The organism is Moraxella cuniculi, from assembly GCF_900637105.1.
GTDB lineage: Bacteria > Pseudomonadota > Gammaproteobacteria > Pseudomonadales > Moraxellaceae > Moraxella > Moraxella cuniculi.
Genome location: NZ_LR134343.1, coordinates 1,672,474 through 1,730,144 on the forward strand (window position 1 = coordinate 1,672,474; position 57,671 = coordinate 1,730,144).

50 protein-coding genes (1 of these 50 running past the window's edge) are annotated in these 57,671 nt (G+C 44.6%); 31 read left to right on the plus strand and 19 right to left on the minus strand.

Features of this window, described 5'->3' with window-relative positions; translation table 11 throughout:
* The first annotated feature begins 112 nt into the window (after window positions 1-112).
* Entirely contained in the window at window positions 113-463 is a 351-nt protein-coding gene (locus tag EL162_RS07620) for a hypothetical protein (protein WP_126331228.1), read from the plus strand.
* Window positions 464-571: 108 nt separating this feature from the next.
* Here the strand turns inward: EL162_RS07620 and ndk are convergent, their stop codons facing one another.
* Window positions 572-1,003, minus strand: a complete 432-nt coding sequence (gene ndk / locus EL162_RS07625; RefSeq protein ID WP_126331230.1) for a nucleoside-diphosphate kinase — start codon at window positions 1,001-1,003, stop codon at window positions 572-574.
* A 172-nt stretch (window positions 1,004-1,175) separates the two neighbouring features.
* On the opposite strand from ndk, the gene EL162_RS07630 reads away from it, so the two are divergent.
* The 10 genes from EL162_RS07630 (at window position 1,176) to EL162_RS07675 (ending at window position 11,672) form a co-directional block, all read left to right on the plus strand.
* The gene (locus EL162_RS07630) at window positions 1,176-1,568 is read left to right on the plus strand and encodes a hypothetical protein (protein WP_076555109.1); all 393 of its coding nucleotides are present in this window, start codon (window positions 1,176-1,178) and stop codon (window positions 1,566-1,568) included.
* 15 nt (window positions 1,569-1,583) lie between these two features.
* The gene (gene ychF, locus EL162_RS07635) at window positions 1,584-2,675 is read left to right on the plus strand and encodes a redox-regulated ATPase YchF (protein WP_076555108.1); all 1,092 of its coding nucleotides are present in this window, start codon (window positions 1,584-1,586) and stop codon (window positions 2,673-2,675) included.
* 227 nt (window positions 2,676-2,902) lie between these two features.
* Entirely contained in the window at window positions 2,903-3,619 is a 717-nt protein-coding gene (locus EL162_RS07640) for a TetR family transcriptional regulator (RefSeq protein ID WP_076555107.1), read from the plus strand.
* A gap of 192 nt (window positions 3,620-3,811) precedes the next feature.
* Window positions 3,812-4,648 (plus strand): exodeoxyribonuclease III, encoded by an 837-nt coding sequence (locus tag EL162_RS07645; protein WP_375537714.1) that lies wholly within the window; start codon window positions 3,812-3,814, stop codon window positions 4,646-4,648.
* Window positions 4,649-4,955: 307 nt separating this feature from the next.
* Window positions 4,956-6,713: an L-lactate permease gene (locus EL162_RS07650; protein ID WP_126331232.1), complete on the plus strand. Its 1,758-nt coding sequence runs from the start codon at window positions 4,956-4,958 to the stop codon at window positions 6,711-6,713.
* A gap of 260 nt (window positions 6,714-6,973) precedes the next feature.
* On the plus strand, window positions 6,974-8,182 hold the full coding sequence (locus EL162_RS07655) for an alpha-hydroxy acid oxidase (protein ID WP_126331234.1): 1,209 nt from the start codon (window positions 6,974-6,976) through the stop codon (window positions 8,180-8,182).
* A 207-nt stretch (window positions 8,183-8,389) separates the two neighbouring features.
* Window positions 8,390-8,881, plus strand: a complete 492-nt coding sequence (locus tag EL162_RS07660) for an FKBP-type peptidyl-prolyl cis-trans isomerase (RefSeq protein ID WP_076555104.1) — start codon at window positions 8,390-8,392, stop codon at window positions 8,879-8,881.
* 163 nt (window positions 8,882-9,044) lie between these two features.
* Window positions 9,045-10,256 carry a homoserine O-succinyltransferase MetX gene (gene metX, locus EL162_RS07665; RefSeq protein ID WP_170161434.1) on the plus strand — a complete coding sequence of 404 codons (1,212 nt, stop codon included), beginning with the start codon at window positions 9,045-9,047 and terminating at the stop codon, window positions 10,254-10,256.
* A complete protein-coding gene (gene metW, locus EL162_RS07670) occupies window positions 10,253-10,870 on the plus strand; it encodes a methionine biosynthesis protein MetW (protein WP_126331238.1) in 618 nt (205 codons plus the stop codon). Before metX ends, metW begins: the two co-directional genes overlap by 4 nt.
* Before the next feature lie 235 nt (window positions 10,871-11,105).
* A complete protein-coding gene (locus tag EL162_RS07675; RefSeq protein WP_126331241.1) occupies window positions 11,106-11,672 on the plus strand; it encodes a tetratricopeptide repeat protein in 567 nt (188 codons plus the stop codon).
* A gap of 268 nt (window positions 11,673-11,940) precedes the next feature.
* Here the strand turns inward: EL162_RS07675 and EL162_RS07680 are convergent, their stop codons facing one another.
* From EL162_RS07680 to EL162_RS07690, 3 genes are all read right to left on the minus strand, one after another.
* Window positions 11,941-14,664, minus strand: a complete 2,724-nt coding sequence (locus tag EL162_RS07680) for a LysM peptidoglycan-binding domain-containing protein (protein WP_126331243.1) — start codon at window positions 14,662-14,664, stop codon at window positions 11,941-11,943.
* A gap of 207 nt (window positions 14,665-14,871) precedes the next feature.
* Entirely contained in the window at window positions 14,872-15,429 is a 558-nt protein-coding gene (locus EL162_RS07685; RefSeq protein WP_076555099.1) for a DUF4440 domain-containing protein, read from the minus strand.
* Window positions 15,430-15,586: 157 nt separating this feature from the next.
* A complete protein-coding gene (locus tag EL162_RS07690; RefSeq protein WP_126331714.1) occupies window positions 15,587-16,762 on the minus strand; it encodes a CNNM domain-containing protein in 1,176 nt (391 codons plus the stop codon).
* Window positions 16,763-17,070: 308 nt separating this feature from the next.
* Between EL162_RS07690 and yajC the strand changes: the two genes are divergently transcribed.
* From yajC to secF, 3 genes are all read left to right on the plus strand, one after another.
* Entirely contained in the window at window positions 17,071-17,403 is a 333-nt protein-coding gene (gene yajC / locus EL162_RS07695) for a preprotein translocase subunit YajC (protein WP_076555098.1), read from the plus strand.
* Between the two features lie 141 nt (window positions 17,404-17,544).
* The gene (gene secD, locus EL162_RS07700) at window positions 17,545-19,422 is read left to right on the plus strand and encodes a protein translocase subunit SecD (RefSeq protein WP_126331245.1); all 1,878 of its coding nucleotides are present in this window, start codon (window positions 17,545-17,547) and stop codon (window positions 19,420-19,422) included.
* A 9-nt stretch (window positions 19,423-19,431) separates the two neighbouring features.
* Window positions 19,432-20,571, plus strand: a complete 1,140-nt coding sequence (gene secF / locus EL162_RS07705; RefSeq protein ID WP_126331248.1) for a protein translocase subunit SecF — start codon at window positions 19,432-19,434, stop codon at window positions 20,569-20,571.
* 395 nt (window positions 20,572-20,966) lie between these two features.
* On the opposite strand, the gene EL162_RS07710 is transcribed toward secF, so the two are convergent.
* Complete coding sequence (locus EL162_RS07710) at window positions 20,967-22,040, minus strand: D-alanyl-D-alanine carboxypeptidase family protein (RefSeq protein ID WP_126331250.1); 1,074 nt, start codon at window positions 22,038-22,040, stop codon at window positions 20,967-20,969.
* A gap of 394 nt (window positions 22,041-22,434) precedes the next feature.
* On the opposite strand from EL162_RS07710, the gene EL162_RS07715 reads away from it, so the two are divergent.
* The 3 genes from EL162_RS07715 (at window position 22,435) to EL162_RS07725 (ending at window position 25,927) form a co-directional block, all read left to right on the plus strand.
* A complete protein-coding gene (locus tag EL162_RS07715) occupies window positions 22,435-23,070 on the plus strand; it encodes a fumarylacetoacetate hydrolase family protein (RefSeq protein ID WP_126331252.1) in 636 nt (211 codons plus the stop codon).
* 87 nt (window positions 23,071-23,157) lie between these two features.
* Window positions 23,158-24,432: a phosphoribosylamine--glycine ligase gene (purD, locus tag EL162_RS07720; RefSeq protein WP_126331255.1), complete on the plus strand. Its 1,275-nt coding sequence runs from the start codon at window positions 23,158-23,160 to the stop codon at window positions 24,430-24,432.
* Between the two features lie 127 nt (window positions 24,433-24,559).
* Window positions 24,560-25,927, plus strand: a complete 1,368-nt coding sequence (locus EL162_RS07725) for an ABC1 kinase family protein (RefSeq protein ID WP_126331256.1) — start codon at window positions 24,560-24,562, stop codon at window positions 25,925-25,927.
* 125 nt (window positions 25,928-26,052) lie between these two features.
* On the opposite strand, the gene EL162_RS07730 is transcribed toward EL162_RS07725, so the two are convergent.
* Both EL162_RS07730 and EL162_RS07735 read right to left on the minus strand, forming a co-directional pair.
* Window positions 26,053-27,282, minus strand: coding sequence for a TIGR03862 family flavoprotein (locus tag EL162_RS07730; RefSeq protein WP_126331258.1), 1,230 nt, complete (start codon window positions 27,280-27,282; stop codon window positions 26,053-26,055).
* Window positions 27,279-27,953 (minus strand): class I SAM-dependent methyltransferase, encoded by a 675-nt coding sequence (locus EL162_RS07735; RefSeq protein ID WP_126331260.1) that lies wholly within the window; start codon window positions 27,951-27,953, stop codon window positions 27,279-27,281. The genes EL162_RS07730 and EL162_RS07735 overlap by 4 nt, the downstream gene beginning before the upstream one ends.
* Before the next feature lie 162 nt (window positions 27,954-28,115).
* On the opposite strand from EL162_RS07735, the gene dnaQ reads away from it, so the two are divergent.
* From dnaQ to EL162_RS07760, 5 genes are read left to right on the plus strand one after another with little or no spacing between them, the layout of a single operon-like run.
* The gene (dnaQ, locus tag EL162_RS07740; RefSeq protein WP_126331262.1) at window positions 28,116-29,441 is read left to right on the plus strand and encodes a DNA polymerase III subunit epsilon; all 1,326 of its coding nucleotides are present in this window, start codon (window positions 28,116-28,118) and stop codon (window positions 29,439-29,441) included.
* Between the two features lie 21 nt (window positions 29,442-29,462).
* On the plus strand, window positions 29,463-30,323 hold the full coding sequence (gene nudC, locus EL162_RS07745) for an NAD(+) diphosphatase (RefSeq protein WP_126331264.1): 861 nt from the start codon (window positions 29,463-29,465) through the stop codon (window positions 30,321-30,323).
* Entirely contained in the window at window positions 30,320-31,180 is an 861-nt protein-coding gene (locus EL162_RS07750) for an RnfABCDGE type electron transport complex subunit B (protein ID WP_126331266.1), read from the plus strand. Before nudC ends, EL162_RS07750 begins: the two co-directional genes overlap by 4 nt.
* Window positions 31,173-32,438, plus strand: coding sequence for a DUF2868 domain-containing protein (locus EL162_RS07755; RefSeq protein ID WP_126331267.1), 1,266 nt, complete (start codon window positions 31,173-31,175; stop codon window positions 32,436-32,438). The genes EL162_RS07750 and EL162_RS07755 overlap by 8 nt, the downstream gene beginning before the upstream one ends.
* Before the next feature lie 31 nt (window positions 32,439-32,469).
* Window positions 32,470-32,769 carry a YciI family protein gene (locus tag EL162_RS07760; protein ID WP_076555002.1) on the plus strand — a complete coding sequence of 100 codons (300 nt, stop codon included), beginning with the start codon at window positions 32,470-32,472 and terminating at the stop codon, window positions 32,767-32,769.
* Window positions 32,770-32,832: 63 nt separating this feature from the next.
* On the opposite strand, the gene EL162_RS07765 is transcribed toward EL162_RS07760, so the two are convergent.
* Both EL162_RS07765 and EL162_RS07770 read right to left on the minus strand, forming a co-directional pair.
* Window positions 32,833-33,615, minus strand: a complete 783-nt coding sequence (locus EL162_RS07765; protein WP_126331268.1) for a HesA/MoeB/ThiF family protein — start codon at window positions 33,613-33,615, stop codon at window positions 32,833-32,835.
* A gap of 283 nt (window positions 33,616-33,898) precedes the next feature.
* Complete coding sequence (locus tag EL162_RS07770; RefSeq protein ID WP_126331269.1) at window positions 33,899-35,482, minus strand: AmpG family muropeptide MFS transporter; 1,584 nt, start codon at window positions 35,480-35,482, stop codon at window positions 33,899-33,901.
* A gap of 242 nt (window positions 35,483-35,724) precedes the next feature.
* On the opposite strand from EL162_RS07770, the gene EL162_RS07775 reads away from it, so the two are divergent.
* Window positions 35,725-36,669 carry a LysR substrate-binding domain-containing protein gene (locus tag EL162_RS07775; RefSeq protein ID WP_076555004.1) on the plus strand — a complete coding sequence of 315 codons (945 nt, stop codon included), beginning with the start codon at window positions 35,725-35,727 and terminating at the stop codon, window positions 36,667-36,669.
* A 264-nt stretch (window positions 36,670-36,933) separates the two neighbouring features.
* On the opposite strand, the gene EL162_RS07780 is transcribed toward EL162_RS07775, so the two are convergent.
* Window positions 36,934-38,382 (minus strand): SLC13 family permease, encoded by a 1,449-nt coding sequence (locus EL162_RS07780; RefSeq protein ID WP_126331270.1) that lies wholly within the window; start codon window positions 38,380-38,382, stop codon window positions 36,934-36,936.
* Between the two features lie 338 nt (window positions 38,383-38,720).
* Between EL162_RS07780 and xseB the strand changes: the two genes are divergently transcribed.
* Window positions 38,721-38,972, plus strand: a complete 252-nt coding sequence (gene xseB / locus EL162_RS07785; protein ID WP_126331272.1) for an exodeoxyribonuclease VII small subunit — start codon at window positions 38,721-38,723, stop codon at window positions 38,970-38,972.
* Window positions 38,973-38,986: 14 nt separating this feature from the next.
* On the opposite strand, the gene pncB is transcribed toward xseB, so the two are convergent.
* Window positions 38,987-40,210, minus strand: coding sequence for a nicotinate phosphoribosyltransferase (gene pncB / locus EL162_RS07790; protein ID WP_126331274.1), 1,224 nt, complete (start codon window positions 40,208-40,210; stop codon window positions 38,987-38,989).
* Between the two features lie 204 nt (window positions 40,211-40,414).
* Here pncB and lipB point away from each other — a divergent pair, with 204 nt between their 5' ends.
* Together lipB and EL162_RS07800 are read left to right on the plus strand one after the other, a co-directional pair.
* Entirely contained in the window at window positions 40,415-41,158 is a 744-nt protein-coding gene (gene lipB, locus EL162_RS07795; RefSeq protein WP_126331276.1) for a lipoyl(octanoyl) transferase LipB, read from the plus strand.
* A gap of 33 nt (window positions 41,159-41,191) precedes the next feature.
* Window positions 41,192-41,722: an inorganic diphosphatase gene (locus tag EL162_RS07800; protein ID WP_126331278.1), complete on the plus strand. Its 531-nt coding sequence runs from the start codon at window positions 41,192-41,194 to the stop codon at window positions 41,720-41,722.
* A gap of 204 nt (window positions 41,723-41,926) precedes the next feature.
* Here EL162_RS07800 and EL162_RS07805 read toward each other — a convergent pair whose 3' ends face one another.
* The 5 genes from EL162_RS07805 to mtgA form a co-directional block, all read right to left on the minus strand.
* Window positions 41,927-42,391 carry a hypothetical protein gene (locus tag EL162_RS07805; RefSeq protein WP_126331280.1) on the minus strand — a complete coding sequence of 155 codons (465 nt, stop codon included), beginning with the start codon at window positions 42,389-42,391 and terminating at the stop codon, window positions 41,927-41,929.
* Window positions 42,392-42,534: 143 nt separating this feature from the next.
* Entirely contained in the window at window positions 42,535-43,623 is a 1,089-nt protein-coding gene (gene aroC, locus EL162_RS07810; RefSeq protein WP_126331282.1) for a chorismate synthase, read from the minus strand.
* A 141-nt stretch (window positions 43,624-43,764) separates the two neighbouring features.
* Window positions 43,765-44,253: a YchJ family protein gene (locus EL162_RS07815; RefSeq protein WP_126331284.1), complete on the minus strand. Its 489-nt coding sequence runs from the start codon at window positions 44,251-44,253 to the stop codon at window positions 43,765-43,767.
* Complete coding sequence (ppk1, locus tag EL162_RS07820; protein ID WP_126331715.1) at window positions 44,250-46,373, minus strand: polyphosphate kinase 1; 2,124 nt, start codon at window positions 46,371-46,373, stop codon at window positions 44,250-44,252. Before ppk1 ends, EL162_RS07815 begins: the two co-directional genes overlap by 4 nt.
* Window positions 46,374-46,664: 291 nt before the next feature.
* Window positions 46,665-47,336: a monofunctional biosynthetic peptidoglycan transglycosylase gene (gene mtgA / locus EL162_RS07825; RefSeq protein ID WP_126331285.1), complete on the minus strand. Its 672-nt coding sequence runs from the start codon at window positions 47,334-47,336 to the stop codon at window positions 46,665-46,667.
* 127 nt (window positions 47,337-47,463) lie between these two features.
* On the opposite strand from mtgA, the gene EL162_RS07830 reads away from it, so the two are divergent.
* Window positions 47,464-47,781 carry a hypothetical protein gene (locus EL162_RS07830; RefSeq protein WP_126331287.1) on the plus strand — a complete coding sequence of 106 codons (318 nt, stop codon included), beginning with the start codon at window positions 47,464-47,466 and terminating at the stop codon, window positions 47,779-47,781.
* A 72-nt stretch (window positions 47,782-47,853) separates the two neighbouring features.
* Here EL162_RS07830 and EL162_RS07835 read toward each other — a convergent pair whose 3' ends face one another.
* Complete coding sequence (locus tag EL162_RS07835) at window positions 47,854-48,843, minus strand: polyprenyl synthetase family protein (protein ID WP_126331289.1); 990 nt, start codon at window positions 48,841-48,843, stop codon at window positions 47,854-47,856.
* 345 nt (window positions 48,844-49,188) lie between these two features.
* On the opposite strand from EL162_RS07835, the gene EL162_RS07840 reads away from it, so the two are divergent.
* From EL162_RS07840 to rnhB, 4 genes are all read left to right on the plus strand, one after another.
* A complete protein-coding gene (locus EL162_RS07840) occupies window positions 49,189-50,271 on the plus strand; it encodes a 3-deoxy-7-phosphoheptulonate synthase (RefSeq protein ID WP_076555016.1) in 1,083 nt (360 codons plus the stop codon).
* Between the two features lie 130 nt (window positions 50,272-50,401).
* Window positions 50,402-51,058, plus strand: a complete 657-nt coding sequence (locus tag EL162_RS07845; protein ID WP_126331291.1) for a Smr/MutS family protein — start codon at window positions 50,402-50,404, stop codon at window positions 51,056-51,058.
* Window position 51,059: 1 nt separating this feature from the next.
* Entirely contained in the window at window positions 51,060-52,286 is a 1,227-nt protein-coding gene (gene lpxB, locus EL162_RS07850; protein WP_126331293.1) for a lipid-A-disaccharide synthase, read from the plus strand.
* A complete protein-coding gene (gene rnhB, locus EL162_RS07855; protein WP_126331294.1) occupies window positions 52,283-53,014 on the plus strand; it encodes a ribonuclease HII in 732 nt (243 codons plus the stop codon). Before lpxB ends, rnhB begins: the two co-directional genes overlap by 4 nt.
* A gap of 464 nt (window positions 53,015-53,478) precedes the next feature.
* Here the strand turns inward: rnhB and EL162_RS07860 are convergent, their stop codons facing one another.
* Both EL162_RS07860 and aceE read right to left on the minus strand, forming a co-directional pair.
* Window positions 53,479-55,134, minus strand: coding sequence for a dihydrolipoyllysine-residue acetyltransferase (locus EL162_RS07860; RefSeq protein ID WP_126331296.1), 1,656 nt, complete (start codon window positions 55,132-55,134; stop codon window positions 53,479-53,481).
* A gap of 12 nt (window positions 55,135-55,146) precedes the next feature.
* Window positions 55,147-57,671, minus strand: partial view of a pyruvate dehydrogenase (acetyl-transferring), homodimeric type gene (aceE, locus tag EL162_RS07865; RefSeq protein ID WP_076555021.1) — the 3' portion only. The gene runs 301 nt beyond the window's last position; 2,525 of the gene's 2,826 nt are visible here — the last part of the coding sequence; its start codon lies off the right edge, out of view — the gene reads right to left on this strand; the stop codon is at window positions 55,147-55,149.

Consider the following 57,671-nt stretch of genomic DNA (forward strand, 5'->3'; position numbering starts at 1 on the left):
TTGTATAAATGCGTAATAATTTCACAAAAAGCCGACAAGCAAACGGTAGCAATCATGTCAATAATCCATTATGATAACTAACAAATCCCACTTTATTACCAAAGGAGTCATCATGAAACTTGCCCTTATGCTAGTGGCGGCAGCCGTATTGACCGCTTGTGCCAGCACCAGCGACACCAGCCCTGTCATCACACGCCAAGACGGCACCAAAGAAACCACAGGACTTGGCTCAACCAAAGCCAAAGCACAACAAGCCGCCATCACTGCCGCAAACAAACAATGTGGCAACAAAAGCGTCATCGTCCTATCAGACAGCAGCACCTACAATGGCGTACTTGATGAAAAAACAGGCCGCATGATTGAACAAGGGGTTGGGGTTGTCAGTGCTGTTTTTGGCAAAGCCACACCGAACCTAAGCCGTAATGATGACTATGAATACACCATCAAATTCCAATGCCGCTAAACTGATTATTTGACAGCGGACAAACCGTCAATCTAGAAAAATTACGCAACAAAAAACAGCCCTCATCAACGAGAGCTGTTTTTTGTTTGGCTGCATTGCCAAAGAATATTAGCGAGTGCGTGGATAAATCTCATCTGCACCAAAGAAATAGGCAATTTCACGCTCAGCAGAGGCAACAGAATCTGAACCATGTGCTGCATTCTCGTCAATGCTCACGGCAAAATCAGCACGAATGGTACCAGCTTCAGCTTCTTTTGGGTTGGTTGCACCCAAGATTTCACGGTGTGCCAATACAGCATTTTCGCCTTCTAGCACTGACACAACCACAGGTCCTGAAGTCATAAAAGCAACCAAATCAACAAAGAAGCCACGCTCTTTATGCTCAGCATAAAAACCTTCGGCATCTGCTTGGCTTAGGTGCTTGTATTTGATGGCAACTGGTTTTAGCCCTGCTTTTTCAAAGCGTGCGATAATCTCACCGATGTGATTTTTGCCAACGGCATCTGGCTTGATGATTGATAAAGTGCGTTCGATAGCCATGTTAAATTTTCCTTATGCTATTGATGAATGAAATTAAAATAACCTTAAGTTTTTTACAATTATAGCAATTTTTTTGTGTAGTTGCCATAAAATTTCATCATGTGATTGGATTTTATTTTTATGGCAAGTTTGGTATAATGGCGGTCTATGAATTATTTTTAAAGATGTAACCATGTTAAAGAAACTTTGTATCAGTGCTTTGGCAATGATTGCAGTGCCTGCACTTGCTGATAGCTATTGGCAATATGACGGTCAAACTGTGGTTAGGCTTGAAGCAAATGGCAACGACAGGACATTTTATATTCATAAAGCCAGTGCCAACTTAAGACGACAAGGTGTACCAAGTGGCGTGATGCTGTTTGATGGGCAGCGTAACGGTTATCGCTATAGCGGTACCGCTTATGCCTATCCAGCTGCCTGTAGTTATGGTGTGCCATATTATGTCAGTGGCCCTGTGTCAAAAAACCAAACCAAAGTTGTGATGACAGGTCGGCGTCCACTTGATTGTAATGGCTCAAAGACCATACCAGTTACCATGACTTTTACTTATTTATATTCAGATTAATTATCAGGAATCATTATGGGCTTTAATTGCGGTATCGTAGGCTTGCCAAATGTTGGCAAATCAACACTGTTTAATGCACTTACCAAAGCAGGTATTGCAGCAGAGAATTTCCCATTTTGTACCAAAGACCCCAATACTGGCATTGTCCCTGTGCCAGACCCTCGCCTAAAAGCATTGGCAAAAATCGTCAATCCCGAACGCACCATTGCAACCAGCATGGAGTTTGTTGATATTGCAGGTTTGGTGGCAGGAGCGAGCAAGGGCGAGGGTATGGGCAACCAATTTCTTGCCAATATCCGCGAGACAGATGCCATCGCTCATGTGGTACGCTGTTTTGATGATGACAATGTGATTCATGTTGATGGTCGAGTCAATCCCCTATCAGACATCGAAACCATCAACACCGAGCTTGCCTTAGCCGATCTTGACGCGGTAACTCGTGCCATCAGCAATCTGAACAAAAAAGCCAAAGGTGGCGACAAAGACGCACAGGCAGCGTTGGCAGTATTCCAAAAACTTGAGCCACTGCTTGCCGATGGCAAACCTGCACGCATGGCAAAACTTGATGACGATGAGAAAAAACTCATCAAAAGCTATGGACTTATCACCCTAAAACCTGTCATGTACATTGCCAATGTTGCCGAAGATGGCTTTGAAAACAATCCCTATCTTGATGCTGTGCGTGAATTTGCCGCCAGTGAAGAAGCGATTGTAGTACCACTTTGCAACCAAATTGAAGCAGAAATCGCCCTGCTGGACGAAGCAGACAAAGCCGAGTTCCTCGAAAGTTTGGGCATGAGCGAAGCGGGCTTGGATCGTGTGATTCGAGCAGGTTATGAGCTGCTAAACCTTCAGACCTACTTTACCGCTGGCGTTAAAGAGGTGCGTGCATGGACGGTCAAAGTCGGTGCTACCGCTCCTGAAGCTGCTGGCGTGATTCATACCGATTTTGAGCGTGGCTTTATCCGTGCCGAGGTGATTGGCTATGATGATTTTATCGCCCACGATGGCGAAAAAGGTGCTGCCGCCGCTGGTAAATCTCGCCTAGAAGGCAAAACCTACATTGTCCAAGATGGCGATGTGATGCATTTTCGATTCAATGTCTAAGCAAATCAAAGCGTGTTCTCTTGACACGCTTTTTTTTGTGCATTTTTGCAGTTATAAAGCAATCACCCTACCCTTTTATTGCCTATCAAGACAAAAACAACCATGTCAATTCATTAAATCTTAATAATTAAATCAATAACTTATTGACAACACTTGCAACCAACTGATTTTTTATTCATAATATACACTTATACACTCAAATAAAACAACAATCAAATGGATGCACTATGACCATCGAAAAAGCAACCAATCGTGAACAAAAAAAACGGCAAACTCGCCAAGCATTTTTTAACGCTGTGCTTGACTTATGTATGAGCGGTCAGGGATATAGCTCAATCAGTTTGCGACAAGTTACCCGTGAGGTTGGCGTTGTACCGACAGCATTTTATCGACATTTTGATGATATGGAAAGTCTGGGCAAGGCACTGGTTGAAGATGAATTGGGTGTTGCTCTTGCCATGTTGCGTGAGCATATGCAGCTTGGGCGTAAGCGTAGCTTTGATAGACAAATTGCCAAAAGTGTGCAGTTGTTTTTTAAGGCGGTCAATGCCCAGCCTCGCTACTGGCAGTTCATCGCCAGTGAGCGATTTGGCGGCTCCGAAGCGGTACGCCGTGCCATCAGTGAGCAAATTGCCACTTTTGCCAAAATCATGAGTGAAGATTTGGCACTGCAACCTGCTTTTGAACATATCAACAGCTATGATCGCTATCTGCTTGCCGAAACAGGGGTGAATTTGTCCTTTTCTTGGATTATTGATTGGCTGGATTTGACACACACCCCAAATTTTATGGACGAAGACGAACGCCCATCAGCCGATGAGCTTGACGAAAAAAAACAAGCCATGCTACGCCACTGCACACGCCAAATGCAGATGGTGCTATACGGAGCTTATAATTGGAAATCCAGCGAAGAGACGCTGCTTGACGAACAAATCCAAAACTAATCGCCTTATCCCAAGCTAAGGTTGGCCAGCTGCCGACCTAGAGCATTTTTGCCCCTTGTATCTGCATTTATGAGCCTAAGCATGACAACAGCACCAAAATCAATCCTAAACTCCAGCCCAAATCAGGCAGCCCAGCACAGCGACACGCAAACTGTCCAAGCCAAGCCTGTCGCCCCTATTAAGCCTAACGACATCATACCCAACAAAGACAGCTATGAAGAGCCAAACCATATCCTGCGGGTGGTCTCTATCAATGTCAATGGATTGCGTTCGGCACACAAAAAAGGTTTTTTTGAATGGCTCAAAAGCAGCGGTGCTGATGTGGTGTGCATACAAGAATCACGCATCACGCACGCCCAGTGGACGGAGGATTTTCGCCCTACAGGTTGGCATACGCATTTATTCGCTGCCGAACGAGCAGGTTATGCTGGAACTGCGATTTATAGCCGCTTGCCATTTGTTGCTATCCAAGATGGCTTAGGCTTTGAGCTTGCTGACAGTCAGGGTCGCTTTATCATGGCGACATTTGATTTATCCGCCCATGGCATTGATACGCCTGTGCATATTGCGTCTTTGTACTTACCCTCTGGCTCATCAGGTGATGAAGCCCAAGCACGCAAAGATTTGTTTTTGCAAGAATATCGCCAAATTCTCAAGCAGTGGCGTGAGCAGAATAAATCAATGATTATCTGCGGTGATTATAATATTGTGCATAAACGCATTGACATAAAAAACTGGTCAGGCAACCAAAAATCATCAGGCTGCCTGCCCCATGAGCGTGCATGGCTTGATCATATCTATGATGAGCTGGGCTATGTTGATACATTTCGCAGCGTAAGGCATGATGCTGATATTTATTCTTGGTGGTCAAATCGTGGTCAAGCCCGTGCCAAGAATGTTGGCTGGCGTATCGATTATCAAGTCTGCTCGCCTGACTGGCACAAACGCACAGTGGGTGCTTGGGTATATAAAGACAGCTGGTTTAGCGACCATGCACCTGTGATTATTGACTACCGCTTATCGCCATAATCACTCAAGTGTCAGCTGTATTCTTGTTTTATCCTGCAAAAACAACTGGCATATCTGTCAGCTGATGGCTAATTTATCATTTTTAATAACAAATAATTCACATTATCAATTAAAAATGATAGCAATTTATTCAACAGTTAAGTAAAATATCCTACAATTATCATTTTGGCTGAAATATCAATGATAATACAAACGGCCAACCAACAAAGGGATTTGTACCGCCAACAAAATTGCGGCTGAATATGCAGCACTCATAACAGGCTGTACAAGTACATTTATTTTTATCATTTTTAATCAAGGAGTAAGCATGTATACTTTTTTAGCCATGCTGCCAATTCTTATTGTGTTTACGCTGCTGGTGGTTATGCGACTGCCAGCCAAATACGCCATGAGTCTGGCTTATGCAGCAACTGCAGCACTGTCCTATTTTATGTGGCAGACCAGCGGCAACCAAATCGCAGCTGCCACCATACACGGTGTTTTGACCGCAGTTAATGTTTTATTTATTGTATTTTCAGCAATTTTAATTTTAAACACCTTAAAGCAAAGTGGTGCCATCACCGCCATTCGCCGTGGTTTTATGGATATCTCGCCTGACCGCCGCGTCCAGATGATTATTGTTGCATGGTTGTTCGGCTGCCTAATCGAAGGCTCAACAGGCTGGGGTACGCCATCAGCCGTTGCCGCTCCGCTACTGCTGGCACTGGGCTTTCCTGCAATGGCTTGCGTGATGGCGGTACTGATTATCCAATCAACGCCTGTTTCATACGGTGCGGTTGGTACGCCGCTGCTTATCGGTGTAAATTCTGGCCTTGAGAACAAAGAAGATGTCGCCGCCGCCCTTGCCAATGCTGGCATGGACTTGCCTGCTTATATTTTTAATATCTCGGGCAATGTTGGCTTTATTCATAGCGTGGTGGGATTTTTAATTCCATTAATTTTGTGTGGATTTTTGACCTTATTTTTTGGCCAAAAACGCTCATTCACCGAGGGCTTAAAAGCAGCACCTTTTGCCATTTTTGCAGGACTTGCCTTCACCATTCCTTATTATCTCACCGCCAAATTCATCGGCCCTGAATTACCATCAATCGTTGGTGCTGTGGTTGGCATGGCATTGGTAATTCCTGCTGCCAAGCGTGGATTTTTGGTACCAAAAGAAACCTTTGATTTTGCACCAAGAGAAACATGGGCAAAAGAATGGGTCAGCGAAATCGCCGTTAGCGAAACCCAAAACCAGCATACGCCGAACATTTCTGTTGCTCGTGCATTTTTGCCCTACCTTATCATCATCGGCATTTTAATCGCCACTCGCACCATTGCCCCGCTAAAAGCATGGCTAACCAGCGATGGCAATTCCATTATCTTTGCTAATATTCTAGGCACAAGTATCACCAACAAAACCCAACTGCTATACTCACCTGCCACCGTGTTGCTGTTGGTTTCTATGATTTGTATTGTGTTGTTTGGTATGAAAGCCGACATGGTGAAAAAAAGCTGGTCGGACTCTGGCAAAACCATGATTGCTGCCGCACCTGCCCTACTGTTTTCTGTGCCGATGGTACAAGTATTTATCAATTCAGGCACTGCACCTGATGTCGCTGTACAAATCCTAGCCATGCCAAAAGTGCTTGCAACTTCGGCAGCGGCGGCGTTTGAGGGTATGTGGCCACTGTTTGCACCTTGGATTGGCTCACTGGGAGCGTTTATTGCAGGCTCAAACACCGTTTCTAACATGATGTTTGCTCATTTTCAATGGGGAACTGCTACCCAGATTGGGCTTGATGTCATGCAAGCTGCACAAGTTGTCTCGCTGCAAGCGGTTGGCGGTGCTGCAGGCAATATGATCTCGGTGCATAATGTGGTTGCTGCCTGTGCGGTGGTTGGCTTGGTCAATCGCGAGGGCTATGTCATTCGCAAGACGCTCATTGCCATGGTTTATTATGTGCTACAAGCAGGCTTGGTTGGTATGGCGATTATTTTTAGCCCCATTTGGTGGCTTGCTGCAATCATCTGGCCTGTGTTGTTTTTGGTATTGCTTAGCCGTGTTCGCATAAAAAATAGCTAAGCGATCAGCCCAACATGATGAAGTCTTAACAAAGGCTTCATCATGAACAAAATTAGCACTTGCCGTTTTATGGCAAAAGCAAGTAAAATAGCCGTGCTTAATTTTGATTTAATTTAAAAACATACGCTTGATGTGTTGTCTTTATCCAATAAATTAAATTGAGTATTTTTTTAAATTAAATTAACCATTACAAATTCTCCGCTCTGTTGAGCTGGTGATTGTTTGATACTTTTAATAAATTCAATATTTAGAGGCTTGTTATGACCGACCTAAGCAAAATTACCGAAATCGAAGATTTACGCCGCATTGCCGAACGCAAAGTACCGCGTATGTTTTATGACTATGTGGACTCTGGCTCGTGGACGCAGACCACCTATCGCAATAACGAAACGGATTTTGATCGCATCAAACTGCGTCAGCGGGTGCTTGTGGATATGGAGGGTCGCTCACTGGCAACCCAGATGATAGGTCAAGATGTCAGCATGCCTGTTGCTATTGCACCGACTGGCTTTACGGGCATGATGTGGGCAGATGGCGAAATTCACGCTGCCCGTGCTGCCGAAAAATTTGGCATTCCATTTTCACTATCAACCATGAGTATCTGCTCAATTGAAGATGTTGCCGAAAATACCAGCAGACCGTTTTGGTTTCAGCTGTATGTCATGCGTGATAAAGAATTTATGCAAAATCTAATCAACAGAGCCAAAGCAGCACATTGCTCGGCACTTATCTTGACTGCTGACTTGCAAGTGCTGGGACAACGCCACAAAGACATCAAAAACGGTCTGTCCGCACCACCAAAACCAACCCTAAAAAATATCCTAAACCTCATGACCAAGCCGCAATGGTGCTACAATATGTTTGGCACCAAACGCCACACTTTCCGCAATATCGCAGGTCATGCCAAAGGTGTATCTGACCTGTCAAGCCTATCAGCATGGACCGCTGAACAGTTTGACCCAAGTTTAAGCTGGGACGATGTTGCTCGCATTAAGGATTTATGGGGCGGCAAACTTATCATCAAAGGCATCATGGAGCCAGAAGATGCCATCATGGCAGCCCGTTCTGGTGCCGATGCCATGGTTATCTCAAATCACGGTGGCCGACAACTTGATGGTGCTCCTTCGTCTATTGCCGCCCTAGCCGACTGTGTGCAAGCAGCACATTCAGAGAATGCCAATTGTGAAGTTTGGCTTGACAGTGGTATTCGCTCTGGTCAAGATGTCCTAAAAGCCATTGCACTGGGGGCAAAAGGCACCATGATTGGTCGTGCCTTCTTGTACGGCTTGGGTGCTTATGGCGAAGATGGGGTGCGTCGTGCTTTAGAAATTCTTTATAAAGAATGCGATGTAACAATGGCATTTTGTGGCCATACCAACATCAATACCGTCAATACCGACATTTTTGTCAAAGGCACTTACGAAAACCTCAAACTTAGCAATCCGCACATCAACCCAATCCGCTGGTGATGACAAGCAAAGCACAAAAGCCAAGATAGCCTCTTGGCTTTTTGTTTGCTGATTGACTCATTGATTTTATCACGCAGGGTGCGATTGCCAAATCAGCCCAAAGCAAACCAATCATTAACCATCATGCTGATAATATTTCTAGTTTCTCGTGCTTGATGACTGATATTGTGATAAACTAGGGCAAATTTTTAAGCAGCAAATCACATCATGAATACAACCATTTTACCCAACGAAGAAATCCGCATCAGCCAAGGCAGCACGGTGTTGCTACATTTTGAGGTAAGCCTAACCAATGGCACTATTATTGATTCCACCTTTGACAGAGCAGAGCCTGTACAATTAACCATCGGTGATGAAAGTTTGCTCGCTGGCTTTGAAAAGGTGCTGATGAACCTAAAAGCAGGTGATACTCGCACCGCACATTTGTCAGCAGATGAAGCCTTTGGTCAATGGAATGCAGAAAATGTCCAAACTTTTGCCTATGCACAATTTGCCCTTAGCGAACCCAATCCGACCGTTGGCATGATGATGGAGTTTGCCGACAAGGGCAAAAATTCACTGGTGGGTGTCATCAGTTCAGTTGATGATAATGAAGTGCGTGTGGATTTTAATCACCCTTTGGCAGGGCAAGATGTGCTGTTTAAAGTACAAATTTTTAAGGTAACGCCCAAAGACCAGTCAGCCCTACAGATACGATAAGCATTGCAAACATTCGGCTGTCTTTATTTTATGTCATTGATTTGTTACAATAAATAGCCAAAATCAATCACTTAAGCATGGCGAGCGATTGCGACAATAAAATTTAGCAAATCGCCATTTGTGCTATATATTGTGTTAAATTTGTCAAAGTTAAGAGAAAATTGTGCAAGACAACAAAACAGCTCCATATCTTGACCCCAGCTCGGTTGGCATCGTAAAGCCGCAGGTTTTGCGATTTGATGAGCCACTGACGCTAGAATGCGAACGCATACTGCCCAGTTTTGAGCTGGTTATCGAGACTTATGGCACGCTCAATGCCGACAAATCAAACGCCATCTTAATTTGCCACGCCCTATCTGGCAGCCATCATGCCGCAGGTTATCATTCGCCTGATGACGCCAAAGCAGGCTGGTGGGATAGCTTAATTGGCAATGGCAAAGCAATTGACACTTCAAAGTTTTTTGTTGTTTGCCTAAACAATATTGGCTCATGCCATGGCTCAACAGGGCCAACCAGCCAAAATCCCGCCACTGGAACCATTTATGGTGCTGATTTTCCACTCATTACCATCAAAGATTGGGTAAAAACTCAAGTCATGCTTGCTGACCGCTTGGGCATTGCCAAGTGGCACGCTGTGGTTGGCGGATCAATGGGTGGCATGCAGGCATTGCAATGGTCGGTTGATTATCCTGATAGGCTGGCTCGGGCGGTTATTATTGCCAGCACGCCCAAACTGTCTGCACAAAATATCGCTTTTAATGAAGTGGCTCGCCAATCCATCTTGTCCGACCCTGATTTTCATCAAGGGTGGTATCTGCAACATGGCACTTATCCTCGCCGTGGGCTTATCTTGGCACGCATGGTTGGCCATATCACCTACATTACCGAAGAGGCGATGAAAGCCAAGTTTGGCCGTGATTTGAAATCTGGCAAATTCATGTACGGCTATGATGTTGAGTTTCAGGTAGAAAGTTATTTACGCTACCAAGGCGAACGCTTTAGCAAAAATTTTGATGCCAATACTTATCTGCTCATGACCAAGGCACTGGATTATTTTGACCCAACTCGCGATTATGCCGATGATTGCTTATCCGATGAAGAAGCATTAAAACAAACATTGGCACGCACTCAATGCCAATTTTTGGTTATTTCATTCAGTACCGACTGGCGATTTAGCCCAGAGCGTTCGATTGAACTGGTGGATGCACTCATCGCCAACCAAAAATCAGTCAGCTTTGTCAATGTTGATGCACCGCATGGTCATGATTCATTTTTGTTTGATATTCCTCGCTATGTCAATGCCGTCAAAGGCTTTTTGTCCGCCCCATTTATTGACCAAACACACGCCACAAAAACAACCCAAGGTGAGATATGAATAACATTGACCATCAACTTGCCGAAAAATGGATTCGCCCCAAGTCTCGCGTGCTTGATTTGGGCTGTGGCGATGGCACTTTGCTTGCACATTTACAAAAAACGCTTGATGTGCGTGGCTATGGGCTAGAAATTGATGAGCATAAAATCAACGAAGCCATTGGCAAAGGCTTAAATATCATTGAACAAGATCTTAATGATGGCTTGGCACGCTTTGCCAATGATAGCTTTGATACGGTGGTAATGGCTCGTGCCTTGCAGGCGGTCAAGGCACCAGACCAGTTGCTTATTGATATGCTGCGTGTCGCCAAAGAAGGCATCGTTACTTTTCCGAATTTTGCCTATTGGCAAAACCGTGTATATCTGGGTATTAAGGGCATTATGCCGATGAGCGAGACACTGCCACACGAGTGGTATAACACGCCCAATATCCATCTTTGCACCTTCAAAGACTTTGAGCGACTGTGCGATGAGAACAATATCCGCATCCTAGATACAGTTGCCATCAGCGATAAAGCAAACCAGCGACTGCCCGCCACCATCGCCAACAAACTGGTAAAATCGCTGCCAAATTTGCTTGCTGATGTGGCAGTATATCGCATTGCCAAAGGATAAATGTTACCAAATGTTACAATGCTAAACTTATCATTGAACAAAAGTTGAGATTAACTCAAAAAAATATTATAATATTGTTTTGAACTCAGTTTATGATAAATTCAGCTTAGTATGATGAATTAATAAGCAAGTTGAGTTTAATAACGGTTTTATTGCCACCAAAACAAATATTGTATTATTAATTTTTTATTAATAATTTATCATCTGTCGCTTGCCATTGCCATAGGATATGACCATGAAATTGCTAAAAATCGCCCTGCTCACTGGTGTACTTAGTAGTGCAGTAGCTACACACGCCCAAACAGCAACCAATGTTCGTTTTGAAAGCATGGATATTTCCAGTCTGACCAACCATGCTGCCAGCGGCAATCATCATGCCCAATTTTTCCTTGCCAAACGCTTGCAAAAAGGTGAAGGCATTGCCAAAGATGCCAGCAAAGCTGCCTATTGGTACACTCGTGCCGCCGAGAAAAATATTGCTCCAGCCCAGCTAAATCTAGGCATTATGTATCTGCGTGGTGAGGGCGTAAAAGCAGATATGGCAACGGGTCGTGCATGGCTTGAGCGAGCTGCCAATTTGGGCGATAATCGTGCCAGCTATGCACTGGCAATGATTGACGAACAACAACAGCGACTGGTTGATGCCTATAAATGGTATGATCTATCAACCCGAGATGGCATGCTTGATGACACCGTCAAAGATCGTGCCAAAGCCAAAGTTAGCCAACTGGCACTTAACCTCTCCTCTAGCGAGATCGAATCTGCCAAACGCAGTGCCAATGCATGGTTTCAAAACCAATAATCACCCAAAATAAAAAGCGGTTTCTGACCGCTTTTTTTGTTTATCAAACTAGGGAAGTATTAAAAACATTGGCAGCCGTGATGACCATTGGCCATCGCTTGATATCAGCTTGGTAATTGGCTAAAAGTGGCAAATCTCTATCGCAAATTATCTTGCCAAGCTGGTTATCTCATAGCATCTTTTGGGCTTAGTCCGTACTTGGCAGTCCAGCAATAATCAAGCCAAAAGAGACTTATCAATTTAATCAGCCTGACTGCCAATAGTCACTTTATTTATTCGGCACCAGCAATACTTGACCGATACGCAAACTGTCGGTTGGTTGCAGATTGTTCATTTTTGCCAGTTCGGCAACACTGGTGCCATAACGGCGTGCCAGTGAAATCAACCCATCGCCCGCCTTGACGGTATAGTTGCTCGTCAGTTTTGGCACTTTGATACTTTGACCAATGATAAGATTGGCATTGGTGCTTAAGTTGTTGGCAGCTGCCAAACTTGCAATTGAGACACCGAAGCGATTGGCAAGACTTGTCAAGCTATCGCCCGCCTTGACCGTGTAGTTCTCTGTTGCATTGCTAGGGCTTTGACTGCTTGGATTATTTGCGTTGGTACTGTTTACTGTACTCGTTGCCTGCACCCCTGCTGGCAATCTTAGCACTTGCCCTATCAGCACGCCATCGGTGATGGCTAGGTTATTTTCATTGGCTAGGGCTTGTAGGCTGATATTGTATTTACGAGCAATGGCGGTTAGGCTTTCACCAGATTGTACACGGTGGGTGGCAGTTGCTGTGTTGCGTGTATTTTGAGTGCTGTTGGTTTGGTTGTTGGTTGTGGTGGTTTGTGGTTTGACCTTGCCAGCAACCAGCCAAAGTTTTTGACCAATGCGAATATGAGCATCGGTTGCAAGGTTATTATAACTTGCCAATTGACCAACGCTTAAGCCATTAGCTGCTGCAACAGAAGTTAGGCTGTCGCCTGCTCTGACGGTGTAACTGTCGGGGCGTGTGGGCTGTTGAGAAGTCGTTGCTTGTGCCTGCACCCCTGCTGGCAATCTTAGCACTTGCCCTATCAGCACGCCATCGGTGATGGCTAGGTTATTTTCATTGGCTAGGGCTTGTAGGCTGATGTTGTATTTACGAGCAATGGCGGTTAGGCTTTCACCAGATTGTACACGGTGGGTGGCAGTTGCTGTGTTGCGTGTATTTTGAGTGCTGTTGGTTTGGTTGTTGGTTGTGGTGGTTTGTGGTTTGACCTTGCCAGCAACCAGCCAAAGTTTTTGACCAATGCGAATATGAGCATCGGTTGCAAGGTTATTATAACTTGCCAATTGACCAACGCTTAAGCCATTAGCTGCTGCAACAGAAGTTAGGCTGTCGCCTGCTCTGACGGTGTAGCTGTCGGGGCGTGTAGGTTTTGGCTTGCTCTGCTCTGCCTTTGGTCGTGCTGTGGTATTTTGGCGAGACGCTGACACCACTGGCGTTTGGGCAGGTTCAGGCTCTTGGGCGGGCTGCGTGTGGTTTTGGGCAGGTGGCAACTGCTCAGCACTCACAGTCTGTGGATTGTTGGTAAATTGGAGCGTCTTGGTCTCACCGCGTGCATCCAGCACTGACTGACCTGTCTGTACAGCATCCAGCTGAATATTACCATCTTGTGGGTTGATTGCTTGTACAGGTTCGCTGGCACTGGCTTCAATTTGTGCTGCAATAAAATCCCTCTCTGCTGCTGACAATGGCGGTTCTTGTACAATGGTGTTGTTTGGTGTAACTTGTGCGATGGTGGTTGGCAGAGTATTTGAGGCAATAAGCTCCTGCTCAGAGCTGGCATTGACCGCCGCACCTGTCTTTGGTGCCACATAGCTGATTGATTGTGCTGGTGCGGTCGCGATATAATCACCACCAAAGCCAAAGCCTTTTAGTGCTGACAACTGAGCATCAACCGAGCTTGGCAAACTGTCTGGGATAACGATACGATTCGGGCCAATTTCATCAACAATCTGATTGAGCAATGCTGGATTAAGTAGCCTTAGCTCATCGGTTGAGATGCCTGTAACTGTCGCCACTTCTGTAAGACTTACGCCATAATTGACAGGTACAGTGCGAAAATGATTGTGATTGGCAATAGCAGGCAGATAAATGCCATAAGTATTTGGTGATTTGACAATTTGTGCAACCGCCAAGAATCTTGGAACATAATTCATGGTTTCTGTAGGCAGTTTTAATGACCAATAATCCGTTGGCAATCCTTGCTCTTGATTTGCCTTGATGGCACGAGAGACACGACCCGGCCCTGCATTATAAGCCGCCAATGCCAACTCCCAAGAGCCAAACTGGTTGTATAAGCTGGTCAAAAAATCATAAGCCGCTCGTGTAGACTCAATCACATCACGGCGACCATCGTAGCTTTGGCTTTGATTTAGTCCATAAATTCGCCCCGTGCTTGGGATAAATTGCCACAGTCCTGCGGCGGCTGCATTGCTGGTCGCTGATGGATCGTACGAACTTTCAATAATCGGCAGCAATGCCAATTCAGAAGGAATGCCACGGCGTTCGGCCTCTGCAACGGTGTGGTACAGATAGCGAGAGGCTCGTGCGGTCAGTCTGTTTAGGTAACTTTGACGTGTATAAAACCATGATTTTTGTGATTCGATGCGAGCATTATTAATCTCACCAATGCGATAGCCACGACGAATCCTATCCCACAAATCACCATAGCGTTTGACCGCAAGCTCATCACCCTCCACCATAGACATATCGGTAGCTTGCAGTAGGCTCTCAAGTGCATCAAGCATATCAGGATTTAGCACGCCTGAAGTATTTGCGTCAGTGCTTGGCTGAGTAATGACAATGGGTGATTGTGGCGTAGGCAGCACAGCTGGCGTGCTGGCAGGTTTGTTGGTACCTGTGCTGCTACAGGCAACCAAAATACAAGACGAGATAGCAAGGCTAAGAGGCTTTAATAAATGCTGGCTTGGCTTGGCTTGGCGAAATTTTGTCATTCTTCTTGTGTCCTATGGCTATGCTCAAAAATGCTAAAATATAAATGTTCAACTTGGAACATTAAGTTAATCAAACATATAATAATGCCCTATTTTTGCCATTTTGGCAACTGTTTTGGCAGAAAAATACCGCTGGCATTTGTCATAATCACAACAAATAAACCTGCGGTAGTAATTGTGTAAGTTTTTTGTATTAAGCAGTTGCTCTTAGTCTATTGTAACCTGTGCCACCGAACGAAGCAAAACGGTATTATTGCCAGTTTGCGAAAGTGTGGCACGAGATACTGTCTTTACGGTAATGGGCTTGCCATCTTGAGTCCAAGTTTCGGTAGTAACAACCTGAGCCCGTGCCTGATTGCCTGTAGTTACAATATCACTGATGTCAATGCGATATTGATAACCTGTAGATTTTGCCCAGCTTTTTTGGAGCAATTGCAAATAACCCTCTTTGTCCAAAGAGCTGGTTTTGCCATTGCGTGATAATGAAATAATGGCGTCATCGGCAATCAAGCGTGATACTTGGGCGATATTTTGAGCATTGGCAGCACTGCTAATGGCACTGGCATAGCGGTTAATGTCAGACTCACTGATGGCATAGGCGTTGGTGGTGATTAAACTTTGCACCCCCAATGCACCAACAAACAAGCCAAGGCTCAGCCCCTTGCTGATTGGTTTGCCAGCAAGTTTGCCAACCAAGCCCAATGTACCTGTCAAAACGCTGGCAGCAGCAGCCTTTTTAAAAAAATTGCGAGTGCCACTTTTCATACAACAACTCCTTAATGAGCGTGTCAATTATATCAACAAAACCAAATTTGGCTTTATTATGAATACATTTGAGATGATTTTAGCCGAAATGTGCAGGCTGTTTTGTAATATTTTGTTGCAATTATGGATAATCCTTGTGTCTAAGTTGCATGGCTTGTTATGGTAAGGTTTCGTCTTCTTCAAGTTTTGCTCCCAAGCGAGCCATACGCCTATCCATCAACTGCCGTGCCAAAGCCTGCATATCATCAACGCGATCAAACTCATCAACAATCTCAAGCCCAAGCAGCGTCTCAAGCACATCTTCTAGGCTAACCAAGCCTTTTACTTCGCCAAATTCACCAACTGCCAAGGCAATATGCACCCGCTCTTTTAGCATTAAATCTAATAAGTCAAATAACTTCATCTTAGCAAAAACAAAGTTAATCTCACGGCGGAACTGCTTGATTGGCGTGTGTATTTCTTGGTTGGCTTTGGCGATTAATAAATCCGACTTCAACACAAAACCTGTGGCATTGTCCAAATCCTCATCAAAGACTGGAAAGCGAGAAAAAGGCAATTTTGGGTATTTTGCAAACACATCGCCAACGGTCATATTTTCGTCAAATGCCGTAACCACCGAGCGTGGCGTTAGGATATCCTCCACATTAATCACGCCCAATGCCAGTGAGTTTTTGATGATGCGAGATTCCATTTCGCTCATCTGCCCTGAACTTTCGCCCTGATTGGCAAGTGCCAAAAACTCATGGCGGTTAAAGCTGCTTTCTTGATTGCCACGAGTCAGCCAGCGAGAGATTTTTTCGGTAATCCAAATAATCGGCAACAGCAAAATATTAATCGTGCGGACATAATGAGCAACCGCGATGGCAAAACGCCGCCAGTAAGTCGTGCCAAGCGTTTTTGGGATAATCTCTGTGCCGATTAAAATCACCAAAGTCAGCACCGCACTAAAAACACCAAACCACGCATTGCCAAAAATAATCACCGCCTGTGCTCCAGCACCCAATGAACCTAAAGTGTGAGCGACTGTATTAAGCGTCAAGATTGCCGAGATGGATTTTTCGATATTGTCTACCTTAACATTTTTTAATAAGGCGGCATTTTTTGGACTGCTCTCCTCTAAAGTGTCAATATAACTGGGCGTCATCGTCAAAAGCACAGCTTCAGAAACTGAACACAAAAACGACACAATCAAAGATAAGCTAATAAAAAAGATAAGCAAAATGACATTGAGCTTTGTGCCACCAAATTCAAAAGAAGCGTATGCCACAGTTGGCAAAATCAGCACAAATAACAAAGCAAAAAGGCGAGAAATTCTCTGTCGTGGTTGGGGCATATAAATAAAAAATTGCAAAAATTAGCTCCCATATTAAGTGAAAATGCAAAAAACTGCAAGTCTTGATTTAGAAATTTGCCATCAATTATCAAGCGTGTCATCTGGCAAAATCACAAATCAACAACCTGCATTGTATTAGTTTGATAAATCGGCTCAAAAAATCCATGCCAGTTATGTAAAAATATGCTATGATAAAAGTTATTTTTTCTGCATTTTCTTAGACTGGCACAACTGCCAGACAACAAAAGTGCAGAGCAATCATTTGTGAAAAATTGGCACATTTTGCCAAAATAAATTTTGGAGTTTTTATGCTAGAGTTGTTAATTAACACCGCCTATGCCAATACGGCTGCCCCAACCACACAATCAACTTTTATGAATTTGTTGTTGCCTGTGGCATTTTTTGCAATTTTTTATTTTTTGATTATCCGTCCACAGTCAAAACGCAACAAACAGCACAAAGCTATGGTTGATGGCCTAACAGTAGGTAATGAAGTGGTATTTGCAGGCGGTTTGATTGGCCGCATCAAAAAAGTTGAAGGCGATTATGCAGTCATTACTTTAAATGATAATACCGAAGTAAAAATCCAGCGTGCCAGCGTCTTGATGGTACTGCCAGCTGGTACGATTGACAATATCTAATCTACAGCCCAAGTCTCTTGACTTGGGTGTCCTGTGCTGATGCGGCATTTGGCGTTTGCCATGAACTGCTGATTGACAAATTTTAACCAATCAAATCATCGCTGCATCAGCAATACTCTCACCAACCAATAAGAATATTGTATGCACTACCCTGCTTGGAAATACATATTAATCGCTGTGGTGCTTGCCATTAGTGGCATTTATGCACTGCCGAATTTATACCCTGATGAGCCTGCCGTACAAATCACAGGTGCAACTGCTGGCACGCAACTGTCTGCCGATGTACTGACACAAGCTGAAAGCCTACTAACCAAGGCGGGGCTTAGCTATCATAATGGCAGTTTTGAAAACAACAGCGTCCTTGTTCGCTTGCCCAATGCCGAAGAGCAGCTCAAAGCTCAAGAAGTGCTGCGTCGTGATTTGGGCGATCAATATGTCATCGCTCTAAACCTTGCCCAAACCACCCCACAATGGCTAAAAAATCTCGGTGCCAAACCGATGAAGCTGGGTCTGGATTTGCGTGGTGGCGTGCGTTTTGTTCTGGAAGTGGATATGGCAAAAGCACTGGAGCAGCGTTTGGCAACTGCAAGCCAAGACGCTCGCCGAGTGCTGCGTAGCGAACAAATCCCTGTACAGAGTATGCGTACCACCAATGACGGCATGGTGCTCACCTTTGAAAACAATGACAATCGCAACCGTGCACAAACGGCATTACAAAAACAGCTGGGAGCAGATTTTACCCTGCGTCCTTTTGCAGACAGCGAAGGGGCGGCATTGCAACTGGCGTATACCGAAGCTAAGCTACAAGAAATCAATGAATATGCCGTTGGTCAAAACTTAACCACTTTAAGAAATCGTATCAATGAGCTGGGCGTGGCTGAAGCCTTGGTGCAATCACAAGGCAGCAATCGCATTGTTGTTGAATTGCCGGGCGTGCAAGATACAGCCGAAGCCAAGCGTGTCTTGGGACGCACTGCCAATCTTGAGTTTCGCATGGTTAGCGAGGCTGATGCAACCTACAGTGGTGGCATTCCGCCTGCAGGTAGCGAAGCCTTTCCTTTTGGCACACTGGACGGTCAGCCGATGCTGCTTAATCGCCAAGCCATCATCACGGGTGAGCGCGTACAAGGGGCACAATCGGGTCTTGACGAAAATGGCCGTCCGCAGGTTGCCATTACGCTTGATACCAATGGCGGTCGCCTAATGCAAAATGCCACTCGCACCGCTGTCGGCAAACAAATGGCGGTTTTGTTTATTGAAAATAAACAACGAGTCAGTTTTAAAGAAGATGCCAATACAGGCAAACTTATCGAAACTCGCACGCCATATACCGAGACACGCATCATCAACCGTGCCACCATTCAGGCGGTGCTTGGCTCGCAATTTGTAATTACTGGACTGGACTCAGAAGCGGATGCTGCCGAACTTGCCCTATTGCTGCGTTCTGGTGCTTTGGCGGCACCGATGTATTTTGTCGAAGAGCGTACCATCGGTCCATCGCTTGGACAAGATAATATTGACAAGGGTCTGTTCTCTACCCAAATTGGCTATCTGCTCGTCTTTTTATGGATGATTGTGTTTTATCGTGCTTTTGGAGTGATTGCCAATATCGCCTTGGCGTTTAATGTGGTGATTATGGTTGCCATCATGTCGATTCTTGGTTCGTCTTTGACTCTACCAGGGATTGCAGGGATTGTATTGACCATCGGTATGGCGGTCGATGCCAATGTGTTGATTTTTGAGCGAATTCGTGAAGAGCTTGCCAATGGCGTGCGTCCCAAATCTGCCATTGTTGCAGGTTTTGACCGTGCCTTTAGCAGTATTTTTGATGCTAATATCACCACTTTGCTGGTTGCATTTATTCTCTTTGCCATCGGCACAGGTCCAATTAAAGGCTTTGCGATAACACTTGCCATTGGTATCGTCAGCTCGCTATTTACCGCCATTATTGTAACGCGTGCGATGATTCAGCTTTGTTATGGTTATCGTAAAAATTTAACAAAACTTAGCATTGGTTAGGAGTCAAAGATGAGTAATGAGTACACCCCAAACGACCCAATTGGTGCTAATCAGCCCCCTCGCCGTCGTCGCACGCCTCGCCGTGATGGCAAAGGGGCAAATGCAGCCACCAATCAAAACGCCCTTGCCGACCAAGCCATCATCGCCGACCAAGGTGATGAGGCAGCCGTCAAGGCAGGTGGCGTCAAGCTAATCGCCAATCAACGCATCATTCCTTTTATGAAAATTGAAAAGCCAATGATGATTCTGTCAGCACTGCTGGTGCTTGCAGGGATTGCAGCGATTATCATCAAAGGTCTTAATCTGGGTCTGGATTTTACAGGTGGTGTTTCTGCCAATGTTTCTTATCAGAATCCTGTCGAACAGACGCAGGTCGTGCAAGCACTGGCGGATAATGGCTATCCTGATGCTGTGGTTCAGTATCTTGGCACTCGCCAAGAATTGCTGCTGCGTCTACCACCGCAAGATGCCTCAGCTGAAGATCTAAGCAGTAACTTGGATAAAATCTTGGACTTATCTGGCAATGCAGCCACGATTGACGGCATTAGTATTATCGGCAGTCAAGTGGGCAATGAGATTTATCTTAACTCGCTGCTGGCACTGTCAGTGGCACTGGGCATGATGCTAATCTATGTTGCTACGCGTTTTCAGTTCAAACTTGCTCTGGGTGCTGTGCTGGCTTTGTTTCACGATGTCATCATTGTCGTTGGTTTGTTTGCCATCATGGGCTGGCCGTTTGACTTGACGGTATTGGCTGCAGTGTTGGCACTGATTGGTTACTCGGTGAACGATACCATTGTTGTCTACGACCGCATTCGTGAAAACTTCCGCCGTGTGCGTGGCTTAACCCCCAGACAAGTGCTGGACTTGTCATTAACCGAAACGCTAAGACGCACCATCATGACTGTTGGTACAGTCTTTGTTGTGGTGATTGCCATGCTGTTTTTGGGTGGTGATGGACTATACTGGTTCTCGGTGGCGTTGTTCATCGGTCTGATTGCAGGCACCTATTCATCAGTATATATTGCCAGCTCAATACCGCTGATGCTTGGTCTGTCTCGCGAGGATTTTGTGGTGAAAGTCAAGCCAGAGTTTGAAGAAGAAGTTGTTGTATTTGCCGATCCAGAGTTGCAAAACAGCAAAGACTAACACAAAAAAAAACAAAATACGCTCAAATTTTTGGGCGTATTTTTTATTGTGCAAACAACCAAGCAAAAAACATCGCAACCAATACAAACACCACAAATCACCCGACACATTAGCCAAATAACTTAGCAACATTCATCGTATGTTTAATGACCATCTGCATTACTTGGCAACACTTTGTCATAAATCCATTGTTGATTATGCCATAACCCTGTGATAGATTGGTATTTGTTTCAAGCAGTGTTTTGATAATTACCATACTTGCTACTGACCAGATTTTATTTTTGGATAATTCTGCTGGTAAATAATCAATTTTATGACAAAACCAGCACCAGCATACATTCTGCCATAAAAATACCCCAATGCTGCACACTGGGGTAATTATCAAAAAAAGTAAATTAACGGCGATATGCCAGCTCTGTCAAAATGCGTTCGGCATCGCTCCAGCGACTTTCGCTGCTTGATGCACCCAATAAAACAATAATCGCTGGGCGGTTATTGATATTGGTCTCCATGACGACATTATAACCAGATTCACGGATATAGCCTGTTTTTTGTACACCGATTGGGTAAGTGCCTGCATTCACTAAGCGATTGCTGCTGTAGCCTTTATAGGTGCGATCACCGCTGCTGTCATTGGCAATATAAAAATCATAATTTGCCGCTGTGGAGAAATTGCGAATGCTGTGATAACGAGGATCGCTATTGACCGCCTTCATCATGATAAGCAAATCGCTGGCTGATGACATATTGCGTGGATCCAGCCCCGAAGAGTCGCTAAACTTGGTCTGATACATGCCCAAATCGCGTGCCTTTTGGTTCATTGCCGCAATGAATGCATCATAGCCACCCGGATAAGTGCGTGCCAATGCTTTGGCAGCTGGGTTTTCAGAACGCATCAAAGTCATCAAAGTAAACTCTGAACGAGTCATGCGATCGCCAGCTTTTAGGCGTGTGCTTGCTTGTTTTGCCCCAACCAAATCAGAGGCAATCAAAGTAATTTGTTCACGCATATCCAGCTGTGCATCCAAAATTACCATCGCCGTCATCAGCTTACTGACCGAGGCAATCGAACGCTGTGCATCGATATTTTTGGCATAGATGGATTGGTTGGTTTGCAAATCATACACCAGTACCGCTGCCGAGCGTGTGGTCAGTGCCAATTGATCCAAACTATTGGCATAGCTTTGACTGCTGTAATTGGCAGTTGTGGCTGTTGTGCTTGGCTGAACACTGACACGGGTCGTTGTTGCCACTTGTGGCGTTGGTGTCTGTGCTGACTGGACAACCACATTGGTTTTGGTGGTCAGCTGAGCCGCTGGCTGCACATAGGTTGTCTGGGTGGTAGACAGGGTCGCAGTCTGAGCGGTACGCTGCTGACTGCTGTCCACCGAAAACGCTTGAGCGTTCATGCCAGCAGCCACTGCCAGCAACAGCACAAGACCTTTGCTGCTATGCTTGAATACTTTCATAGACGATCTCTGTTGTGAATATCTGACTATTGTACCATAATTTTTATGGAATTTTAGCCCTGCTGGGATTTTTTGTCAATGATTACAATATTACAATAATCTGTGCAGATAATTAACAATTGATTGATAAATCAACAAAATGGCACAAGCCACACCATCAAACCATCTGGCACAATAATGATTTTGAAAAATTTTCTAAATTTTTAAGATTTTTAAGATTTTTAAGATTTTTAAGATTTTTAAGATTTTTAAGATTTTTAAGATTTTTAAGATTTTTAAGATTTTTAAGATTTTTAAGATTTTTAAGATTTTGCCAGCAAAAAGATTGCGAAAATTTTGGCAAATTGTTGTCGGTTTGTGCTAGGATATGGCAAATTTATTCGGAAAAAATACCATGAAACAAGTGCATTTCAAAGACGGCAAACCCGCCCCTGTTAATAACATTTATTGCATCGGACGCAATTATGCTGAACATATCAGCGAGCTTGGCAATGTTCCAACTGGCGAACCTGTGGTTTTTTTGAAACCAACCACCGCACTTAACACCAATGACACGATGCGACTGCCTGATTTTTCTGATGATATTCATCACGAGGTTGAGCTGGTGCTGTATATCGGTTGCGATGTTGCTGATGATGACATGCCAAACCTTGATTGCATTACAGGCTTTGGCATAGGGCTGGATTTAACCGCACGCGACATACAAAGCCAGCTAAAAGCCAAAGGTCTGCCATGGACATTGGCAAAAGGCTTTCCTGATGCTGCATGGCTGTCGGTGCTGCAAGCAGGCACACCACCACAAATATCCCAGCTGTCTTTGACGGTAAATGGCGAACAACGCCAGCACGACAATACGGGCAGCATGCTGTTTGATATTGAGTTTTTGTTGCGATTTTTGCACAGCCGCTTCAGGCTGCGTCAAGGTGATTTGATTTATACTGGCACACCCAAAGGCGTTGGGCGGTTGCACACAGGTGATGCCCTAATCGCCACCTTAAATAATGACAGTTATACGCTGCAAGTTATATAACCAAATCAGCGAATAAATTGGCAAATTGCCCAAAATTTGCTACAATCGCCGAAATTTTGGCCTTTTTGATAATTAATTGGGGAATGTATGAATATTTTAGTATTGGGTACAGGTGGTCGTGAGCATGCACTGGCATGGGCGTGTGCCAAAGACGAACGAGTGCAAACGGTTTATGTTGCCAAAGGTAATGCTGGCACAGAAGGTGAACACAAGCTGCAAAATATTGATTTGGATATCAATAACCATGCGGCATTGATTGAGTTTTGTCAAAATAATGCCATCGAATTTGTCCTTGTTGGCCCTGAAGCACCGCTGGTTGCTGGCGTGGTTGATGATTTAAGAGCGGCAGGCATTGCCATTTGGGGTCCAACGCAATACTGTGCCCAACTTGAAGGCTCAAAAGCCTTTGCCAAAGCCTTTATGAAGCAGCACAATATCCCAACGGCATTTTATGAGGTATTTACCGATACCGATGCCGCCAAAGCCTATGTTAAGCAGCATGGGGCTCCGATTGTTATCAAGGCTGATGGTTTGGCAGCTGGCAAAGGTGTGATTGTCGCCATGAGCGAAGAAGAAGCCTATGATGCCATTGATGATATGCTTAGCGATAACAAATTTGGCAAGGCTGGCAGTCGTGTGGTGATTGAGCAATTTTTGGCAGGTGAAGAAGCCTCTTTTATTTGCATGATTGATGGCGAGAATATTTTGCCGATGGCGACCAGCCAAGATCACAAACGCATTTTTGAGGGTGATACAGGGGCAAATACAGGTGGTATGGGTGCCTATTCGCCAGCTCCTGTTGTTACTGCCAGCGTTCATGACAAAGTCATTACACGCATTATTCGCCCTGTGGTTGAGGCGATGAAAGCAGCTGGTACGCCCTATACAGGATTTTTGTACGCAGGTTTGATGATTGATGAGTTGGGCGATCCTTATGTGATTGAGTTCAATTGCCGCTTTGGCGATCCTGAAACTCAGCCAATCATGATGCGACTAAAAAGCTCATTGGTTGAACTAATCACAGCAGGATTAAAAGGTCAGCTACCAAGCCAAGCTGCATGGTCAGATGAGGTTGCACTGGGCATTGTACTGGCAAGTCGTGGCTACCCAGAAAGCAGCTCAAAGGGCGATGTCATCACAGGGCTGACAGATGACGATCAGACGCTAAAAGTCTTCCATGCAGGTACAAAAAAATCAGGCGATGCCATCGTTACCGACGGTGGTCGTGTGCTGTGCGTAACGGCATTGGCTGCTGATATTGCTACCGCCCAGCAGCGAGCAATTGACGCTATCGGCAAAATTAACTTTGCTGGTATGCAATATCGCCGCGATATCGGCTGGCGAGCCATTGGTCGTTCATAAGCCCAAATCACGCAACCAAACCGCCCAAATCCACCAAAGGCAAGCCATGGGTTTGCTTTTTGGTGATGACGGCTGTTAAGTTTGGCAAAATTTGCTATACTATGATAAATTTTAATACAGCAAAATCATGAGCGATTCATTAAACAAACTAAAAACCAGTCCATTATCACGCCGCCTATCAATCGCCAAAACCTCACTTAATATCGGCAAAAACTGGGCAAAATCCAGCATGAGCAGTCTCCTGCTTGACAAAGATCAACGCTCTGCTCAAAAACAAGCCTTATTACAAGAGCAGGCGGATTATTTGGCTGCCGAACTGGGCAAGCTCAAAGGTTCTGTTGTTAAAGTCGGTCAAATGCTGGCACTGTATGGTGAACATTTTTTGCCAAAAGAAGTGCTAAATGCCCTGCATACACTTGATGCCAGCACCACACCTTTGTCTTGGCACATCATCTATGAGGCACTCAAACAAGAGCTTGGCGAGCGAGTGCATGATTTTGATATTGAACGCACGCCCATTGGCACGGCAAGCCTTGCCCAAGTTCACAAAGCTGTGCATAAACATACTGGCAAGCCTGTCGTGCTAAAAGTCCAGTATCCGCGTGTAGCAGAATCCATTGATTCTGATTTGTCAATTTTTAAGCATTTATTAAAAATCACCAATGCCGTGCCACAAACCAAATCGCTTGATGCATGGTTTGATGAAATCTCCAAATTGCTCCATCGCGAGGTTGATTATCAGCTTGAGGCAGCGACCACCAAGCGATTCGCCAGCTACTTGGCTGATGACGCTCGTTATGTTGTGCCGACCATTTATGATAATTACAGCAGCAAACGCTTGATTTGCATGAGTTTTGAGGCTGGTATTTCGCTCAATGACCCAAGCCTAGCACAACTGCCCCAAGCACGCAAAAATGCTCTGGGTCAAGCCGCCATTGAGATCGTGGTGCGAGAATTATTTGAATGGGGAGAAATGCAGACCGACCCAAATTTTGGCAATTATTTGGTACGCCATGAAGACGGTATTGACAAACTTATCTTGCTTGATTTTGGTGCAATTAAGCAGTTTGACCAGCATTTGCTTAGCATTGCCAAAGGTCTGATGGCAGCAGGCTATCATCAAGACAAATCACAGATGATGACTGCAATGACAGGTTATGATTTTTTTGACAAGCTTACAGGCAAGCCAAAATCAGACATGGCGGAGGTTTTTTTGATGGCGTGCGAACCGTTTGCCAATACCGAAAAATTAATCACCGCCCATGCTGGCAATTGTCCGCATCTCGACGATGAGCAGCGTTATATCTGGGTGGGCAGTAATTTATACGCACGCGTCATGAATACCGCCAGACAAGGCATGCAGTCGCTTGAATTTAGCCTGCCACCCAAAGAGATGATGTTTATCAGTCGCAAATTTATTGGTGCTTACGCCCTGCTTGTGGCGTTAGATGCACGCACCGATTCTGAGGGCTTGGTTGCACGGTTTGTCTCATAAGCCATCATTGATTTGCTTACAGCCACATCGCCACCAATCAAAGTGCATATTCATTGGTTAATTATTTAATGATAATTAATAGAAATTATCAAATTAATAACCAATCATCAACAGCGTCCCAAAACTTAGCCATTGGCATTGGGCTGTGTGCAGCCCAGCCAATTTAGCACCCCTTTTGCTGCCACTCGTGCCGTAGCAAAACAGGCGGTCAATAAATAACCACCCGTAGGTGCGTCCCAATCGAGCATTTCCCCTGCACAAAACAAGCCTGCCTGATGATGACACTGCAAATCATCAGCCACCGCCAAACGCTTCACGCCGCCACCTGTGCTAATCGCCTCATCAATCGGCCGCAAGCCCGTGCAGCTAACAGCCAACATCTTAATATGGCAAGCCATCTTCTTGGGATTGCTCCAATCTTGCTTGGGAGTGCATTCTCGCAAAATGGCAATCTTGCTGGCATCAAGCCCTACTTTTTTCAGAGCGGTATTTAGCGATTGTTTTTTAGATTTTATTAATAATTGGTAGATTTTTTCTGCTGATTTATCAGGCAATAAATCCACATACAAAACAAAATTTGACAAATCACAAGTTTGTCTCATCGCCGAATTTAGCTTATAAATCAGTCCACTTTCCAACCCATAATGGCTGATAATGATATCACCCTGCTGTGCAGCCATACCGCCCACCCAAGCCTTGACACGCTTTAATGGCTGCCCAAAAACCCCTTGCATATACGCAGACCAAGCAACCGTAACACCGACATTGCTGGCATACAGCGGAGTCAGCAATTCCTCAGGCAGCCATTGTTGCCACCTGCCATCACTGCCAAGCGATGCGTAGGAGCCGCCGCCACAAGCTAAGATAACCGCTGCAAATTTGCGTTGGAAAGTTGTTGTTACCCCGCCCTTGCTATCTAGCACCTCAAAGCTAAGGGTCAAACCATCAAGCGATACACAGCGATGACGATAATAAAATTTTACTTCATAATCATTTAGGCGTTTTAGCCAAGCACGCACCAATGCCGATGCCTTCATCTGCACAGGAAAAATCCGCCCTGTAGAGCCTACAAAGCTCTCTATCCCCAATCCTGCCAGCCATTCAACAATCTGTGCTGAACCAAATTCTTGGACAAACGGTGCAAGCCAATCGCTTGGCGTGTAGCGACTGACAAATAATTCATGATTTTCGGCATGAGAAATGTTCAAACCAGTTTTGCCCGCCATTAAGATTTTGCGTGCAGCAGTTGGCTTATGCTCAAAGATATGCACATTCACAGGATAGCCAGCCAGCACCTCCGCTGCCATCAGCCCTGCTGCCCCTGCCCCAATAATGGCAACATCAGGTCTGCTCACATATCCCCCTTGGCAGAAAAATTATCAAATCGTGTGCGGTATCCTTCGGGTTTTTTTATTAGTAATTCTTGACAATGCTCACCGCGAGCCAAATATTTAATCTCAAAGTGCGTGCGTGCTGACTGCTTATCAATCACCCTTTTTTGATACGGCAGTTGCCATACTTCATCAAGCCTAGCACAAGCCTCGTTAATATATGCCGTGATATTGCTTGCTAAGACAATCTGTGCATTTGGCTTAAGTCTTGATAGCAAAAATTCAAAAAATGGCATATTTAACCAACGCTGATTTTTATTGCTAGGCTCAGGATTGGGGTACAAAATAAACGCACCGTCCAACGTATTTGGTGCAATAAAATGTGCGGTAAAGGCAATGGCATCAGCATGGATATAAATTAGATTTTCTAAAATATCTACCGATGCTTGTTTGTCAAATGCAGTAAATTTTTCGCTGGTGCGTTCAACTGCAATCAAGCGACTTTCTGGATTTTCTTTGGCAAATAATAACGCGTGCTTGCCCTTGCCTGCACCAATTTCCAGATACAGCGGCAGCTTGGATTGTTGCCATTTGCTAAGCTGTGATATGCTGTCAGTATCAAGGTTTTTTGGTGCGTGCAAATGAGCGGTGCTAAAAATTCGCTCAAACTGATGGCTTGGCTGTGTGGTTATCATAGATTCAACCGATTATCAAAAACAAACCCGTCCAATAATTTGCATGGACGAGCCATTATAACACAATCACCCATCATATCTTGGCAAAAAATTCGCATAAAACCCAGTAATGATTTATAATAGCATATTTGACATAATAAAAAGTAATTAGTGCATAAATCTATGGAAACAATCATCGCATATACAGATGGTGCCTGTAAAGGCAATGGCAAACAAGGTGCGTCAGCAGGTGGCTATGGCGTGCATGTGCAGTTTGCCAATGGTGATGTGCAAAATTTTTGGGGCGGTGAGGCTGATACCACCAATAATCGCATGGAGCTTATGGCCGCCATTGTTGCCCTACAAAACACCCCACAAGACGCACCGCTACAACTATGGACAGATTCTGGTTATGTAAAAGATGGCATTACCAAATGGATTGCCAACTGGAAAAGTCGTGGCTGGAAAAAAGCAGACGGCAAGCCTGTGTTAAATCAGCAGCTATGGCAGCAACTTGATACTCTGTGCCAAAACCGCTCCATTGACTGGCAGTGGATAAAAGGTCATGCAGGACACGCAGGCAACGAAATGGCTGACAAACTTGCCAATCTGGGCGTGCATGAGACAGGGCATGAGTTTATCCCAGCTGACGGTACAAACGCTGCCATGCCGACCAGCCAAAGCACCACAAACCAAACCAATATGGAAAAAACAACCATGCAATCGACCAGCCAATATACGCACAATAATGAACAAAACCCTGCCTATGATGGCGACACCAGCCGAAAAAACCCTGATTTTTGGCCAGTGTTGCCAGCACCAAATTTGCGAGGTGCACCAGAAAGACAGCTGATTATGGATACCGAGACCACAGGTTTTAATGATCAAAGTGGCGACCGCATTGTTGAGGTTGGTATCGTTGAGATGGTTGGACGCAAGTTCACAGGCAATAAGTTGCATGTCTATATCAACCCAGAAATCACCATGGACGATGAGGTTATCCGAGTGCATGGCATCAGCAATGAATTTGTTTCTGATAAGCCAAAATTTGCCGAGGTAGCCGAGCTGATTTATGAATTTATGGTAGATAGCGAAATCATCGCCCATAATGCAGGCTTTGATATGCGATTTTTGAAAATGGAATTTGACCGTGTTGGATTGACTGATTTTAGCGATAGAGTAACAGTAACTGACACTTTGGCACTTGCCAAGCAAATGTACCCTGGTCAGAAAAATAGCCTTGACGCACTGGTGAAGCGGTTGGATGTTGGCAAAAAAGACCGTACCTTCCACGGAGCTTTGCTGGATTCGGAAATCTTGGCAGAAGTTTATTTGGCAATGACTGGCGGGCAGATCAATCTGGCAATTGACGAAGAACAATCAGCCACCGCCGAACAAAATACCCAAGGCTTGCATTTTGCCAATTTATCACAACTGGCAAGTCTGCTAAACACCTCTGCCAGCGATCATCAAGCGGACGCACTGTGGCGTGAAAAAACCCTAAAATGACCCAAATCAACGGTATTTGATATGGTAACAATCTGGCTTATTTGTGGTGATGGCATTATCTGTACAGCATCTGGCGTGCCGTTTGTTTTGACAACACAGTACGCCCCAAGCTCGGCGATTTGCTTGGCATTTGGCGAAACCCATCAAGCCACAACCATCAGTCATGATAATAAGGACTGCCCTGTCAGTCATGTCATGGATTTACAAGATGCCTGCCAGCTTGGTCTGATTGCTCGCTATGGCAATGGTTATGACAGCAAGTATGAACAAAATTTACAGCTCATAAGTTTTCGTCAATTGTTAAATACAGCTAATAAAAACCTCCTAAATCAGCTGGCACGAGCCATCATGCTTAACCGCTGGAATATCGATCATCGGTTCTGTAGTCGCTGCGGTGTGGCAACCACAGCACATCAGCATGAACATGCCAAAATTTGCCCAAAATGCCGCCACCATGCCTACCCTCGTGTGCAGCCTTGCATCATTGTCGCCATCACTCGCCACAATCCTACCACCAACCAACCCCAACTCTTACTCGCCTGCCATACACGCCACAAAGACAGCGGTGTTTATGGGCTTATCGCAGGTTTTGTTGAGGCTGGCGAAACCCTTGAAATGGCTACACATCGCGAGGTTTTTGAAGAAGTGGGACTGCAGATTGGTTCATTGAGCTATTTTGGCAGTCAGTCATGGCCATATCCGAGCAATCTAATGGTGGGATTTGTTGCCAATTATGCTGCTGGTGAGATTTGTATTGAGCCAAATGAAATTTTTGACGCACAGTTTTTTGACATTGATAAATTGCCAAAAATTGTCAGTGCTGGCACAATATCGCACGATCTCATCATGCATGTTCTCAACCAATTTTCAGCTGAATCATGAGCATAACAGATACCGAACGCCTTAACAATCTACCCATTTTGTTTGATTCTCTTAATTTAGAAAATCTTAATGAAGATGCACGCATTGCCATCGCTGCCATTGATGCTGTCTTGCCACAGACACAATGTGGTTTGTGCGGACATCATGATGGCTGCCTACCCTATGCACATGGCATTGTCATGCATGGCGAGGCAATCAATCTATGCGTGCCGGGCGGACAAGCCGTCAGCGACCAAATCGCCAATATCACCAAACAGCCAAAAAAGCCAGCCACACCGAGCAAATGGGCAACCAATCCAAATACCCAGCGACCCATCGAAGTGCGTGCCATCATTGATGAAACCAACTGTATCGGTTGCACCAAGTGCATTCCCGCCTGCCCTGTTGATGCCATCATCGGCAGTGCCAAGCAAATGCACAGCATCATCACCGACCTTTGTACAGGTTGTGAATTGTGCCTACCTGCCTGCCCTGTTGATTGCATTGACCTTAGTCCCTACGCTCGCACAATTGACGACAACAAACGCCAGCACGAAGAGCAGCACCTAAGAAATCGCTATCATCAGCACTTGCACCGAGTTGCCAAGACCATCAAAACTGGCAGCAAGCCTGTGGTCAGCACCATTGAATCTGCCATGGTAAATGCCCTAAATAGCAGCCAATCTGCCAATATTGACGAAACTGCGGCAAAAAACACCATTGCCGCTGCCAAATTGCGTAGCAAAATAAAAAAAATCACCAAGCAGCTTGCTTTGGCAAATAACCCCAGCCTACAAACAACACTTGAGCAATTAACACAAGAGCTTGCCAAGCTAGAAAATCACAGCACACCGCCAAATAAGGACACTCATGGATAAGTATACCGAGCTTGAACATCAGCACCTACAGGCGATTAAGCTGCTTGAAGAGCAAGACTATATTTTTGCCCAAAACCCCAAAATTATCACCAAAGCTGTCGCAAGCGAAGCTGTCAGCAGTTATGACAAGCTGTTTTTGCGTGCCAAGAAAATTGACAGCGATGGGCAAATCATGCAGCAGCTTATCGATGCCACGCACACGGTTGCCTTAAGCAAACGGCTTTTGTATTTGGCTTATTTTTTGCTCGGTTTATTTGGTGTTGTGGGACTGCTAAGCGGTCAATCACTGAACTTTTTTTATGTCATCATCGCCCTATTGGGGTGGCACAGCTTATCTTTGTTGATTTGGCTTGTTCAGCTTACCCTACCACACAGACCTTCACTGATTGCCAATTTGATTAATAAATTTATTCTAAAAAATAATTTTATTTATGGAAATAAATCAAACAAACCACGACAAATAATCTCCGCCATTGTCGCCCAAAGCTCAACTGGTGGCTATCATGCGGTGCTGCATGGTGCATGGTTATGCGGACTGATTGGCAGCATGCTTGGCTTACTTGGTTTATTTTTATTTAAAAGTTATCAATTTTATTGGCAATCAACATTATTGCCCGATGGTTATTTTTATCAATTGATTGCCATCATTGGTTATCTGCCTGCCAAACTTGGTCTGACACTACCAACAGCAACCAATAATAGCCCTGATGACTTCGCTTGGCTAATGATTGCTAGTCTGCTACTGTATGGTATCCTGCCCAGATTGCTGGCTTATTTATTTAGTATATTTTATAAAAATAATCAATTTAAAATTGATACAAAAGATTCTTATTATGTAAATTTACTTAACTTTTACAACCAACAAATCATCGATAAAGATGATTATCAGCCAGTCAAACCAATCATTGGCAAAATACACGCCATCAGTGATACGCTGATTTTAGCAAGTCTTGAGAAAGCCACCAATATCCAGCCAAATCATGAATTTATTGCGGATTTTGGGGTGGTTGATAGCCAGCAACAAATCCAAGAGTTGTTGGCACAGGCGGAAAGTCTCGCCGCCCAAATCTATTTGATTGTCAACAGCGACACACCGCCTGATCGCGGTATTATTCGCAAGGTTGAACAATTGTCCAAGCACCCTTTTGGCATGATTGTCGCCCTATCTGGTACGCATCGCACGCACGATGACGCATGGCAGTTAGCCTTAAATCAGCGGCAGATTGCCACAGAGGGCGGCAGCTTGGGCAAGAATTAGCAAATACAAACCACCAACAAAAGGAGAAACCATGCCTTTATTTGCCATTATCGGTCATGATGTCGCGGACAGTGGCGACAAACGCAGCAAAGCTCGTGCCGAGCATCTTGCAAGACTGCATGAATTATTAGCCGAAAATCGCCTTGTCATTGCAGGACCGACACCGATTGAACATGGACAAAGCCAAATGAGTGGCAGTCTTATTGTTGCCTCTTTTGATGATTTGCACAGTGCCAAAGCATGGGCGGCTGACGACCCATATATCATCGCAGGAGTTTATAGCCGTGTTGATGTCAAACCCTTTATTCAGGTTTTGCCAAATTTTGACTAGTATGACAAGATTGCTGCTTGATTGATTAGCAGTCTATTTATCAAGGATTACTAATTAATATTATCAGCAATCCTGAACTTTTTGCCAATCAGTCAAAGCACATACCGCACAATCTGGATTGGCATAAAACTGATAATGCTGTAAACGCATCGTTGCCCCTTGCCATACCACCAGTTGATTGGCGATGGGATTAATGCCCTTTGCCAAAAATACCAGTGCCAATTGTGCCGCCATGGCACCAATGACCGCCACCGTACTGGCAAGCACCCCTGAGTTTGCACAATTTTGCTCATCATCGCCTTCATCAGCAAAAACACACTGATAGCACCCTGTCTGTGCGGTATAGAGTGCCACTTGACCTGTTTGGGCGATGGCGGCAGTCGATAGCAGTGGCACGCCTCGCCTGCGACATATTGTATTTAGCACATCACGCACAACAAAATTATCCGTGCAATCAATCAACAAATCCACCTCGGACAGATATTCTGGCGACCAATTGGCACACACTTGCTCGGTACTGGTATCAATGTAGCAAAAGCCATTTTCTTTATGCAGTTTTTCTTTGGCAGCCTCCACTTTGGTTCTGCCAATATCATCACTGGTATAAAGCAGCTGCCGCTGTAGGTTACTTGCCTCAACCGTATCATTATCAATAATGGTCAGCCTGCCAATGCCTGAACGCACCAAAATCTGTGTAATCGGACAGCCCAAACCACCCATACCAACAATAATCGCATGGCTATTTTTTAATCGTATTTGTGCAGGCAAATCCCACTCATCAAGCAAAATCTGCCGCGAATAACGCATCAGCTCATCATCGCTTAGTATCATCTGCTGATTTATCATACACCACTCCAATGCAGTTGATTATTTCACCACACTCTTGTGCTTATAGCAATCCAAGATATTTAATTAAAACCGACTGGTTGGTTTTTATTTATCACTCTGCAAAATATGCAAATCACCCCTGTCAATTGCACAATTGGTTTATTGAGCGAAGTTGATATGGTTTAAGCCAGCTTCTGTATCAATATAAGAAATAAGCCCATACCAACCAAATGGCAAACGCCTGCCGAATTTTGACAATCGACAGGCGGTCAAGTTTAGTCAATGCTTAGCCTAAAGATATTCATGGGTCAATCTGTGGCTGAGAAATCTTGATATGCTTATTAACCAAATAAATCAGCAATAGCACTGGGATACCAATTAAGAAAGTAAACCCAAAGAAAAACTGATAACTTGTCGCATCAACAATTGAGCCTGAATAGCCGCCAAGCAACTTCGGTGCCAGTGTCATCAATGATGAAAATAACGCATACTGCACCGCTGTGAAACGAATTGAGGTCAAAGCAGACAAAAATGCCACAAACACAGCGGTCGCAAGCCCTGCCGCCAGATTATCAACAATCACAGCAAAATACATCATCATCGGCACAGGCGTATAAACCAACAAGATAAATAGCAAATTGGTTACACAGGCCAAAATCGCCCCAAGCGTCATTGCCTTAACAATGTTCATACGCTGAGCAATCCAGCCACCAACAAAGCTACCGCCGATACTGGCAACCACACCAACCACTTTTACTGCATTGGCGATTTGTGTCTTGCTAAAGCCCAAATCCTGATAAAAAATATTAGAAATATTGCCAGCAACGACATCACTGATACGATATACACCGATGAGTGCCAATAGCAATAAGGCTTTTTTGCCATAGCGGCGGAAAAATTCTGCCACAGGCTCAACCCAAGTACGCATGACCATCTGCTTTGGGGCAAACTCAACTTTTATCAAAGCAAAAATCATCACCGCAAATGCAATCACACTCGCCATAAACTGCATACAGCCATACAAAAAGCCCATCAGCACACTTTCGGTCTCGGGCAATACAGTCCCCATGCCACGAAATGCCAAAATAAATGCCACAACCGCCGCAACAAACACCAATATCATTTGCAAATAATCACGGTTGCTTTCAGTGGCAGGCTTAACGCTAAGCGTTGGCTCTTTAATCCATAGCGTTGTCATGACGCCAATTAACATCACCGCCGCCATAATCAGATAGGTTTTTTGCCAAGCAAGATAACTGTACGACTCCATGGTTGAGCCAAAAAAATCCGCCAAATATAACGCCCCTGCACCAGAGACAATCATGCCGATGCGATAACCCATGATATAGGTGGCTGATAATGCAGGCTGCATTTGGGCAGGTGCAATCTCGATGCGATAAGCATCAATAACAATGTCTTGTGAGGCAGACGAAAATCCAAGCAATACCGCCGCTGCTGCCATCACCATCAACATCTGATCACTGCCCTGTGGATTGGTCAATGCCATCAAAACCAGTGCAGCAATAATCAACAGCTGTGTCAATAACAACCAGCTACGGCGGCGACCCAAACTGCGTGTCAGTACAGGCAATGGCAAACTGTCCACTAAGGGTGCCCAAATGAATTTGAACGAATAGCCCAGTGCTGCCCAGCCAAACATGGTAACCGTGCTACGCTCAATCCCTGCCTCACGCAACCACAATCCCAAACTGGAAAAAACAAGCAAAATCGGCACGCCAGCTGCAAAGCCCAATAGCAACAGTGCCAGCGATTCACGATTCAGATAAGCCTGAGCAAATGCTTGCCATGCTGTCAAATTGGCAGTTTGTGAGGATTGATGAGTGATTGAGTCTGACTGACTGGGGTGTTTGTTGAGTTGATTCATGGTCATTACTTCGTTGGTCCATCAAATGATAAAAAAATCCAAAAGCAAAAATCCTTTGGCTTGCCTAAAGATAACAAATAGCTTGAGTTTATTTTACCCTACTTTTTATCAATTTTCTTGCAATTTTATGAAAAATTTATCTCTTTTTCACAAAAATTTGGTATGATGAACAGCACAAAATTATCCAAGTGTTGATTTTTTATTTATCATAAACATATTATTTAATTTATAAAAGGTTATTTATGGCCATTGACATCGTTATCAATCAGCGTCATCTGCAAATTCAGCTCAAGCAACTGGAGACAGTTTGGCATACGGTGGTCAATGGCTACAATCTTAGCCAAGCTGCCGAACTGCTGCACACCAGCCAGTCCAGCCTATCCAAGCAAATCGCCGCCTTAGAAAATCAACTCAAGGCAGATGTATTCACTCGCCAAGGCAAACGCCTAACAGGCTTAACCGAAATTGGCAAAAAACTACTGCCACACATTGAGGCGATTTTTGCTGAGATTCGTACCATTGAAAATCTCAGTCTTGATTTTAACAATGCCCAAGCAGGCACGCTCACCGTTGCCACGACACACACCCAAGCCCGCTATGTCCTACCACAGATTGTCAAAGAGTTTCGTGCAAAGTTTGACAAAGTCAATCTGGTGCTGCAACAGGCAGATCCTGAGAGTATCGCACAGATGGTGATTCGTGGTCAGGCTGATATTGGCATCGCCACCGAATCGTTACTAAATAACGATGTGCTGCGTTGCCATCGCTACTATGATTGGTCGCATGTCGTCATCGTGCCAAAAGATCATGAGCTGGCGGCATTTGCCGATGTGCCAGATGGGATTGATTTGCCAACTCTGGCGAGCTATCCGCTGGTTACTTATCACGGCGGTTTTACAGGGCGTGGTGCGATTGATAAGGCATTTGCTGCGGCAGGTTTTAGCCCAGAGATTGTCTTGGCGGCACTGGATTCGGATGTTATCAGTACCTATGTGTCAGCAGGTTTGGGCTTGGGCATCATTGCCGAAATGGCATATCAGCCGAAGCACTATCCAGATTTGGTGGCAATTCCCGTCAGTCATTTTGGGCGTTTTACCAGCTGGATTGCTGTGCGTGATGACAGTGAGATTCGCAAATTTGGTCATGAGTTTATCAAATTATGCCAATCGCAATTTGACAGTTTTTAATATATAATAAATTATATATTTATATTATTTGATAAATAAGCCAACCAAATCATCTTTAATTTGCCAAATGTAGCAAATGGCACAAATGATTATCTATCTTTATTGCAATATAAATGAATCTTTGCAAAATCGCCACAGGCAGCATTAAGTTTGCCACTTAATCTGCAAAGATTCACCAAAAAAGCGTGGTCAAACCATCTCAATCCAACTCAAATTATCAAAAAAATACCCATCATAGCGATGGGTATTGATAGCCAAGCTGGCTTAAGTCAAGAAAACATACGCCCAAATTGTAACAATGATAATCGCCACAATATTGAGCCAAAAACCAACTTTCATCATGTCTTTTTGCTTAATATGCCCTGTTCCCATCACGATGGCATTCGGCGGTGTTGCCACAGGCATCATAAAGGCACAAGACGCTCCGATACCAATTACCATAATCAACACCTCAGGCGGTAGACCAAGCTGCACACCAATTGGGGCGAACAATGGCACAAGCAAAGCCGCCGATGCGGTATTACTGGTAAACTCCGTCAAGAAAATGATAAATGCCGCAATCACCAAAATCACAAGCAATGGCGATACGCCACCAAGCATTGCAGAGATACTCTCACCAAGTGCCGCAGAAGCACCCGTGTCTTTCATGATATTTGACAGGGCAATACCACCACCAAAGAGCATCAGCACACCCCAGTCGGTATTATCCGAAATCTGCTTCCAGCTCACCAAACCGAACAACAGCACAGCAACCGCCGCCGACAGTGCAATCACCGTATCTGGCTGCGTAAAACCAAACAGCTCGCCCAACTGCTTGCCAAAAATCCAGCTGGTCGCCGTGATGACAAAAATCGCCATGGTCAAAATGCGTGGCAGCGTCCAGTCGATTTGTTCTTGTACGGTTAGTTGAATTTTTTGATTGAGATTTGGTCGCAATACAAAATACATGGTAGCAAGCAAAAACGGCATCAACACCAACATCATTGGCAAACCAAACTGCATCCATTCAGCAAAACCAATGCCAAGCTCTTTGGCAGCGATATTATTCGGTGGCGAACCAACCAGCGTTCCTAAACCACCGATTGATGCCGAATAAGCAATGCCAAGCAGCACAAAGATAAAGGTATTACGGTCTTTGCTCTCATCTACCTGCTCCAAAAGACCGATTGCCAGTGGCAGCATCATTGCCGCCGTTGCCGTATTACTAATCCACATGGATAGCCCAGCGGTAACGGCAAACATGATACATATCGCACGCCCCAAATGACCGCCTGCCAAGCCAATCAGCCCAAAGGCAATCTTGCGATCTAGCTTTTGGACATGCAAAGTTGCCGCCAATGCAAAACCACCAAAGAATACAAAAATAATTGGGTCAGCAAAGCTCACCAAGGCTTTTTTGGTATCAAACTCAGGGATACCAATAAACAATGCCAAAATAGGCACCAAAATCGCCGTTGCCGTTACATGAATGGCTTCGGTCAGCCACAAAATGCCAATAAACGCCACCAACGCCAAGCCCTTATTGACCAGCACATCAAATGGCAAAACAAATGCGTATAAAACATAAGCCGCAATGGCAGCGATGACGGTGATAATCACACCTCTTGGAGCATCGGCACGCACCTTCCCTGAAGGTGGCACACCATTATCATCGTGCTGAAAATCAGATTTTAGCGTAAAATCCGTCTCTTTTGATTGATCTTGTTGAACCATAAGTTATCCTTAATTCTGTGCGACTTAGTCAATAAATCAGCACAAAGTGAGTGTTAAAAGTCGCAACCTGCAACTTAATTGCTCGTATAATAACAAAACCGCAGTAATTTGCAATATTATTGTCATAATTTTATCATTTTTACTAATAATAAATCGCCAAATACAAAAGCAACCCCGTTCATTCATTGCATCAAATGCCCAATAAGTTGGGCTGTAAATTAACTTTAATAAATGAATATTTTGAATTGAATTAATAAATAGCACAATCTGCTCGCAAGTGCTTAACAAGACAATAAAATTACGCTACAATAGTCAGACCAGAGAATCAGTGAGTAACCATGAGTCAGACCACACATGATAAATTGGGCGTTGATAACTTTAAAGATGCCTATCAAATCCTAAAAAATAATGCCGACAAGCTGGAGCAATCCGACCAGATAGATATTGACAATCTGGTGTCGATTGTTGAAGAATCTTTGGCGGCATATCGTGTATGCCAATCACGCATTGAGGCAGTTGAGGCGGCATTACAATCAGCCTTTGCCAATGCAGGTGCAGGGTCACTTATTGATGGCGATGACGAGGCATAACCACTTTTGAGTACTTATTTAATCTCAAAAACTTGCCTTAAATAAGCAAGATAAGTATCGTCCTCAATCATGGTCTTGCCGGGGCTGTCAGAGATTTTTGCAACAGGTTGTCCGTTGCACGCCACCAATTTTAGGACAATATTTAGCTGTGTGATGCCCATGTCATTGGTAAGATTTGTCCCTATGCCAAAGCCAGTTTTTATTCTGCCTGCAAAATATTGATGCAAATCCCATGCTTTTGGCAAGGTCAGACCATCGCTGAAAGTTAAAATTTTGGTTTTTGGGTCAATTTTTAATTTGTGATAATGTGCGATGGCTTTTTCGCCCCATTGATACGGATCGCCACTGTCGTGCCGCAAACCATCAAACAGCTTGGCAAAATACAAATCAAAATCACGCAAAAATGCCTCCATGCCCACCACATCGGTCAAGGCAATGCCCAAATCGCCACGATATTCACGCACCCAGCATTCCAGTGCCGCCTTTTGTGAATCACGCAATCGCACATCAAGTGCCTGAAATGCCTGCATAAACTCATGTGCCATTGTACCAATGGGTGTCAGCCCCAACTGCTTGGCAAGATAGACATTGGAAGTACCACGCACAATCTTTGGGCAGGCACTGCTGATTGATTTGACCACATGATAATGCCATGCTTTGCTAAAACGGCGGCGAGTGCCAAAATCCGCCACCGTAAACGCCAGCTCATCAGGCACGCCCTTGGCGGTTTGTTCGGCATCGTATTGTTGAAGTAGGGTAATTTTTTCTTCCAAACGCCGCTGCCCTTCTTTGATAATCTGTTCATTGCTTAGGCGGCGATAATACAGTTCATTGACAATGCACAAGACAAAAATCTCAAAAAACATTGCCTGAATCATCGGCCCTTCGATATCAATGTTGAGCAAATTGTCAGCAATAGATACGCGAATAAATCGGCGTTTTAATGAAAACAGTTCCAAATAATCCACAAAGTCAGATTTGATAAAACGCAAACTACGCAAATAATCCAGCTCGTCTTGAGCAAAACTTAGCTGACACAGATAATCCAGCTGCGTCTGCAAATCCTCATACAAGCTCGCCAGTGGATAAGCAGCCTCATGATGATTGCGACAACGAAAACGATACACACCATGCGTCTGCGGAAACTGGTGCAGCATTGCTTGTAGCATGGTGAATTTGTACAAATCATTATCAAGCAGCGAACTGATGATTGGTTGATTTGTAGATAAAATGCTCATAAAGCAGTCCTTGATAATAACTAAGCTGGCAATCTTGGCACTATGATACACAAAATCAACGAATTTTGCACCCTTTGGCATCGATTTTGTGTCATTTATAACCCAAAGTCAGCTTGTGATTTTGGCAAATTTATCAATGTATCTTGCAATCTGTTGGCAAACTCTTTATTATGATACAGCCAAATAATTACAAAAAATCACACCATGAACGCACTCACCCCCTCTTCACAACTTAGCAATCTACAGCCACTTAGCTCGCAGTTTCATGTCCGTCTGCTTGATAATGCCGACTACCAAAGCACACACGAGGCAATGCTTAACCATACCTTGCAACGCATTGAGGATAAAAAAGCAGGCAAAAATCACCCTGATGAATTATGGATTGTTGAGCATCAAGATGTCTATACACTGGGTCAAGCAGGCAAGGCCGAGCATATTTTGTACCGAACCGACACCCCAATTATCCAGACTGACAGAGGTGGTCAGGTAACTTGGCATGGCTATGGGCAGTTGGTGGTTTATTGGTTGTTTGACTTGCACAGACTGGGCTTTGGTGTGCGTGATTTGGTCAGTCATGCTGAGCAAGCCATCGAAGATGTGCTAAGCCCTTATCTGCCCAGCTCGCTGTATGCCAAATCACGCCGTGATGCACCCGGCGTGTATATTTATAATCACGATGGTGATATGCTTGGCAAAATTGCCAGTTTGGGATTTAAGATTAAACAAGGTTTTAGCTATCATGGTGTGGCCATTAATCTTGTCAATAATCTGACCGCCTTTGATGCCATCAACCCTTGTGGTTATGCAGGTATGCCCATGGCAAAACTTGAGAGCTTTGGGCAATTTGACAAGCAACACACTGGCGAATTTATCAAGCAATTTATCAAAAATATCGCCGAACGGCACGCAGGCTTGGTTGAATTACGACCCCAAGATACGCTAAAATAACACGGTTTTTTACTTTTATCATAGGAGCATATTATGGCAGATTTTAACAAAATTTTGGACGCAGGTGATGTTGATGGTGGCATCATCAATGTCGTGGTCGAGATTCCAACAGGCTCAAACCACAAGATCGAATGGAATCGCCAACTGGCGTGCTTTGAGCTTGATCGTGTTGAGCCGATTGCCTTTGCCAAGCCTTGCAATTACGGCTTTATCCCACAAACCTTGGACGAGGACGGCGATGAGTTGGACGCACTGATCATCACTGACCAACCACTAAGCACAGGCATTTTTTTACAAGCCAAAGTCATCGGCGTGATGAAATTCGTTGATGACGGCGAAGTTGATGACAAAATCATCGTTGTGCCAGCCGATGACCGCAACAATGGCAATGCCTACAACAGTTTGGCAGATTTGCCTGAACAACTGATCAAACAGCTAAACTTCCACTTTAGCCATTATAAAGACCTTAAAAAAGCTGGCACGACCGTTGTTGAGGGGTTTTTTGGCGTTGATGTTGCAACCGAAGTTATCAAAGAAAGCCAAAAACGCTGGAATGAGCAATAATCCACACACAATAGCCGAGCAATCGGCTATTTTTATGGGATAAAATCAGTTTGGTTTTGTCAAAATTACCCAACGCAGCATCTTTATTTTTATCATGATATTAAGTTTTAATTAATTAAATTTTATAAAAATATAATAAAAACACCCTGACAAAACAGGGCGTATTATCAACTGTAATAATGCGTACTTGGTTAAGAATTCTTGTTAATTTACCGCAGGTTGAATATCAATCTCAATGACATAATCCATCACAGGTGGCTTGCTGCCAAAAGCATCATACTGCAAACGAATGACATGGCGACCATTGTCGCTGACCTGATAAGACCCGTTGGCAAAGTCGTGCCAGTTTGGACGAACAAGCGTCAGGCTGATGCGACTGTCAGATACCGAAGCCTGTACCGTATCGCCGATATATGGGTAAATAAAATAATCACAACTTTTGCCTGTCATGCTGTCTTGACGCAGAACTTGGGTGCTGCCCACCTTTTTTTGCACCAAGCGAGGACAGCTGTCTTTTTTATTTTTGTAAGTTGGCGACTCTGCTTGCTCCTCTTGCTTTGGCGTGTCGTCAATCGTCAGGATTTGGGTTTCTGCTTGCGGTTTGCAGCCACTTAGCAACACAAGCAACCAAGCAGCACCAGCAATGCAAAATTTAGAGTTTTTTAGCATTATGACCTACTCCCAACCCATCAAAACATTAGCAAAAACAGTTTTGGCTGATTTATTCAAATTCCAATTTAATTAATAATAACTTAATAAATTCAAGCACTTGCCACAGCCCTGTCAAGCAACACACATCACCCAAATAATCATCAGGCGATTGGTTCAATTGGTGCTACAACATCGGCGTTTTGGGCTCGGTGGCGTAGATAATGATCCAAAAGCACAATCGCAAGCATTGCCTCTGCAATCGGAGTGGCACGCACACCAACACAAGGGTCGTGGCGACCTTTGGTAATCACATCAACTGGCTGACCTTGCAAATCAATACTCTTACCTGAAGTGGTAATACTGGCGGTTGGCTTTAGGGCGATAGCAACCCGAATCGTTTGACCGCTGGATATTCCACCCAAGATACCCCCTGCGTGATTGGCGGTAAAGCCATCTGGGGTCAGCTCATCACGGCTGGTATGCCCATATTGCTCAACCACCGCAAAACCATCGCCAATCTCCACCGCCTTTACTGCATTGATACTCATCATGGCGTGAGCAATGTCTGCATCTAGGCGGTCAAAAACAGGCTCACCCAAACCAACAGGAACATTCTCGGCAAAAATCTCAAGTTTGGCACCGCAGCTTGTGCCTTGCTTACGCAAATCATTAATCAATTGCTCAAAGCGTGGCACGGCATCAGCATCACCACAAAAAAATGGGTTATTGGCCACTTCTTGCCAGTCCAATTTATTTGCTTTTTCTGAGCCGATTTGCGTTACATGGCCACGGATAGTAATGCCAAGTCTTTGTGATAAATATTTTTTGGCAATCGCCCCTGCGGCAACACGCATCGCCGTCTCACGGGCAGACGAACGACCGCCACCACGATAATCACGAAAGCCATATTTCATCGTGTAGCTATAATCGGCATGATTTGGGCGAAAAGTATTGGCGATATTGCCATAATCCTTAGATTTTTGGTCGGTATTATGGATAATCAGCCCAATCGGCGTGCCTGTTGTTCGCCCCTCAAACACACCAGAGACAATCTGCACAACATCATCTTCTTGTCGCTGGGTGGCAAATTTTGAACTGCCCGGTTTACGGCGATCAAGCTCAATCTGTAAATCCGCCTCGGTCAATGGCAACCCCGGTGGCACGCCATCAACAATTGCCATCAGCCCCACACCGTGCGACTCACCGCAAGTTGTTACCCGAAAAAGCTGTCCAATTGTATTACCCGCCATAAAGCCACCTTATCAAAATCATCAAATCCAAATGCACCACTGCCATGCTTGTATCATCGACAGCAGATGCCTGTTGATTGTATCATAATTTGCCGATACAAAAAAGCAACAACTGTTTATGCGGTATGTCGTTTGTCATATTTATAAAAATCTGCCGCAGCACGACTGAAATTTTTTGCCTGATTTACATGGGCAGACAGCTTGTCTGTTTCGCAGTATCGGCACAGTTGGATCCAAAAAATACCAGCAAGGCTTATTTTGAGCATTCATCATCTGCACAAAGACCGAATGCTCCTCGTGGCATTCTTGCACACCTGTGTCATTATAAATAAAATCTGCACAAAAATGCACTTTGCTGTGCAGCCTATCTAATTTTGCCACTTGTTTGATGGTCAATTTTTGCCAAGTCAGCTGCTGTGTCCATGCCAGCAATGCCGCCCTATCAAGCAGATGCTGCTGAATGGGCAAAGTCGTGGCGATGATATAGTCAATCTCTTGATACACAAAAGCACTGTAACGAGAACGCATCAGTCGCTCGGCATTTTCTGCAAGCTCTCCCAAATGATATGGCTGACAGCACTGCTCATAAACATCGCCCAAACCACAAGGACAGACAGATAATGTATTCATTTGATATTTAACGATATTTTATTTAATAAATAACTTTGAGCATTGTGCGTGCCACCTACCACTGGATACCATTCGCCAGTGCCTGACAATTCCCATGCCTGAGTGTCATCTTTTAGATAATTTATCAATCCATCTTCATAGATTTTTTTGAATAATTTTTTATCTAAAATTGGAAATGCCACCTCAACACGGTGCAATAAATTACGATCCATCAAGTCTGCCGAACCGCAGTACAGCCGTTCTTGACCGCCATTTTGTACATCATTGGCAAAATAATACACGCGTGTATGCTCCAAAAACCGCCCTACCACTGAACGCACACGGATATTTTCAGACAATCCTGCCACCTGTGGGCGCAAGCAACAAATTGACCGCACAATCAAATCAATCTGCACGCCTGCTTGGCTTGCTTCATACAATTTATTGATAATTTTGCGTTCGGTTAGGGCGTTGAATTTCATAATCACTCGCCCAACTTTGCCCGCTTTGGCATGAGCAATCTCATCGTCAATCAGTCGCATCAGCGTATCATGCAGTGTAAATGGTGCGTGCAAAATCTGCTTGGAAGGCAACGGTCTGCCCATGCCAGTCAATTGCCAAAACACCCCAGCGACATCTTCGGTAACCTCTTCATTGGCGGTAAATAATCCATAATCCGTATATGCCTTGGCATTGCCTGCGTGATAATTCCCTGTGCCTAGATGTGCATAACGGCGGATTTTGCCCACCTCACGGCGAATAATTAGCATCATTTTGGCGTGCGTCTTATAGCCGACAATGCCATAAACCACCACCGCACCTGCCTCTTGGAGCATATTTGCCACAGCAATATTGGATGCCTCATCAAACCTTGCACGCAGCTCAATCACTGCCGTTACTTCTTTGCCATTACGAGCAGCAGCGGCAAGTGCTTGGACAATTTCTGAATTAACCCCAGAGCGATAAATTGTCTGCTTGATTGCCAGCACATCAGGGTCATTGGCCGCTTGCCACAGCAAGTTCACCACAGGGCTAAAGGCATGAAATGGGTGATGCACCAGCACATCTTGACGAGCAATGGTGGCAAACATTGAGCCTGTGTCAGCTTTGTTTAAGCCCTGAAACGCCTTAGGAATGGCGGCAGTAAATGGTGAAAACTTCAGCCTTGGATAATCAAAACTGGTCAAAAGCCGTGTCAAATTTACAGGGCCGTTCACACGGTATAGCTGCGAGCTATCCAATGCAAATTCTTTTAACAAAAACTCGCTGATTTGCTGTGGGCAGTTGGTCGTTACCTCCAAACGCACCTTTTGCCCAAAGCGGCGATTATTAAGCTCACCTTCTAATGCTTTGGCAATATCATCAACATCGTCAGCCAGTGCAAGGTCAGCATTACGCGTTAGGCGGAATTGATAGCAGCCTGTTACTGTCATGCCCAAAAACAACTCGCCAATATATTCATGAATCACCGCCGAAAGCATGACATGATGGTCCTTGCCCCCTGTTAGCTCATCAGGCAGGCGAATGACGCGTGGCAGCGAACGCGGGGCTGGCACGATGGCAAGGTTAATATCACGACCAAAGGCATCTTTGCCATCAAGCGTTACAATAAAATTTAATGATTTGTTTGCCAGTCTTGGAAACGGGTGGGCAGGGTCGATACTAATCGGCGTCAAAACAGGCATCACCTGACTGACAAAATATTCTTTCATCCATGCACGCTGCTTGTCATTTAGCTCATCACGCTTTAGGTAACGGATTTCATGCTTGGCAAGCTCGGGCAAAATATCCTCATTGAGCATACGATATTGCTCATCAACCGCACCATGGGCGATTTTGCTGATGATTTGTAAAATTTCGCTGGGTTTTCTACCATCTAAACTGCTGACTTGATCGCCTTGTTTCATTTTTTGTAACAGGCCTGCAACACGAATCTCAAAAAACTCATCTAAATTTGATGAAAAAATGGTCAAAAAGAACATTCGTTCCAACAAAGGGTGATTGGGATTTGCCGCTTGTGCCAAGACACGCAACTGAAATCTCAATGCCGACAAATCGCGATTAATGTAGCAATTTGGCGTAAACCTACCCTTTTCATCAAACAAACCCTCAAGCTCAATCAAGGCTTGGTTGGCTGTCATGCGATTATCTTGAGCTGTAGACGGGATTGTCGCGACTGTCTCATGCTGTTTATTTGAGCTATTCATCATATAATTCCCAATTGTCCTTAAAAGGCGAAAAATAACCATCTCTCGCCTTGGCTATATTTTTAATTTTGTCTTAATTAATACATCATTATAAATTAAATATCTGACCGCTTGCTAAGTGCCTTTTATTTTGCCAAATTTAGCAGTATCGTCCAACCGTCTTTTAACCATTCTATGGCATTTTTATGACAGTTTGATGACAATCCAAGGCTATAACTGACAAACTCAAGGCAATCTTGCACTGTTCATACGCCGCAAGATAACCCGCTGTTTATTACGCAAGCGTTTGGCGGTTAGATTTTTGCCGTAGTATTTGGGATTGGGCAATAGTGCAATCAATAACGCCGCTTGCTCACGATTTAGCTTGGCAGCTGGACGGCGAAAATAATGCCAAGCCGCCGCCTCAATGCCATAAATCCCCTCGCCAAATTCAGCAACATTCAGATACACTTCCAAGATTCGCTGCTTTTGCCACAGGCTTTCCATCATCACTGTAATCAGTGCCTCTTCGCCCTTACGAATATAAGAACGATGCGAGGTTAAAAATAAATTTTTGGCAAGCTGCTGGCTGATGGTCGAGCCACCCACACTAACCGCCCCTTCTGCCTCATTGGCACGCATGGCTGCTTGTATGCTGGCAAAATCAAAGCCTCGATGCGTGCTAAATTTCGCATCCTCGCTGACGATGGCGGCTTGCTTGACAGGGGTGGCAATTTTGTCATAACCCACCCAAGTTTGCACAACCTCACCGCCTGATAATCTGTGCCAAAGCATGAATGCAGAAGTTTGCACAGGTGCATTCGCCCACCAAATAAGCAGCAAGGCAACCAGCAACTGAATGCCAAAAAATAGCAGCAATATGGGTGCAATTACCCATTTAAAAAGCCAGCGAAACACGCTAAAATAACCCCTATTTTATGCCAAATACACAAAACACCTTAAGCAAACAAACACCGCTATGTCTACCATCTTAAGCCCCAGTACCCGATTGATACTTGCACAACTCAACACAAATAAGCATCTTTTGAGCCACGCTCACCCAGATGGCACACAAATCATTGCTGAGATTTTGGCTTGTTTTACGACAACTCATGCAGCAAAAACATGGTATCTGCTTGGCACTGATGGTTGTCATTTATGCCAAATTGCTACACAAACAGTTAATCAAGCATTGAGTATTATCACAAATCCGCCCACACTGGCAACGCTTGATTTAAGCGATAGCAGCGATTTATTACTCGTTGATATGCTTGGCAGCAGCATTCCTATTTTGATTGCCAACAATCGCCTGCTGTGCTATCCCTTTGGCTTGATGGATATTACCCAAATCATCAATCCGTAGATTTTTTCGCCAAAATCATGATATTATTAAAATTTTTTAAATAATATCAAAAACAGACCCTTCAAACCCCACCTAAGATAGGCGAGAGCTGGCAAGTTTGGTCAATTGATACAGCCCGTCTCGATAGCGATTGTCAGGCAAGCGTGCCAGTGCCTCTTGTGCCAATCTGGTCTGCTCAAGTGCTTGATTTTTGCAGTATTCTATTGCTCCAGATTGTCGCACCAAGTCAATCAGCACCGCCGCATCATCTACCTTGCCCGTCTGAACAGCAATGCGTAATTTATCATAATCATCACTGGCTGAATTTTTTAGAAATTCTAATGTTTTTATGATTGGCAAAGTTGGCTTACCTTCTGCCAAATCATCACCCAAATTCTTGCCCATGATTACCATGTCGCCACTAAAGTCCAGCACATCATCTATAATCTGAAAGGCATTACCAAAATGATAAGCAAACGCCCCCAAATCATCAAGCAGCTCATCACGACCCTGCAATAACGCCGCACCTTTGGTCGCCATCATAAACAATCGTGAAGTTTTGCCGTCAATGATTTGCATATAATCCGCCTCGCAAGCCTCTGGATTGTGCTGATGTTGTAGCTGTAGCACCTCCCCTTCGGCAATATCGCAAGTGCCATCGCTAAACAGCTTTAGCAGTGGCAAATTATTAAACCCAACCAATAAATTAAAAGAACGGGCAATCAAATAATCCCCCACCAGCACCGCTGTGGCATTGTCCCAAGTGGCATTGGCGGTCGGCTTGCCACGACGCAGCCCTGAAGCATCGATAACATCATCATGCACCAAAGTTGCCGTATGCAGCATCTCGGTAATCGCCGCCAGCTGCATTGCCTGCTCACTTTGTATATCTTGCAGCATTCGGGCGGTCAATAGCGTAATCAATGGACGCATTCTCTTGCCACCAGCATCAATCACATGCTTTGAGACACTCATCACCAGCTGCACTTTGGAATTTAGACTGCCAAAAACCTGCTTATCCATGATGGCAAAATCTTCATCAACAATTGCCTGAATCTCGGCATAACTCATTGCGTCATTCATACTCAACACTATCTGCTTGATTATAAAAGCACTATAATAGCACAATTTTATACATCTTGAAATCCAAGAACTTGGGATTGGTTGGTCAATTTTGACAGAAACAAAGAAGCTCCGCTAACAAGCCCAACTTTATCAGACAATGCCATGCAGAAATTTGCTGATTTTTTGGCACATGATTGTAAAAATTTCACAAAAAATTGTCAGAAAACAGCATTTTTGGCTTGTAATCAATAGCAACAACAGGCATAATGTGCTTTATTTTCTCTATGGCATCGCCTCATTGAGCCAAATAGTATCGCAGCAAATCAAATCAAGCTGCCAACTCATATAAAACAGGGAGCTAACATGAGCCAGCCTACCACACAGCACAAAGAAATTGATGACGTGAATATTGAAAAATTCATTCCGCTGATTACGCCAAACAGCCTAAAATCCAAACTGCCCTTATCAGACAATGCTTATCAAACTGTCCTAACTGGTCGCAAAGTTATTGAGAATATCTTAGACGGTGTGGACAAACGCATCTTGGTCGTTGTTGGTCCTTGTTCTATACATGACCCAGTTGCCGCCCAAGAATATGCTGATAAATTAAAAATTCTTTCAGAAGAATTAAAAAATGAACTGTTCATTGTCATGCGTGTATATTTTGAGAAACCTCGCACCACCACAGGCTGGAAAGGATTAATCAACGATCCTGACATGAATGACAGTTTTGATATCGAAAAAGGCTTGCACATTGCACGCAAATTATTGCTTGAGCTGAACGAAAAAGGCTTACCTTGTGCCACCGAAGCCCTAGATCCAAACACGCCACAATATATCCAAGATCTCATCAGCTGGTCAGCAATTGGTGCACGCACCACCGAAAGCCAGACGCACCGAGAAATGAGTTCTGGTCTGTCTTGCCCTGTTGGCTTTAAAAATGGTACCGATGGCAGCATGACGGTTGCGGTCAATGCCATGCAAGCGGTGCAGTCAGGTCATAGCTTTTTGGGTTTGTCTGGTGATGGTCAAGTCGCTATCATCAAATCAAAAGGCAACAAATACGCTCATGTCGTCCTGCGTGGCGGCAATGACAAGCCAAATTATGACGAAACTGCTGTCGCTGCCGCCGAAAATGAGCTTGCCAAAGGCAAAACCAACGGCAAAATCATGATTGATGCCAGCCATGCCAACAGTGGCAAAGATCCGTATTTACAGCCCATGGTTATCCAAAATGTCGCAAGCCAAATCGCCAATGGCAACCAGTCCATCATGGGGCTGATGATTGAGAGCCATCTTAAAGGCGGTCGCCAAAACATTCCTGTGAATTTGGACGACTTAGAATATGGCAAATCAGTTACCGATGGCTGTCTGGATTGGGAGGCAACGGTAGAAACCCTACGAAAATTTGCCAAAACCATCAAGCCACATCTGGCAAATCGCTGATTACACCACAAGGTCGCCCATGGGCGGCTTTGTCGCTTTGGCCAATTAATTTAGCAGCAACACGCTTATTAGCACCCTTATTAGACAAAAATCCAGCAAATTTGCCCAAATTTATCACACATAAATTAGTATGAGCACACCAAGTTTTAAAGATATTTTATCAAAATCACAGCAGCAAGCACTTGCCAAGCTTAGCAAACCTGAGCCCACTGTAACTGCCCAAAAAGCCCCCGTAGCAGCTGACAGACCAACAAGCCATGATGATAAGCAATTATTTTTGCAAGCCATGCACGGGGTCGTACCACTAAAAAACACGCCAACCGTCAGCCAAAAAAAACCAACTGCCATTGATGATAATGCACTACGCCGCCGCATGGCAGCACAAGGTGATGAGCAAATCGGTGGCACATTATCAGACATGCAAGCACTGCTAAATCCCGTTGCTGGCGAGGCATATTTATCCTACAAAAACCCAACGCTACAAAACAAAGTCTTCGAGCAATTAAAACAAGGCAAATTGCGGTGGTATGACGCTGTAGATCTGCATGGCTCAAGCATTGAAGAGGCAAGATCTGCCGTGCAGCTGCTGATTCATCAGTCGATAAATCAAGGCGAAACTGTCGTAAAAATTGTACACGGCAAAGGCAAAGATGCCATCATCAAAACCTGCGTCAATGGCTGGCTACGACAAATGAACGAGGTTATGGCATTTGTTTCGGCACCAGCCAATGATGGCGGCAACGGTGCGGTATTGGTATTATTAAAAAAGAAAAAACTGGGCGACTAAGATGAGCAATCCTACCTTAACCATCGGTATCGTTGCAGGCGAAGTCTCTGGCGATGCATTGGGCGGTGATTTTATGCAGCAGATGAACCAACTTCACCCGAACATTCGCTGGGTGGGTGTTGGCGGACAACAAATGGCAGCACAGGGACTAAATAGCCTGATTGAGATGAGTCGGCTGTCAGTCATGGGGCTAATAGAGGTCATCAAGCATCTGCCCGACCTTGTGCGAGCAAAAAAACAAATTTTATCAGCATTTTTTGATGAAAAAATTGACATCTTTATCGGTATTGATGCTCCTGATTTTAACCTTAGACTGGGTAAGTCATTAAAAAAACAAGGGATTTTTTGTGTGCAATATGTCAGCCCAAGCATTTGGGCATGGCGAGAAAACCGCATCAACAGCATTAAGCAAGCAACTGATTTGGTGCTGTGTTTATTTCCATTTGAGCTGGCAGTTTATCAAAAACATCAGCACCCTGCCGTTTGTGTTGGACACCCCTTATTGAGCAAACTTCACGCCGATACACGCCCCATGCCTGTGCGTCTGCACGAATTTATCCAGCAAACCACAGCATTTGGCACGGCAACACTGAAGCAAGCCAGCCACCGCATTTGCCTTATGGCAGGCTCTCGCAATGGTGAGATTCATGCTATTTTGCCACTATTATTAGACAGTGCCAAAAAAATTCATGACACGCTGCCAAACAGCCAATTTATCCTACCTGTCATCACGCCAGCACAAGCTGATTTGATACGGCAAATCGCACAAAACACGCACCCAGAACTGCTGGCAGCTTTGCATATTTTGCATAACAGCAACCAAAAGCCAAGCGATTTATCTTTAAGCCATGCCTGTATGAATGTCAGTGATGTTGTTGTGCTGGCTTCAGGTACAGCAACGCTTGAATGCCTATTGCTAAACCGCCCAATGGTTGTTGTCTATAAAATGAACAAATTAAGCTTTGCCATCGCCCAGAGACTTATCAAAATCCCCTATGTTGCCCTGCCTAATATTTTGGCTCATGGACAAACTGGCAAGGCAATCGTGCCTGAGCTTATCCAGCATCATGCCACTGCCGAGACAGTCAGTGCCGAAGTTTTCGGCATACTCAACAATCAACAAGCACAAATACAACTGCTACAGCAAACCACTGAGACCTTGCGTGCAGACAGTCATCATGGTGCCGCCCAGTCGGTATTACAAAGCTATTTTCAGAACAAATTATGATTGATCATTCACTCATCACACAATGCAATATCATCATCAAGCCTGATGCCAAAATCAGCGATACGCCAGTTATTATCGGTATTGACGAGGTTGGCAGAGGAGCATTATTTGCCAATCTGACTGTCGCTGCAGTAATTTTACCTGCAACATTTAGCGGTGAATTTAATTCGGTGGATTTACGCACAACCCCAATTGAGTTGATTAACGACAGCAAAAAACTCACAGCAACCCGCCGTGAGCGATTGTTTGAACCCATAAAACTGCTGGCGGCTGATTATGCAATTATCGATGTACCACGCAGTGTCATTGATGAAATCAATGTCTTGCACGCCACTTTGCTTGGTATGCGTCTGGCAATCGAAACTCTGGTTGCTCGCCATCATCTCGTGCCACGCGATACCCAGATTGTTGTTGATGGACATCAATTCCCGAACCTACAAGGCGGCTGTGCTGAATTTTTTTATCAAAATCAAACTCTTATCAAAGGTGATGCCACTCACAGCAGCATTGCTTGTGCCAGTATTCTTGCCAAAGTGCATCGCGATCGCCAAATGTTACTTTTGGATAAGGTATATCCAGAATACGGACTTGCCAAGCATAAGGGCTATCTCACCGCCCAGCACAAAGCCGCCATCACCACGCACGGCATCTTACCCGAACATCGCCGCAGTTACTCACCGATTAAAGAGCTGTTTGCCACAGGGTATCTGAATCATAATTTTTGGTAATTTTGCCCACAATCAACCATGCAGCAGCCCATTATGCCACTGACAAAAATTGGTTTTAATTTTATAACCATACAAACACTTGCCAATCTCGTGCAAAATGCCAAAATGGCATATTGGTGGCTTTGTTGTCTTTTGATACAAATGCGAAAATTCAGCCGCTGATATTATCAATGAATCATAATTTTAGATTAACTTAATTTATATTATATGTAAAATAAAAAAATATCACTGGTTGCAGTTATTATAATGACTATACCAGTTTAATATTAGATGAATTAATAATACTTATTATTTATAATATTTTATATTAATGGCTAATGTGATGGCAAATATTTATTGATAAAGGTCAGCATATCAAATTGCCCAAATCAGCGTGTGGCATTGACCCACAACAAATCCCCAATTGCTGATTGATGGCAAATAAAAAACAGCACATCAACGATATGCTGTTTTTTGGTGTGTAATCAAAGCAAAATACGACGAGGATCTGCAAGCAGTTTGGCGATATAACGCGTAAACACGGCAGCATCTGCTCCATTGATGACACGGTGGTCGTATGACAGCGACAGTGGCAACATCAAGCGTGGCTCAAAGCTCTTGCTGGCAGCATTCCAGCGTGGTTGGAATGATGCTTCGGAGATGCCCAAAATACCAACCTGTGGCCAATTGACCAGTGGCGTAAATGCTGTGCCACCCAAGTTGCCTTGGCTTGAGATGGTAAAGCTGGCACCTTGCAGTTCTTTTGCAGACAGTTTTTTGTCTCGTGCTTTTTTGGCAAGCTCACCAATTTCAATGGCAATCTGCTTAATGCCTTTGGCTTGGGCATCTTTAATCACAGGGACAATCAGACCATCATCAGTCGCTACGGCAATGCCCATATTGACCGATTTGCGAATCAAAATTTGCGTGTTGTCATCAGACAGATGGCAGTTGAATTTTGGATGCTCGGTCAGGGCATACGCAACCGCTTTGACAATAAATGCCAAAATTGTCAAGCCAATGCCCTGTGCCTTAAATTCACCTTTTAGCTCATTACGCAGATTTTCAGTATCTGTAATATCCGCCAAATCAAACTGAGTTACTTGTGGCAGATAAGTGTTATAATTAAGCTGTGGGATTGAGACTTTTTGTAGACGAGTCAAGTCCTCAACCTCAATCTCACCCCAAATCTCTTTATTGCTCATATCAGGCAAGTTTGGCAAGCCTGAACGCACATCTGCCGACGCTGTGGTCGCTTGTGGCTTACTGGCAGCACCATTCATCACCGCTTTAACAAAGGCGAATAAGTCCTCTTTTAGGATGCGGCCATGGGTGGCAGTGCCTGTTACGGTGCTAATATCCACACCCAGTTCTCGTGCCAATTTACGCACAGCAGGGCCTGCATAGACATCTTTTGCTTTTTCGTTCACAACCTGTTCAGGCAGTTTGTCAGTGGTCGCTACAGGCTTGCTTGGGCTTGTCTCTGCTGCCTTTGGCTCAGCTTGCGTTTGAGTTGGTGCAGGTTTTTCTTGGGTGGTTTTACTTTCTTGTGCCACAGGTTTGCCAGCAGCTGCAATGGTGATAAACGCTTGTCCATTGCTGACACTGTCGCCTGCTTTAACCAAAATTGCCTCAACCACACCATCGGTTGGCGATGGCACTTCTACCGAAGCCTTATCAGATTCAACCAAAATCAACGGTTGGTCTTTGCTGACGCTGTCGCCAACTGCCACCATGATTTCTGCAACTTCTGCTGATTCTACACCAAGGTCAGGCAGGTTGTGTGTCTGGCTGCCACCAGTAGCTGCAGCGGTCGGTGCTGGCGACTGCTCTGCTACTTGTTGCTCATCAGCAGGCTCGCTTGGCTCTGACTCCACTACCGCATCAGTCTGTTGGTTTTCATTCGCTGATGCAGAAGCTGACTCGATTGTGAACAACAAGCTGCCTTCGCTGATATTATCGCCTGTATTGATATGAATTTGCTTAATCACACCAGCAGTTGGCGATGGCACTTCTACCGAAGCCTTATCAGATTCAACCAAAACCAAATTGTCATTCTCGCTGACGCTGTCGCCAACTTTTACCATGATTTCGGCAACTTCTGCTGATTCTACACCCAAATCGGGGGCTTTGATTTCCATCACATTCTCCTATTATTTGGGTTCTTGGATATTGCTATCGTTTAATAAAGCTGCATCAGCCTTGTCCTCGCTGCGACCTTGCTGATTAATAGCCTCGTCTGACTCTTCAATCAACTCTGGTACAGGATTTGGGGCACGCGTAGTTTTTGGTGCTGGTGCATCTGGGAAAAAGTCATACTGTGGCTGCGGCTGCCAAGCGGGTGCTTGGTCTGCATCAATATCAAAGCTATTGATTGCATCTTGTACAAGGCGGACATTAATTTCGCCCTCATCAGCCAGTTTTTTCAAGGTGGCGACCACGATATGTTCAGCATTGACATTAAAGAAACTACGCAATTTGGCACGGCTATCCGAACGACCAAAGCCGTCAGTTCCAAGCGTAACATAAGGGCGAGAGTCAGGCAACCAGCCACGGATTTGCTCTGAATAGTTACGCATATAATCCGTTGCAGCAACCACGATACCCTTGTGAGCAGCCAATTGCTGAGTAATCCATGGTGTCTTTTGTTCGGCGGTTGGGTGCAGACGGTTATAATCATCACACGCCATACCATCACGGGTCAATTCATTAAAGCTGGTTACACTCCACACATTTGCCGTGATGCCAAACTCTTCTTGCAAGATGCGAGCCGCTCTTTGAACTTCACGCAAAATCACTCCAGAACCCAACAGTTGCACTTGGGTAGAACGATTGTCCTCAAGCAAGTACATACCACGCTTGATGCCTTCTTCAATACCTTGCGGCATGGCAGGTTGCTCATAGTTTTCATTCATCAGCGTAATGTAATAATACACACGCTCACCCTCGCCATACATACGACGCAAGCCATCGTGCATAATTACCGCCAGCTCATAGCCATAACATGGGTCATAGGTAACACAATTTGGCACCGTGCCAAATAAGATATGACTATGACCATCTTGGTGCTGCAAGCCTTCGCCATTGAGCGTTGTGCGACCTGCTGTCGCCCCAAACAAGAAACCTTGAGCCTGACAATCGCCTGCAGCCCATGCCAAATCACCAATGCGTTGGAAACCAAACATTGAATAATAAATATACATTGGAATCATTGGCAAAGCATTCACCGAGTAACTGGTTGCCAATGCAATCCAAGCACTCATCGCACCTGCTTCGTTAATACCCTCTTCTAGCATATGGCCGTCTTTTGCCTCGCGATAACCCATCAAGGCTTCGGCATCTTCGGCAACATAATTCTGACCTACCGATGAATAAATCCCCAACTGACGGAACATACCCTCAAGACCAAAGGTACGAGCTTCGTCAGGAACGATTGGCACGACATATTTGTTCAGAGCCTTGTCTTTTAATAGTGCTGACAGCAAGCGTACAAACACCATCGTTGTTGATTGCTCTTTGCCTTTTGAGCCTTGTAGTACCTGATCAAAAATAGACAGCTCAGGAATTTCTAGCGGAATATGACCGCTGCGGCGAGCAGGCAAATGACCACCCAATGACTCACGGCGACCCATCAGATACTTATACTCTGCCGAATCTTCACTTGGGCGATAAAACGGCAATTGCTTCAATTGCTCATCAGTAAATGGCAAATCAAAACGATCGCGGAAATACTTCAGTCCTGTTTCGTCCAATTTTTTTAGTTGGTGAGCTTTGTTTACAGCCTGAATTTGGCTTGACAGGCCATAGCCCTTGACAGTTTTTACCAAGATTACCGTTGGCTGACCTTTGGTTTTCATGGCTGCACTAAAGGCTGCATATACTTTTTTCGGATCATGGCCACCACGGTTTAAGTGCATAATGTCCTCATCGCTTAGCTCTTTGGCAAGCTCTTCTAATTCTGGATATTTGCCAAAAAATTCTTTGCGTACAAAGGCACCATCGCGTGCTGCATAAAGTTGATATTCGCCATCAACAACTTCTTCCATGCGTTTTTTGAGTGCACCTGATTTGTCTTTGGCAAGCAATGCGTCCCAATGATCGCCCCAAATCACCTTGATTACACGCCAGCCTGCACCACGAAATACCGATTCAAGCTCTTGGATAATCTTGCCATTACCACGCACAGGACCATCTAGTCGTTGTAGGTTGCAGTTGATTACCCAAATCAGGTTGTCAAGTTTCTCACGACCTGCCATTGAGATTGCACCCAAGCTCTCTGGCTCGTCCGTCTCACCATCACCCAAAAATGCCCAAACCTTACGATCTTCATCTTTAATCAGACCACGATTGGTTAGATATTTTTGGTTGCGTGCTTGATAAATTGACATCAACGGTCCAAGACCCATTGATACGGTTGGAAATTGCCAATAATCAGGCATCAAATAAGGGTGCGGATAGCTTGACAGACCCTTGCCATCAACCTCACGGCGGAAGTTTTCCAGTTGCTCTTCAGACAAGCGACCCTCTAAAAAAGAGCGAGCATACATCCCTGGAGCCCCATGGCCTTGGTAATAAATCATATCACCGCCGTGATTTTCGCTTGGTGCACGCCAAAAATGGTTAAATCCTGTTTCGTACAGCGTTGCTGACGATGCAAAAGTCGCCAAATGCCCACCCA

Excerpts from the sequence above, each read along its gene's own strand:
- EL162_RS07630 (WP_076555109.1), top strand. The coding sequence starts at position 1,176 with ATGTTAAAGAAACTTTGTATCAGTGCTTTGGCAATGATTGCAGTGCCT.
- purD (WP_126331255.1), top strand. The coding sequence starts at position 23,158 with ATGAATATTTTAGTATTGGGTACAGGTGGTCGTGAGCATGCACTGGCA.
- EL162_RS07675 (WP_126331241.1), top strand. The coding sequence starts at position 11,106 with ATGAAATTGCTAAAAATCGCCCTGCTCACTGGTGTACTTAGTAGTGCA.
- ppk1 (WP_126331715.1), bottom strand. The coding sequence starts at position 46,373 with ATGACAGCCAACCAAGCCTTGATTGAGCTTGAGGGTTTGTTTGATGAA.
- secF (WP_126331248.1), top strand. The coding sequence starts at position 19,432 with ATGAGTAATGAGTACACCCCAAACGACCCAATTGGTGCTAATCAGCCC.
- lpxB (WP_126331293.1), top strand. The coding sequence starts at position 51,060 with ATGAGCAATCCTACCTTAACCATCGGTATCGTTGCAGGCGAAGTCTCT.
- EL162_RS07750 (WP_126331266.1), top strand. The coding sequence starts at position 30,320 with ATGAGCATAACAGATACCGAACGCCTTAACAATCTACCCATTTTGTTT.
- dnaQ (WP_126331262.1), top strand. The coding sequence starts at position 28,116 with ATGGAAACAATCATCGCATATACAGATGGTGCCTGTAAAGGCAATGGC.
- EL162_RS07715 (WP_126331252.1), top strand. The coding sequence starts at position 22,435 with ATGAAACAAGTGCATTTCAAAGACGGCAAACCCGCCCCTGTTAATAAC.
- EL162_RS07770 (WP_126331269.1), bottom strand. The coding sequence starts at position 35,482 with ATGAATCAACTCAACAAACACCCCAGTCAGTCAGACTCAATCACTCAT.
- yajC (WP_076555098.1), top strand. The coding sequence starts at position 17,071 with ATGCTAGAGTTGTTAATTAACACCGCCTATGCCAATACGGCTGCCCCA.
- EL162_RS07660 (WP_076555104.1), top strand. The coding sequence starts at position 8,390 with ATGAATACAACCATTTTACCCAACGAAGAAATCCGCATCAGCCAAGGC.
- EL162_RS07680 (WP_126331243.1), bottom strand. The coding sequence starts at position 14,664 with ATGACAAAATTTCGCCAAGCCAAGCCAAGCCAGCATTTATTAAAGCCT.
- EL162_RS07685 (WP_076555099.1), bottom strand. The coding sequence starts at position 15,429 with ATGAAAAGTGGCACTCGCAATTTTTTTAAAAAGGCTGCTGCTGCCAGC.
- EL162_RS07640 (WP_076555107.1), top strand. The coding sequence starts at position 2,903 with ATGACCATCGAAAAAGCAACCAATCGTGAACAAAAAAAACGGCAAACT.
- EL162_RS07835 (WP_126331289.1), bottom strand. The coding sequence starts at position 48,843 with ATGAATGACGCAATGAGTTATGCCGAGATTCAGGCAATTGTTGATGAA.
- nudC (WP_126331264.1), top strand. The coding sequence starts at position 29,463 with ATGGTAACAATCTGGCTTATTTGTGGTGATGGCATTATCTGTACAGCA.
- EL162_RS07805 (WP_126331280.1), bottom strand. The coding sequence starts at position 42,391 with ATGCTAAAAAACTCTAAATTTTGCATTGCTGGTGCTGCTTGGTTGCTT.
- EL162_RS07755 (WP_126331267.1), top strand. The coding sequence starts at position 31,173 with ATGGATAAGTATACCGAGCTTGAACATCAGCACCTACAGGCGATTAAG.
- EL162_RS07655 (WP_126331234.1), top strand. The coding sequence starts at position 6,974 with ATGACCGACCTAAGCAAAATTACCGAAATCGAAGATTTACGCCGCATT.
- EL162_RS07780 (WP_126331270.1), bottom strand. The coding sequence starts at position 38,382 with ATGGTTCAACAAGATCAATCAAAAGAGACGGATTTTACGCTAAAATCT.
- ndk (WP_126331230.1), bottom strand. The coding sequence starts at position 1,003 with ATGGCTATCGAACGCACTTTATCAATCATCAAGCCAGATGCCGTTGGC.
- EL162_RS07760 (WP_076555002.1), top strand. The coding sequence starts at position 32,470 with ATGCCTTTATTTGCCATTATCGGTCATGATGTCGCGGACAGTGGCGAC.
- aroC (WP_126331282.1), bottom strand. The coding sequence starts at position 43,623 with ATGGCGGGTAATACAATTGGACAGCTTTTTCGGGTAACAACTTGCGGT.
- EL162_RS07735 (WP_126331260.1), bottom strand. The coding sequence starts at position 27,953 with ATGATAACCACACAGCCAAGCCATCAGTTTGAGCGAATTTTTAGCACC.
- metW (WP_126331238.1), top strand. The coding sequence starts at position 10,253 with ATGAATAACATTGACCATCAACTTGCCGAAAAATGGATTCGCCCCAAG.
- EL162_RS07725 (WP_126331256.1), top strand. The coding sequence starts at position 24,560 with ATGAGCGATTCATTAAACAAACTAAAAACCAGTCCATTATCACGCCGC.
- EL162_RS07765 (WP_126331268.1), bottom strand. The coding sequence starts at position 33,615 with ATGATAAATCAGCAGATGATACTAAGCGATGATGAGCTGATGCGTTAT.
- EL162_RS07690 (WP_126331714.1), bottom strand. The coding sequence starts at position 16,762 with ATGCCCCAACCACGACAGAGAATTTCTCGCCTTTTTGCTTTGTTATTT.
- EL162_RS07845 (WP_126331291.1), top strand. The coding sequence starts at position 50,402 with ATGAGCACACCAAGTTTTAAAGATATTTTATCAAAATCACAGCAGCAA.
- EL162_RS07710 (WP_126331250.1), bottom strand. The coding sequence starts at position 22,040 with ATGAAAGTATTCAAGCATAGCAGCAAAGGTCTTGTGCTGTTGCTGGCA.
- ychF (WP_076555108.1), top strand. The coding sequence starts at position 1,584 with ATGGGCTTTAATTGCGGTATCGTAGGCTTGCCAAATGTTGGCAAATCA.
- EL162_RS07650 (WP_126331232.1), top strand. The coding sequence starts at position 4,956 with ATGTATACTTTTTTAGCCATGCTGCCAATTCTTATTGTGTTTACGCTG.
- secD (WP_126331245.1), top strand. The coding sequence starts at position 17,545 with ATGCACTACCCTGCTTGGAAATACATATTAATCGCTGTGGTGCTTGCC.
- lipB (WP_126331276.1), top strand. The coding sequence starts at position 40,415 with ATGAACGCACTCACCCCCTCTTCACAACTTAGCAATCTACAGCCACTT.
- EL162_RS07775 (WP_076555004.1), top strand. The coding sequence starts at position 35,725 with ATGGCCATTGACATCGTTATCAATCAGCGTCATCTGCAAATTCAGCTC.
- EL162_RS07620 (WP_126331228.1), top strand. The coding sequence starts at position 113 with ATGAAACTTGCCCTTATGCTAGTGGCGGCAGCCGTATTGACCGCTTGT.
- EL162_RS07800 (WP_126331278.1), top strand. The coding sequence starts at position 41,192 with ATGGCAGATTTTAACAAAATTTTGGACGCAGGTGATGTTGATGGTGGC.
- xseB (WP_126331272.1), top strand. The coding sequence starts at position 38,721 with ATGAGTCAGACCACACATGATAAATTGGGCGTTGATAACTTTAAAGAT.
- rnhB (WP_126331294.1), top strand. The coding sequence starts at position 52,283 with ATGATTGATCATTCACTCATCACACAATGCAATATCATCATCAAGCCT.
- EL162_RS07860 (WP_126331296.1), bottom strand. The coding sequence starts at position 55,134 with ATGGAAATCAAAGCCCCCGATTTGGGTGTAGAATCAGCAGAAGTTGCC.
- EL162_RS07815 (WP_126331284.1), bottom strand. The coding sequence starts at position 44,253 with ATGAATACATTATCTGTCTGTCCTTGTGGTTTGGGCGATGTTTATGAG.
- pncB (WP_126331274.1), bottom strand. The coding sequence starts at position 40,210 with ATGAGCATTTTATCTACAAATCAACCAATCATCAGTTCGCTGCTTGAT.
- EL162_RS07840 (WP_076555016.1), top strand. The coding sequence starts at position 49,189 with ATGAGCCAGCCTACCACACAGCACAAAGAAATTGATGACGTGAATATT.